General features: G+C 70.5%; 50 protein-coding genes (2 of these 50 running past the window's edge). 18 read left to right on the top strand and 32 right to left on the bottom strand.

What is annotated here, in order from left to right; translation table 11 throughout:
- The 5 genes from KZI27_RS03845 to dnaK form a co-directional block, all read right to left on the bottom strand.
- On the bottom strand, positions 1–904 hold the start of the coding sequence (locus KZI27_RS03845; protein ID WP_222659387.1) for a M60 family metallopeptidase. Its footprint begins 1,505 nt before the window's first position; the window shows 904 of its 2,409 coding nt (coding positions 1–904); its start codon is at positions 902–904; its stop codon lies off the left edge, out of view.
- Between the two features lie 37 nt (positions 905–941).
- Complete coding sequence (locus KZI27_RS03840; RefSeq protein ID WP_111085479.1) at positions 942–1,352, bottom strand: heat shock protein transcriptional repressor HspR; 411 nt, start codon at positions 1,350–1,352, stop codon at positions 942–944.
- 125 nt (positions 1,353–1,477) lie between these two features.
- Positions 1,478–2,485 (bottom strand): DnaJ C-terminal domain-containing protein, encoded by a 1,008-nt coding sequence (locus KZI27_RS03835; protein ID WP_222659386.1) that lies wholly within the window; start codon positions 2,483–2,485, stop codon positions 1,478–1,480.
- 23 nt (positions 2,486–2,508) lie between these two features.
- Complete coding sequence (locus KZI27_RS03830) at positions 2,509–3,168, bottom strand: nucleotide exchange factor GrpE (RefSeq protein WP_222659385.1); 660 nt, start codon at positions 3,166–3,168, stop codon at positions 2,509–2,511.
- Positions 3,169–3,170: 2 nt separating this feature from the next.
- Entirely contained in the window at positions 3,171–5,033 is a 1,863-nt protein-coding gene (gene dnaK, locus KZI27_RS03825; protein WP_111085447.1) for a molecular chaperone DnaK, read from the bottom strand.
- Positions 5,034–5,287: 254 nt separating this feature from the next.
- Between dnaK and KZI27_RS03820 the strand changes: the two genes are divergently transcribed.
- The gene (locus KZI27_RS03820) at positions 5,288–9,616 is read left to right on the top strand and encodes an Ig-like domain-containing protein (RefSeq protein WP_222659384.1); all 4,329 of its coding nucleotides are present in this window, start codon (positions 5,288–5,290) and stop codon (positions 9,614–9,616) included.
- A gap of 142 nt (positions 9,617–9,758) precedes the next feature.
- Here KZI27_RS03820 and KZI27_RS03815 read toward each other — a convergent pair whose 3' ends face one another.
- Entirely contained in the window at positions 9,759–10,208 is a 450-nt protein-coding gene (locus KZI27_RS03815) for a hypothetical protein (protein ID WP_222659383.1), read from the bottom strand.
- 102 nt (positions 10,209–10,310) lie between these two features.
- Between KZI27_RS03815 and KZI27_RS03810 the strand changes: the two genes are divergently transcribed.
- Entirely contained in the window at positions 10,311–11,456 is a 1,146-nt protein-coding gene (locus tag KZI27_RS03810; protein ID WP_222659382.1) for a glycosyltransferase, read from the top strand.
- A gap of 86 nt (positions 11,457–11,542) precedes the next feature.
- Here KZI27_RS03810 and KZI27_RS03805 read toward each other — a convergent pair whose 3' ends face one another.
- From KZI27_RS03805 to KZI27_RS03795, 3 genes are read right to left on the bottom strand one after another with little or no spacing between them, the layout of a single operon-like run.
- Positions 11,543–12,667: a glycosyltransferase gene (locus KZI27_RS03805; RefSeq protein WP_222659381.1), complete on the bottom strand. Its 1,125-nt coding sequence runs from the start codon at positions 12,665–12,667 to the stop codon at positions 11,543–11,545.
- Positions 12,645–13,235, bottom strand: coding sequence for a low molecular weight phosphatase family protein (locus tag KZI27_RS03800; protein ID WP_222659380.1), 591 nt, complete (start codon positions 13,233–13,235; stop codon positions 12,645–12,647). The genes KZI27_RS03805 and KZI27_RS03800 overlap by 23 nt, the downstream gene beginning before the upstream one ends.
- Positions 13,232–14,560, bottom strand: a complete 1,329-nt coding sequence (locus KZI27_RS03795) for a hypothetical protein (RefSeq protein ID WP_222659379.1) — start codon at positions 14,558–14,560, stop codon at positions 13,232–13,234. The genes KZI27_RS03800 and KZI27_RS03795 overlap by 4 nt, the downstream gene beginning before the upstream one ends.
- Positions 14,561–14,649: 89 nt before the next feature.
- Between KZI27_RS03795 and KZI27_RS03790 the strand changes: the two genes are divergently transcribed.
- The 3 genes from KZI27_RS03790 to KZI27_RS03780 are packed head-to-tail and all read left to right on the top strand — an operon-like array spanning position 14,650 to position 18,052.
- Positions 14,650–16,062, top strand: a complete 1,413-nt coding sequence (locus KZI27_RS03790; protein WP_222659378.1) for a polysaccharide biosynthesis tyrosine autokinase — start codon at positions 14,650–14,652, stop codon at positions 16,060–16,062.
- A complete protein-coding gene (locus tag KZI27_RS03785; RefSeq protein WP_222659377.1) occupies positions 16,059–17,138 on the top strand; it encodes a polysaccharide pyruvyl transferase family protein in 1,080 nt (359 codons plus the stop codon). The genes KZI27_RS03790 and KZI27_RS03785 overlap by 4 nt, the downstream gene beginning before the upstream one ends.
- The gene (locus KZI27_RS03780; RefSeq protein WP_222659376.1) at positions 17,135–18,052 is read left to right on the top strand and encodes a glycosyltransferase family 2 protein; all 918 of its coding nucleotides are present in this window, start codon (positions 17,135–17,137) and stop codon (positions 18,050–18,052) included. Before KZI27_RS03785 ends, KZI27_RS03780 begins: the two co-directional genes overlap by 4 nt.
- Positions 18,053–18,104: 52 nt before the next feature.
- Here KZI27_RS03780 and KZI27_RS03775 read toward each other — a convergent pair whose 3' ends face one another.
- Complete coding sequence (locus KZI27_RS03775; protein WP_222659375.1) at positions 18,105–19,712, bottom strand: GH39 family glycosyl hydrolase; 1,608 nt, start codon at positions 19,710–19,712, stop codon at positions 18,105–18,107.
- A gap of 185 nt (positions 19,713–19,897) precedes the next feature.
- Here KZI27_RS03775 and KZI27_RS03770 point away from each other — a divergent pair, with 185 nt between their 5' ends.
- Both KZI27_RS03770 and KZI27_RS03765 read left to right on the top strand, forming a co-directional pair.
- Entirely contained in the window at positions 19,898–20,953 is a 1,056-nt protein-coding gene (locus KZI27_RS03770; RefSeq protein WP_222659374.1) for an acyltransferase family protein, read from the top strand.
- Positions 20,954–20,962: 9 nt separating this feature from the next.
- Entirely contained in the window at positions 20,963–22,162 is a 1,200-nt protein-coding gene (locus KZI27_RS03765) for an ankyrin repeat domain-containing protein (RefSeq protein WP_222659373.1), read from the top strand.
- Between the two features lie 13 nt (positions 22,163–22,175).
- On the opposite strand, the gene KZI27_RS03760 is transcribed toward KZI27_RS03765, so the two are convergent.
- The 7 genes from KZI27_RS03760 to KZI27_RS03730 all read right to left on the bottom strand — a co-directional run bounded on the left by KZI27_RS03760 (position 22,176) and on the right by KZI27_RS03730 (position 31,095).
- Positions 22,176–23,366, bottom strand: a complete 1,191-nt coding sequence (locus KZI27_RS03760; protein ID WP_222661173.1) for a glycoside hydrolase family 1 protein — start codon at positions 23,364–23,366, stop codon at positions 22,176–22,178.
- Between the two features lie 44 nt (positions 23,367–23,410).
- On the bottom strand, positions 23,411–24,280 hold the full coding sequence (locus KZI27_RS03755) for an alpha/beta fold hydrolase (protein ID WP_222659372.1): 870 nt from the start codon (positions 24,278–24,280) through the stop codon (positions 23,411–23,413).
- Positions 24,277–26,031: an ABC transporter ATP-binding protein gene (locus tag KZI27_RS03750; RefSeq protein ID WP_222659371.1), complete on the bottom strand. Its 1,755-nt coding sequence runs from the start codon at positions 26,029–26,031 to the stop codon at positions 24,277–24,279. Before KZI27_RS03750 ends, KZI27_RS03755 begins: the two co-directional genes overlap by 4 nt.
- The gene (locus KZI27_RS03745) at positions 26,024–26,977 is read right to left on the bottom strand and encodes an ABC transporter permease (protein WP_222659370.1); all 954 of its coding nucleotides are present in this window, start codon (positions 26,975–26,977) and stop codon (positions 26,024–26,026) included. Before KZI27_RS03745 ends, KZI27_RS03750 begins: the two co-directional genes overlap by 8 nt.
- Entirely contained in the window at positions 26,974–27,954 is a 981-nt protein-coding gene (locus KZI27_RS03740; RefSeq protein ID WP_123310534.1) for an ABC transporter permease, read from the bottom strand. Before KZI27_RS03740 ends, KZI27_RS03745 begins: the two co-directional genes overlap by 4 nt.
- Entirely contained in the window at positions 27,951–29,669 is a 1,719-nt protein-coding gene (locus KZI27_RS03735) for an ABC transporter substrate-binding protein (RefSeq protein ID WP_261784078.1), read from the bottom strand. The genes KZI27_RS03740 and KZI27_RS03735 overlap by 4 nt, the downstream gene beginning before the upstream one ends.
- A gap of 364 nt (positions 29,670–30,033) precedes the next feature.
- Positions 30,034–31,095 (bottom strand): LacI family DNA-binding transcriptional regulator, encoded by a 1,062-nt coding sequence (locus KZI27_RS03730; protein ID WP_261784077.1) that lies wholly within the window; start codon positions 31,093–31,095, stop codon positions 30,034–30,036.
- Positions 31,096–31,362: 267 nt separating this feature from the next.
- Here KZI27_RS03730 and KZI27_RS03725 point away from each other — a divergent pair, with 267 nt between their 5' ends.
- The gene (locus KZI27_RS03725) at positions 31,363–31,515 is read left to right on the top strand and encodes a hypothetical protein (protein WP_222659368.1); all 153 of its coding nucleotides are present in this window, start codon (positions 31,363–31,365) and stop codon (positions 31,513–31,515) included.
- Between the two features lie 170 nt (positions 31,516–31,685).
- On the opposite strand, the gene KZI27_RS03720 is transcribed toward KZI27_RS03725, so the two are convergent.
- Positions 31,686–32,387: a GntR family transcriptional regulator gene (locus tag KZI27_RS03720; RefSeq protein ID WP_260232923.1), complete on the bottom strand. Its 702-nt coding sequence runs from the start codon at positions 32,385–32,387 to the stop codon at positions 31,686–31,688.
- Positions 32,388–32,473: 86 nt separating this feature from the next.
- Between KZI27_RS03720 and KZI27_RS03715 the strand changes: the two genes are divergently transcribed.
- Complete coding sequence (locus tag KZI27_RS03715; RefSeq protein ID WP_222659367.1) at positions 32,474–33,691, top strand: MFS transporter; 1,218 nt, start codon at positions 32,474–32,476, stop codon at positions 33,689–33,691.
- A gap of 237 nt (positions 33,692–33,928) precedes the next feature.
- Here the strand turns inward: KZI27_RS03715 and KZI27_RS03710 are convergent, their stop codons facing one another.
- Positions 33,929–35,092 (bottom strand): Vms1/Ankzf1 family peptidyl-tRNA hydrolase, encoded by a 1,164-nt coding sequence (locus KZI27_RS03710; protein ID WP_222659366.1) that lies wholly within the window; start codon positions 35,090–35,092, stop codon positions 33,929–33,931.
- Positions 35,093–35,279: 187 nt separating this feature from the next.
- Here KZI27_RS03710 and KZI27_RS20180 point away from each other — a divergent pair, with 187 nt between their 5' ends.
- The 4 genes from KZI27_RS20180 to KZI27_RS03695 are packed head-to-tail and all read left to right on the top strand — an operon-like array spanning position 35,280 to position 40,479.
- The gene (locus tag KZI27_RS20180) at positions 35,280–35,450 is read left to right on the top strand and encodes a twin-arginine translocation signal domain-containing protein (RefSeq protein WP_261784075.1); all 171 of its coding nucleotides are present in this window, start codon (positions 35,280–35,282) and stop codon (positions 35,448–35,450) included.
- A 6-nt stretch (positions 35,451–35,456) separates the two neighbouring features.
- Positions 35,457–36,626, top strand: a complete 1,170-nt coding sequence (locus tag KZI27_RS03705) for an extracellular solute-binding protein (protein WP_261784074.1) — start codon at positions 35,457–35,459, stop codon at positions 36,624–36,626.
- Positions 36,554–37,438, top strand: a complete 885-nt coding sequence (locus tag KZI27_RS03700; protein ID WP_222661170.1) for a carbohydrate ABC transporter permease — start codon at positions 36,554–36,556, stop codon at positions 37,436–37,438. Before KZI27_RS03705 ends, KZI27_RS03700 begins: the two co-directional genes overlap by 73 nt.
- Before the next feature lie 2 nt (positions 37,439–37,440).
- Positions 37,441–40,479, top strand: coding sequence for a glycoside hydrolase family 2 TIM barrel-domain containing protein (locus KZI27_RS03695; protein WP_222661168.1), 3,039 nt, complete (start codon positions 37,441–37,443; stop codon positions 40,477–40,479).
- A gap of 102 nt (positions 40,480–40,581) precedes the next feature.
- Here the strand turns inward: KZI27_RS03695 and KZI27_RS03690 are convergent, their stop codons facing one another.
- Positions 40,582–41,007 carry a DUF3151 domain-containing protein gene (locus tag KZI27_RS03690; protein WP_222659365.1) on the bottom strand — a complete coding sequence of 142 codons (426 nt, stop codon included), beginning with the start codon at positions 41,005–41,007 and terminating at the stop codon, positions 40,582–40,584.
- 273 nt (positions 41,008–41,280) lie between these two features.
- Between KZI27_RS03690 and KZI27_RS03685 the strand changes: the two genes are divergently transcribed.
- Positions 41,281–42,852: an ABC-F family ATP-binding cassette domain-containing protein gene (locus tag KZI27_RS03685; RefSeq protein ID WP_222659364.1), complete on the top strand. Its 1,572-nt coding sequence runs from the start codon at positions 41,281–41,283 to the stop codon at positions 42,850–42,852.
- A gap of 7 nt (positions 42,853–42,859) precedes the next feature.
- On the opposite strand, the gene KZI27_RS03680 is transcribed toward KZI27_RS03685, so the two are convergent.
- The 11 genes from KZI27_RS03680 to KZI27_RS03630 form a co-directional block, all read right to left on the bottom strand.
- Positions 42,860–43,555 (bottom strand): SDR family oxidoreductase, encoded by a 696-nt coding sequence (locus tag KZI27_RS03680; RefSeq protein WP_222659363.1) that lies wholly within the window; start codon positions 43,553–43,555, stop codon positions 42,860–42,862.
- Positions 43,556–43,565: 10 nt separating this feature from the next.
- A complete protein-coding gene (locus tag KZI27_RS03675; protein WP_222659362.1) occupies positions 43,566–44,057 on the bottom strand; it encodes a DedA family protein in 492 nt (163 codons plus the stop codon).
- A 42-nt stretch (positions 44,058–44,099) separates the two neighbouring features.
- Positions 44,100–45,131, bottom strand: a complete 1,032-nt coding sequence (locus tag KZI27_RS03670) for a YihY/virulence factor BrkB family protein (protein WP_222659361.1) — start codon at positions 45,129–45,131, stop codon at positions 44,100–44,102.
- 4 nt (positions 45,132–45,135) lie between these two features.
- Positions 45,136–45,651 carry a hypothetical protein gene (locus KZI27_RS03665; protein ID WP_123293498.1) on the bottom strand — a complete coding sequence of 172 codons (516 nt, stop codon included), beginning with the start codon at positions 45,649–45,651 and terminating at the stop codon, positions 45,136–45,138.
- Positions 45,652–45,852: 201 nt separating this feature from the next.
- On the bottom strand, positions 45,853–46,896 hold the full coding sequence (locus KZI27_RS03660) for a Gfo/Idh/MocA family protein (RefSeq protein WP_222659360.1): 1,044 nt from the start codon (positions 46,894–46,896) through the stop codon (positions 45,853–45,855).
- A 266-nt stretch (positions 46,897–47,162) separates the two neighbouring features.
- Entirely contained in the window at positions 47,163–48,089 is a 927-nt protein-coding gene (locus KZI27_RS03655; RefSeq protein ID WP_123310561.1) for a prenyltransferase, read from the bottom strand.
- Positions 48,086–48,484: a lycopene cyclase domain-containing protein gene (locus KZI27_RS03650; RefSeq protein WP_222659359.1), complete on the bottom strand. Its 399-nt coding sequence runs from the start codon at positions 48,482–48,484 to the stop codon at positions 48,086–48,088. The genes KZI27_RS03655 and KZI27_RS03650 overlap by 4 nt, the downstream gene beginning before the upstream one ends.
- Complete coding sequence (locus KZI27_RS03645) at positions 48,481–48,813, bottom strand: lycopene cyclase domain-containing protein (RefSeq protein ID WP_123310565.1); 333 nt, start codon at positions 48,811–48,813, stop codon at positions 48,481–48,483. The genes KZI27_RS03650 and KZI27_RS03645 overlap by 4 nt, the downstream gene beginning before the upstream one ends.
- Positions 48,813–50,453: a phytoene desaturase family protein gene (crtI, locus tag KZI27_RS03640; protein ID WP_222659358.1), complete on the bottom strand. Its 1,641-nt coding sequence runs from the start codon at positions 50,451–50,453 to the stop codon at positions 48,813–48,815. The genes KZI27_RS03645 and crtI overlap by 1 nt, the downstream gene beginning before the upstream one ends.
- Positions 50,450–51,388: a phytoene/squalene synthase family protein gene (locus KZI27_RS03635; RefSeq protein WP_222659357.1), complete on the bottom strand. Its 939-nt coding sequence runs from the start codon at positions 51,386–51,388 to the stop codon at positions 50,450–50,452. The genes crtI and KZI27_RS03635 overlap by 4 nt, the downstream gene beginning before the upstream one ends.
- Positions 51,385–52,443 carry a polyprenyl synthetase family protein gene (locus KZI27_RS03630; RefSeq protein WP_222659356.1) on the bottom strand — a complete coding sequence of 353 codons (1,059 nt, stop codon included), beginning with the start codon at positions 52,441–52,443 and terminating at the stop codon, positions 51,385–51,387. The genes KZI27_RS03635 and KZI27_RS03630 overlap by 4 nt, the downstream gene beginning before the upstream one ends.
- 21 nt (positions 52,444–52,464) lie before the next feature.
- Between KZI27_RS03630 and idi the strand changes: the two genes are divergently transcribed.
- Positions 52,465–53,007 carry an isopentenyl-diphosphate Delta-isomerase gene (gene idi, locus KZI27_RS03625; protein ID WP_261784071.1) on the top strand — a complete coding sequence of 181 codons (543 nt, stop codon included), beginning with the start codon at positions 52,465–52,467 and terminating at the stop codon, positions 53,005–53,007.
- Between the two features lie 91 nt (positions 53,008–53,098).
- Here the strand turns inward: idi and KZI27_RS03620 are convergent, their stop codons facing one another.
- Positions 53,099–53,650 (bottom strand): hypothetical protein, encoded by a 552-nt coding sequence (locus KZI27_RS03620; RefSeq protein ID WP_222659354.1) that lies wholly within the window; start codon positions 53,648–53,650, stop codon positions 53,099–53,101.
- Positions 53,651–54,297: 647 nt separating this feature from the next.
- Between KZI27_RS03620 and KZI27_RS03615 the strand changes: the two genes are divergently transcribed.
- The 3 genes from KZI27_RS03615 to mmsA all read left to right on the top strand — a co-directional run.
- Positions 54,298–55,362 carry a magnesium and cobalt transport protein CorA gene (locus tag KZI27_RS03615; RefSeq protein ID WP_222659353.1) on the top strand — a complete coding sequence of 355 codons (1,065 nt, stop codon included), beginning with the start codon at positions 54,298–54,300 and terminating at the stop codon, positions 55,360–55,362.
- A 138-nt stretch (positions 55,363–55,500) separates the two neighbouring features.
- Positions 55,501–56,520 (top strand): LacI family DNA-binding transcriptional regulator, encoded by a 1,020-nt coding sequence (locus KZI27_RS03610; RefSeq protein ID WP_222659352.1) that lies wholly within the window; start codon positions 55,501–55,503, stop codon positions 56,518–56,520.
- A gap of 367 nt (positions 56,521–56,887) precedes the next feature.
- Positions 56,888–57,671, top strand: the 5' portion of a protein-coding gene (mmsA, locus tag KZI27_RS03605) for a multiple monosaccharide ABC transporter ATP-binding protein (protein ID WP_222661166.1). Its footprint extends 740 nt past the window's final position; 784 of the gene's 1,524 nt are visible here — the first part of the coding sequence; its start codon is at positions 56,888–56,890; its stop codon lies beyond the right edge, outside the window.

Genomic DNA, 57,671 nt, shown 5'->3' with positions numbered 1-57,671 from the left:
TGATCGGCGACTCGTACGTGTGGCCGATCTCGTGCCAGAGTGCCCACTGCGACTGCAGGGGCGTGCGGAAGAGGTCGGCCGCGGCGCCGGACCCGGTCTGGAACAGGATCCGCCCCACGCTCGCATTCGCGTAGGACCCGTTGCCGGTGTCCGGCGACACGATGTGGATCCGGTGCGGGTGCTTGTGCGAGGTGCCGACGGCGGCGTCGTCCAACCCGTAGGTCGCGTTGGTGAGCTCGACGACCCGGTCCCAGTTCGCAGTCCGGGCGGCGAGGTCATCGGCTGCGATCAGGGGCCCGGTGTTCGTCTTCTGGAAGTCACCGAACACCCGGTCCGCGACCACTTCGACGAAGGGTGCGTCGAAGAAGCGATCGAGGTCCTCGGTGAAGGACTCAGCGGAGCTCTGCCCGCGCACGTACGTCGGGACGGGTTCGCCGCCGCTGATGATCGCCGTCGCCTCCCCGTCGGGCGCGGTGCTCACCATCGAGACCATGCCGTCGTGCGGTGCCGGAACCGCGTTCACGCCCTCGACGAGGGGGATCCGCTGGTACCCGACGTCGCGGCCGTCGTTGTGGCCCGCGTACACACCGATCAGGCCGATCGCGACCTCCATCTCCGGAGCACCGTGCGGCACGGTCACGGACAGCGTGTCACCAGACTCCACGAACCTGCCGGCGGGCTGCAGGTCGCTGTGCGCGAACCGTCGCCGCTCCGCCGAGGCCGCTGCCTGGGCGGAACCGATGCCGTGCACGAGGACGCGGGTCTCGCTGCCGTCGGCGGAGTGCTCGATCGACGTCGCGAGCGGGGGCTCGGCCTGGTCCGCATCGGCCCGGGACACGGTGCCGCCCCCGAGCACGAGGGTAGCGGCGACGATGACGGCAGGGATCACGACAGAACAGCGCACGTTCAATATTTTACATGCGCTTTGGGTACTCGCTTCGTCAGTGCGGCCCGCGGTACAGCACGATCTGGGTGTTCCGCTGGGGCCGCATCCCAGCGCGCAACGACACCGCGGCACCCGTGGTCGTCGCGGCGAACACGCGTGCGCCGGGACGGTTGATGAGCTGGTCGGCCAGCGCCGACTCGAGCTCGCGGACCCGGTCGCGGAGCTCCTTGTTCTCGTTCTCCAGGTCGAGCACCCGCCGGATCCCCTCCAGCGACACCCCCTCGGAGCCGAGCCGCGCGATCTCGCGCAGCTGCACGACGTCGCGCATGGAGTAGCGGCGGGACCCGCCGCGGGTGCGGCCCGGCACGACCAGGCCGAGCCGGTCGTACTGGCGCAGCGTCTGCGGGTGCATCTCCGCCAGTTCCGCCGCGGTCGCGATCGCGAAGACGGGCGAGTTCTCGTCCATGTCGGTCATGGCGTGTTCCTTCCGTCGTTCGCGTGGATCGAAAACCAGCCTGGAGGCTCGGTGCGGCTCCCTGTCGGAGCCACGCCGCGCCTCCAGGCCGGGTCTACTGCTGTGCTTGCGTGACGCTAGTCGCGCGCCTTGGCGAGGAGGTCCTCGCGCGGGTTCTCGTCGGGCAGGACCTCCGCGAGCGCCTCGACGGCCTCGCGCTGCTTGTCCGACAGGTGCGACGGAACCGCGACCTGGACGGTCGCGAGCAGGTCGCCCGTACCGTTCTTCGTCGCGACGCCGCGGCCCTTGACGCGCAGGACACGACCCGAGGGCGTGCCGGGAGCGACCTTGAGCTTGACGGGCTCGCCGCCGAGTGTCGGCACCTGGATGGTGGCGCCGAGCGCTGCCTCCGGGAACGTCACGGGGACGTCCACGCGGAGGTTCAGCCCGTCGCGCTCGAAGACCGGGTGCTTGCGGACCGAGACGGCGACCACCAGGTCACCGGCCTCGCCACCGTCGGGCGAGGGTTCGCCTCGGCCGCGCAGCCGGATCTTCTGGCCGTCCGCGACCCCCGCGGGGATCCGGACGTTCACCGGGCGACCATTGCCCTGCGACAGCTTGACGGTGTCGCCGGCGATCGCGGTGGTGAAGTCGAGCGTCGTCGACGCCGTGACGTCACGACCCTTCGTCGGCCCACCGAAGCCGCGGTACCCGCCGGAGGTCTGGCCGAAGCCACCACCACCACCGAACATGCCGCCGAGGATGTCCTCGAACCCTCCGGCACCGCCGGCACCACCCTGACCGAAGCGGACACGCTGTCCGCCCCCGCCCTGCTGCCCGAACATCCCGCCGAACACGTCCTCGAACCCGCCGCCCTGGCCTCCGCCGCCCGCCGTGAAGCGGGCGCCGGAGCCCATGGCGCGGACCTGGTCGTACTCCTGACGCTGCTCCTTGTCGGAGAGCACCGAGTAGGCCTCGCTGATCTCCTTGAAGCGGTTCTCCGCCGCAGTGTCACCCGGGTTGGAGTCCGGGTGGAACTGCCGCGCGAGCTTCCGGTAGGTCTTCTTCAGCTCGGCCTCCGACGCGTCCTTCGACACTCCGAGGACCTTGTAGAAGTCCTTGTCGAACCAGTCCTGACTGGCCACTGGTACCTACCTTCCGTTCCGGCTCAGGCCGGGACCGCCACCGCGACCTTGGCCGCACGGAGCACGCGCTCACCGAGCTTGTAGCCCGGCTCGACGACGTCCGCCACGGTCTGGCCGGTGGCACCCGGGGTCGGGAGCTGGACGATCGCCTCGTGGATGTTCGGGTCGAAGGCTTCACCCTTCTCACCGATCTGCACGAGCTTGAACCTGTCGAAGCCCCCGCGGATCTTCTGACCGATGACCTGCATCGGACCCTCGGCGAGGTCATCGTGGGCCTCGGCCCGGGTGAGGTCGTCGAGCGCCGGCAGCAGGGCCCGCACCACTTCGGCGATGGCGACCTCGCGGTTCGCCTCGCGGTCGCGCTCGACGCGCTTCCGGAAGTTCACCAGCTCGGCCTGCGCACGCAGCATGTCGGCACGCATCTCGGCGACGAGGTCGCGGTCCGCGGAGGACAGGTTGTCCTCGGCGATGCCGCGAGCGGCGTCGTCGAGCAGGGCTTGGTCCTCCGGCGAGAGGTCGTTCGCCGCGTCCGCTGCCGGGCCGCCGGCGGCGGGGCCGTCGGTCGGTACTTCGACGTCGGGCCCCTCCGCCTCGATGAGGTCCTCGGGCTCGGCCGCGTTCGTGGCGTCACCCTCGACCTGGGGCTCCTCCTCGTTGGGGACGTTGTCCTTGGGATCCGTCATCGTTACTTCTTGTCCTTGTCGTCCTCGTCGTCCACGACCTCGGCATCGACGATGTCCTCGTCGTCCTGCGCTGCCTGGTCGGCGGTGGGCTGCTCGCCAGCCGGGGCGCCAGCGTCCTGCTGGGAGTAGATCGCCTGGCCGAGCTTGCCCTGCGACTCGTTGAGCTTGTCGAAGGCGGTCTTCACGGCCTCGTCGTCCTCACCCGCGAGCGCGGACTTCAGCGCGTCGACGTCGGCCTGCACCTCGGACTTGACGTCCTCGGGGAGCTTGTCGTCGTTCTCCTTGATGAGCTTCTCGATCGAGTAGACGAGCTGCTCGGCCTGGTTGCGACGCTCGTTCGCCTCACGACGGGCCTTGTCCTCGGCGGCGTGCTCCTCGGCCTCGCGGACCATGCGCTCGATGTCCTCCTTCGGCAGCGACGAGCCGCCGGAGATGACCATCGACTGCTCCTTGCCGGTGCCCTTGTCCTTCGCGGACACGTGCACGATGCCGTTGGCGTCGATGTCGAACGTGACCTCGACCTGGGGAACGCCACGGGGAGCCGGCGCGATGCCGGTGAGCTCGAACGTGCCGAGCGGCTTGTTGTCGCGGGTGAACTCGCGCTCGCCCTGGAAGACCTGGATCGCGACCGACGGCTGGTTGTCGTCAGCGGTCGTGAAGGTCTCGCTCCGCTTGGTCGGGATCGCGGTGTTGCGGTCGATGAGCTTCGTCATCAGGCCGCCCTTGGTCTCGATGCCGAGCGACAGCGGCGTGACGTCGATGAGCAGGACGTCCTTGCGCTCGCCCTTCAGCACACCGGCCTGCAGCGCGGCGCCGACGGCGACGACCTCGTCCGGGTTGACGCCCTGGTTCGGCGACTTGCCACCGGTGAGCTGCTTGACGACCTCGGCCACGGCGGGCATGCGGGTCGAGCCACCGACGAGCACGACGTGCGCGATCTCGTTGACCGAGACACCGGCTTCCTTGATGACGTCGTTGAACGGCTTCTTGGTGCGGTCCAGCAGGTCGGAGGTCATCTGCTCGAACTGCGCGCGCGAGATGGTCTCGTCGAGGTTGAGCGGACCCTCGGCCGTGAGCGTCAGGTACGGGAGCTGAATGTTCGCCGACATCTGCGACGACAGTTCCTTCTTCGCCTGCTCGGCGGCTTCCTTCAGACGCTGCTTGGCGATCTTGTCCGTGGACAGGTCGACGCCGTGCTCGTCCTTGAACTTCTTGATCAGGTAGTCGACGATGCGCTGGTCCCAGTCGTCACCACCGAGACGGTTGTCACCGGAGGTCGCACGGACCTGGATCGTCGAGAAGTCGTCGTCCTTGCCCACCTCGAGCAGGGAGACGTCGAACGTGCCGCCACCGAGGTCGAAGACCAGGATGAGCTCGTCTTCCTTGCCCTTGTCGAGGCCGTAGGCCAGCGCGGCAGCGGTCGGCTCGTTGATGATGCGCAGGACGTTGAGGCCGGCGATCTCACCGGCGTCCTTCGTGGCCTGGCGCTCGGCGTCGTTGAAGTACGCCGGCACGGTGATGACTGCGTCGGTGACGTCCTCGCCGAGGTACTGCTCGGCGTCGCGCTTGAGCTTGCCGAGGGTACGGGCCGAGATCTCCTGCGGCGTGTACTTCTTGCCGTCGATCTCGACGGTCCAGTCGGTGCCGATGTGGCGCTTGACCGACGCGATGGTGCGGTCGACGTTGGTCACGGCCTGGCGCTTGGCGGTCTCGCCGACCAGCACCTCGCCGTCCTTCGTGAACGCGACGATCGACGGGGTGGTCCGGAGGCCCTCGGCGTTCGCGATGACGGTGGGCTCGCCGCCCTCGAGAACGCTAACGACCGAGTTGGTGGTTCCGAGGTCGATGCCTACTGCACGTCCCATGTGTGGTGCTCCTTCTTGCTCGAGGTAAGTCGTTGGACTTGCGTCCGATGGACTCAACTCTACTCCGGAGGGCGGCGGCGTCAACTCAGGGAGCAGGAAGTTGCGTCGATCCCACTCAACTCCCAGCGAGCCGCCTTGCGTTGGACTATGTATCTCACGTGATATTCTGAATACACATGCCGCGGCGCTCGTCGTCGCCCGCGTGCTTCCCTCCCGCACAGCCGCCGTCGCGCGGCTTGTCCTGAAAGATGCACATGTCTCACAAGAAGAGGGCCTCGACGGCCTTCAAGTCCATCGGTGCGGCCGGGCTGGCCGCCGCCACCATCGTGTCCGGGTTGTCGTTCGGACTCCCCGCTGCCTCCGCCACCCCGCCCTCCAGCTCGAGCATGATCTCGCCGCAGGCGACAAAGTCGGGCAAGTTCGTGCTCCAGGCTTATGGGTCTTTCTACGCCGTCCAGTCCGACCTCCGCTACACGCAACACAGCACGCTTGCGGCGGCGAAGGCCGTCGCCACGACGGCGACGTTCACCGACGGAACGGGGCCTCTCCAGATCGGCGCACAGTGCGTTTCCATCGCCACCGACACTGTCAACTTGCGCCTCGGATCATGCAGCAATGCGCATCAATGGGTCATGTCCGGGGCTTCTTTGTTCGAAAGCCGCTCCTCCACTTGGCGGATCGTCCCAGGGGAGTTCGGGAGTATCAAGCTGGGCTCAGCTGGTTCCGTGCTTGCGACGTACGACGAGATCTTCCCGCGCACGACGGCTTTGACAGCCTCAGTGACGAAGGTGAACAACATCGCGAAATCCGCAGTGATCGGTGGTGTGGCGACGCCGAACGGGACGGTGACGATCGGGGCAAAGACCGTCGACGTCTCGAGCAGCGGCACTTGGTCAATGACGGTCGAAGGGCTGAGCATTGGTTCGAACCCGCTCGTCGCCGTTCAAAAGGTGAAGAACGCCGAGGTCGACCAGAAGCCGGTGACGGTGACGGTCGTCGAGGGCGGCACCCTGGTCGCGACCGACGCCGGCCCGATCGCCCTGGAGCGCGACGGCGAGACCGAGGTTCCGTTCATCGTGCAGAACAACGAGACCCGCTCGAACATGGTCGGCACAGTGACGCTGGACGCGCCGAAGGGGACCACCTTCGCGGAGGGTCAGACGACCGTCGCCGCGTCCTACCGCAGCGGCGTTTCCGGCGATTGGAAGACCTACAGCAAGCTCGATCTCACGGGCGGCGACCGCTCCGAGGACGGCAAGCACCTGACCTTCACGCTGAACACCGACGGCGGCAGCATGGTCACCGGCGAGCAGTACCGCTACATCCTCAAGGTGAACACCCCCGAGAACGCTCCGTCTGGCTCGGACGGCATGGACTTCGTCTACGCCGGCGACAGTACCAAGGGCGACTTCCGCGCCGAGGGCAAGACCACCACCACGATCGAGACGGCGCCGGTCGACCTGGTCGCTGAAGTCCGGAAGCAGAACAACATCGCCAAGACCGCCGACATCGGTGGGACGGCGACGCCGGGCGCGAAGATCTCCATCGGCGACCAGGAGGTCCAGGCCGACGAGACCACCGGTGAGTGGTCGATCACGGTTCCGGACCTCGTTGCCGGCCCGAACGAGCTCACTGTCGTCCAGACAATCGACGGCACGAAGCACGACGAGAAGAAGGTCACCGCGACGATCGTCGAGGGCGGCACGCTCGTCGGCGTCGACCAGGGCCCCATCACGCTCGAGCGCGGCGAGAGCACTCCGGTGCCGTTCGTGGTCGAGAACCGCGAACTGCGCAACGCCACCGAGGGCACCGTCACGATCGATGCCCCCGAGGGCACGACCTTCGACGGGCAGACCACGGTGCAGGGCGCATGGCGCAACGTCGGCGCGACGAACTGGTCGGGCTCTTCCTCGATCCCGCTGACCAACGGACGCCTCTCGAACGACGACAAGACCCTCACGTTCGACGTCAACTGGGCGGGCGACCGTCCGGTCAACCAGCAGTACCGGTTCCTGGTCAACGTCACCGCTGATGCAGAAGCCGAAGCGGGCACGAGCGCGATGGAATTCGACTTCCCCGGCACCAGCTCCAAGGGCGACTTCCGCGCACAGGGCTCGACGTCGACGACGATCGAGAACGCTGCAGTACCCGCTCCGGCGCCGGTGGTCGTCACCAGCCCGGAGAACGGCTCCACGGTCGACGCCAAGCGTCCGGTGCTCTCCGGTACCGGTGACGAGGGCGCCACGATCGAGGTCCGCGGCAAGTCCGGCCGCCTGGTCGCGACGGCGACCGTCGAAAACGGCACCTGGAGCGCCCCGGCGGACTTCGACCTGACCGATGACGTCTACACCCTCGACGTCTTCCAGACGCCGCTGCAGGGAACACCGTCGCAGACGGAAGTGACCTTCCGCGTCGCGACGAACCCGCTCACCACCGAGCTGACCGCCGAGGGCGCGTTCGATCCGGACGACGTCACCAAGCCCGCCACGATCTCCGGCGACGCCACCACCGGCGCCACCGTGATCGTCAAGGACAGCCTCGGCAACGAGGTCGGCCGCGCCGAAGCGAAGGACGGCAGGTACAGCATCCCGGTCCCGCCGTCGGCCGCGCACACGGGGGTCAACGACTTCACCGTCACCCAGACGAAGAACGACCAGACCTCTCCGGCGAAGGACGTCCGGCTCGACTACGGCACGCCGCAGCCGATCCGGATCACCAGCCCCGAGGACAACTCCACCGTCCAGAAGCAGGGCCTGACCTTCGCCGGCACCGGAGACGAGGGCGCCCGCATCGACGTCCGCGGTTCCGTCCGCACGATCGCGACCGGCACCGTCGAGAACGGCACCTGGACTGCCCCGGTCACCCTCGACCTGCCGAACAACGTCTACAACCTGTTCGCAGTGCAGACCACCAAGGGTGGCCTCACCACCCAGCAGCCGATCACGATCACGATCACCGACGAGGCCCCCATCGCTCCGTTGACGGCGACCGCCCGGTTCAACACCACCGACGAGAACCTGCCCGCGCAGATGACCGGAACCGCCAACCCCGGCGCGACGATCACGATCCGCGACAGCAAGGGCGACATCGTCAACACCGGCCAGGCCGACAACAACGGCGGCTACACGGTCACGATCCCGGCTGACAAGGCCCACTTCGGCGTCAACGACTTCACCGTCACCCAGACCGTCCGAGGCCAGGTCTCCCCCGCACTGGACCGCCCGCTCGACTACGGCAACCCCGCAGCCCCGGTCATCCAGACCCCGGACAACGGCGACACCGTCACCAACGGACAGATCCGCTTCACCGGCACCGGAGCCACCGGCGCCAAGCTCGACATGCGCGGCAACACCTCCTCCATCGGCGACACCACCATCACCGACGGCGCCTGGACCGTGGACGTCACCCGCCAGCTCAACCCGGCGGTCTACGACCTCCACGCACTCCAGACCAGCAAGGGCGGCCTCACCCAGCGCACCGACATCACCGTCACCATCCAGAACGAGGCCCCCATCGCTCCGTTGACGGCGACCGCCCGGTTCAACACCACCGACGAGAACCTGCCCGCGCAGATGACCGGAACCGCCAACCCCGGCGCGACGATCACGATCCGCGACAGCAAGGGCGACATCGTCAACACCGGCCAGGCCGACAACAACGGCGGCTACACGGTCACGATCCCGGCTGACAAGGCCCACTTCGGCGTCAACGACTTCACCGTCACCCAGACCGTCCGAGGCCAGGTCTCCCCCGCACTGGACCGCCCGCTCGACTACGGCAACCCCGCAGCCCCGGTCATCCAGACCCCGGACAACGGCGACACCGTCACCAACGGACAGATCCGCTTCACCGGCACCGGAGCCACCGGCGCCAAGCTCGACATGCGCGGCAACACCTCCTCCATCGGCGACACCACCATCACCGACGGCGCCTGGACCGTGGACGTCACCCGCCAGCTCAACCCGGCGGTCTACGACCTCCACGCACTCCAGACCAGCAAGGGCGGCCTCACCCAGCGCACCGACATCACCGTCACCATCCAGAACCGCCAGATCGTCGACCTCACCGCCACCGGCACGATCAACGATCGTGAGGTCGAGCAGAACGGCGTCGTCTCGGGCAACGCCGAGACCGGTTCCGATGTCGTGGTCCGCGAGGGCAACACGATCATCAAGAGCGTGAAGGCCGTCGATGGGGAGTACTCCGTCGAGATCCCCGCCACGGTCCCGGGCGTCCGCACCTTCACCGTCACTCAGACGGTCAACGGTGAGGTCTCCGCTCCGAAGACCGCGTCGCTCGACTACGGCACCCCGACGGCCCTGGCCGTCGAGACCCCTGCCGCCGGCGACACCCTCCCCGGCGACCAGGTCGTCTTCACCGGCACCGGCCAGCCCGGCGCGAAGGTGTTCGTCGGAGGTACCGTCAGCCGACTCGGGTCCGCGACTGTGAACGACCAGGGCAACTGGTCCGTCACCGTCGACCGTGTCCTCGCCCCGCAGGACTACACCCTGTACACCAAGCAGATCACCAAGGGCAACCTGATCGGCGCCGACGACATCCGGACCATCACCGTCACCCGGTAACACCCGTCAGCACCACCAGACAGGGCGCCCCTCCCACCGGGAGGGGCGCCCTCCTGGCGTCCACGGGTCGTGCGAGACACACAACGAGGACGAAGAACGCCGCCAGCAGGATGCCGGCGGCGTTCTTCGTGGAACAGATCGATCAGCGTGTGCGGAACACGTTGTCCTTGCCCGTATCGGTGACCTTCGGCTCGTTGTCGCTGATGAGGCGGTTACCGTCGGTGGTGACCTCGACCGAGCCGACCTGCTTCGCTGCGATGTCGTTGATGGAACCGGACACCACGAGCTTCTCGACGTCGCCGAGGTGGATGACGGAGTTGCCCGCGGTGACCTCCACCGAGGCGCAGTCACCGAGGGTGACGTCCTTGTTCGCCTGGTCGACGACGGCCTTGCCGTCCTTGCACTCGGCGCGGACCTTCTCGATGTCGGCGGGCGGGGTGCTGAAGACCTCGCTCTTCGCGGTGGCGGTGGAGCTCGCGCTGGGCTTCGGCGTGGGCTCGTCGTCGGTGCCGGAGCAGGCCGTGACGGCGCCGAGGATGCCGAAGAGGGTCAGCCCGGTGACGAGCGCGCGGCGGGTGGGAGTCATGGTCATGACGGGTTCCGTTCTGCTGGGGGAGGGGAGGTCCGAGGCACGTCTTCGGGCTCGGTGACATTCGTATGTCACGTTCTATACAATACGCGATATGCTGGATGCGTGACAAGCGACCCGCGGCCCGTGGTGGCCTTCCTCAGCCACAGCGCAGCCCTCTCCGGGGCGGAACTGCTGGTCAGCCGGGTGACCGCCGCGTGCACCCGGCTGACGCCGGTCGTGGTGCTCGGCGAGCACGGCCCCCTCGAGGAGGTCCTCGCCGGAGCGGGCGTCCACTGCGAGGTCCTACCGCTCGATGCGTCCGTCCGCGACCACAGCGTCGGCACGACGACGGGCACCGTCGGGAACGTCCGCTCGACGGTGCGCACGACAAGCGCGCTGGCCGAGCTGCTCCGAGCGATGGGCACCCGGGTCGTCTACACCCACTCGGCGAAGGCACACGTCTACGGCGGCCTCGCGGGACGGTTGGTCGGGATCCCGGTCGTCGCGCACGTCCACGACATCGTCGGCGCGAGCGGCTCGTCACGCGCCAACGCAGCACTGCTCCACACTGCGCTCCGGCTCCTCCCCCGCACCGTCATCGCGAACTCGCGTACGACCGCGCGATCGCTCGGTCGTCTGCGTCGCCCGGCCGCCGTCATCGGGTGTCCGACAGCCGTTCCGGCGACGACCCCGCCGCGCACGAGTGACCCGTTCACGCTCGGGATGGTCGGCCGGCTGACCCCCTGGAAGGGACAGGACGTCGTGCTGCGCGCGTTCGCCGCTGCGCGGTCGGCCGGGCTCGACCCGTCGGCCCGGCTGCGGCTGATCGGGGCGCCGCTCTTCGGCGACGACGCCCTGTTCGAACGCGAGCTCGGCGTCCTCGCCGCCGAGCTCCGCATCGCCGACGTCGTCGACTTCCGCGGGCACAGCAGCGACGTCGAGGCCGAGATGGCCGCGTGCGACGTCGTCGTCCACGCGAGCACCCGACCGGAACCCTTCGGACAGGTCGTCGTCGAGGCCATGGCGCTCGGCCGCCCGGTGATCGCCGCCGACGCAGGCGGCCCTGCCGAGGTCATCACCGACGGCGAGGACGGGCTGCTCGTCCCGCCGGGTGACGTCGATGCGCTCGCGTCCGCCATGGTGCGGCTCGCGACCGACCGGGAGGCCCGGGGCAGGCTCGCCGAGAACGGCCGCCGATCCGTCACGCGGTACGAACTCGCCCACGTGGTCGGCCAGATCGAGGACGTCCTGCTCGCAGCCGCGCGCTGATGCGCGACGGCGGCTCCGGACGTTCGCCCGTCGCCGCCGCCAGCCGATCCACGGGAGCCGTACCGGGCCTCCCGGCCGCACCGTCGTCAGACACGCGACGCGCTGCGGATCCCGGTCCACGCGGCGATCTCGCGCTGGAAGCGCGCCGTCGAGAACGACTCGGCCCGCGCCCGGCAGTCGGCGGCATCGAGTCCGACGGCAGCCTCGACGGCCGACCGGAGCGTGGCGTCCTGGAAGTCGTCGAGGACGACGCCGCTCCGTCCGGCCTCGACGGAGTCGCACGCGCCGCCCGCGGCGTTCACGACGACCGGTGTGCCGAGGGCCATGGCCTCGACCGGCATGATGCCGAAGTCCTCGACCGGCGGGAACACGTAGACGGATGCGCGCTGCAGGAGCGCGGCGAGCAAGGCGTCCGAGGGACGTACGACGAGCCTGACATCTGCGCCCGATGCATCGGCGAGGTCCTGGAGCCGCTCAAGGTCGGGTCCGTCGCCGGCGAGGACCACCGGACGTCCTGAAGCGCGACCGGCCTCGATGACCACGTCGAGCCGCTTGTACGGCACGAAGCGCGAGGCGCCGAGCAGGAAGCCCTCGGGGAGCGACTCGAGCAGCGACCGTTCGCAGTCGTCGAGCGCCGTGGCCCAGTCGTCGACGGCAGTGAGCCGCTCGACCCCGACCGGTGGGTGGATGACGACGGCGTCGGCACCCCAACTGTCGCGGATGCGCCGCTGCACGAAGCGGCTGTTCGCCGCGACGTTGCACAGCCCACGGGCGCGGCGGCGGTCGACCGCCCGCAGGAGCGGCCCCGCGACGCGGGCGGCGGCCGAGGCGCCACGGGCGTCGAGCTCGGGGTTCCAGAGGTACCGCGCCGGGGTGTGCACGTAGGTGAACTGCCGGGAGGGGTCGACGCCGGGCACCCGGGCCTGGTGCGCGAAGAGATGCGAGCTGACCAGTGCCCAGTCGTACTCGTCGAGGTGCCGGAGCCCGTGCGACCAGAGGGCCGGCAAGACGGGGACGGCCAGCGCCTTCCGGCCGCGGAGCGGTGTGCGGGCGATCGCGCTCTCGATCACCCGACGGTCGGCGTAGCGGTCGGGGGCGTCGTTCCACAGCCCGAACAGGTCGGCATCCGGGTACTCCGCCGCCATCGCGTCGAGGACCCGCTCGGCGCCGCCGACGGGTTCGATCCACTCATGCACCAGCAGTCCGCGCACGGTCCGCTCCTTCCGTTGCCACAGCGCAGGCGGCGACGGCGTCGATCGCCGCGTCCGCGAGCACGCACATGCGGTCGTGGTCGGCCGCGTCGCCGCGGACCGGGTCGGTCAGGTCGTCGTCCTCCGGGGTGCTCGGCGCGGTCGCGATGCGCGTCCGCGCGACGACCCGGGGGAACGTCTCCCAGAAGTCGGGGCCGACCTCGTCCTGTTCCAGCACGGGGCGGACGAGTCGTTCGAACTCGCGGAGCGTGAAGGTCCGCCGCAGCAGCGCGGGTGCGAGGTCGAGGACGGCGGCGCGGTGGGAGCGTTCCGTCGTGAGCACGAGGTCCATCCCGGTGAGCGCAGCTGCCGACAGCGGTGTCGAGGCGAACCCGTCCGGGTCGGCACCGCGCCGTCGCGCAGCGGCGGCGGAGCGCGGGAACATCGGCGCTCCCACCACCGCGGCGGTCCCGGCGCTGGTCACGGCGAAGCGGCCGGGTGCAACGGCATCGAGGCGGGCCTGCAGCACGCGTTCGACGTAGGGGGAACGGCAGACGTTCCCCTCGCAGACGATGAGGATGGCGGTCACGGTCGGGCTCCTGTCCGGACGAGGGTTGGGAGGGGGCGCTCGTCGAACCGACTCCGCAAGCCGTGTCGGCTCCAGGTCGGGACGGCGCAGGCGGCGATGAGGACCCAGAGGACCGGGGTGGAGAGGTCCGGCGTCCCGACGACCTTCGAGACGATCAGGGCGACGAGGGCGACGGCGACGGGGACCGTCTCCGGGGTGCGCATCGCCGTTGCCACGAGCCCGAGTACGAGCACGGCGAAGGCGACGGTGCCGGGCACGCCCAGCGTCGAGAGCAGGGACAGCGCGAACGACGACGGGCGGTTGCCGCCGAGCCCGGTCCCGAGCCCGAGGGTGTCGGCGATCACGCCCCAGCTGAAGTCGTCCGCCCCGGTCCGCGAGTCCCAGGACGTGCTGCCGACCTTGTCGTCGACCAGCTCCTGCACCGGAGCGGCCAACTGGTCCCCGACCGTGAGCGCGAGCACGCCGAGTGTGAGCGCACCGATGACCAACCACGGGGTGCCGATGCCCCCACGGAGCACGTACCGGACGGCGAGCAGGACGAGGCCGATGGCGATGAACGCGGCAGAGGCAGCGACGGCCGTCCCCGACGAGGCCTGCAGCAGGTTCGAGCACGCGAGGACGCACGCGATCGACCAGAGCCACTTCGCCGGCCCACGCGACCGCATCGCCGCCATCACGGAAAACGCCGCCGCCGGCAGCGAGAACGCCGCGAGTTCGCTCGGTTCGCTGAACACGCCGCGCAGCCGAGCGCCGGGCCCGACCCACGAGTACGCGACGTTCGGCAGCGAGTCGAACACCGGGCCGAGGAAGTCGGCCTGCACGGTGACCAGCAGTCCGCGCAGGCTCGTCAGGACCGTGCCGACGACGAGTGCGGTGCCGGCGGCGACCACGGCGCCGCGCACACGGACGAGGTAGAGCGTCGCGCACGCGGCGAGGAGCAGGTACGCCATCTGCGCCCCGTTGCTGATCGAGTAGCCGAGGAACCCCGGGTCCATGACCTGACCGTCGACGCCGCCCCGCGGGACCAGCACTCGGATGCCGGCGAACATCCACGGGCCGAGCGCGGTGATGACCGTGGCCCAGGCGAGGAACACCACGAACGCGTTGGCCGTCCAGTGCGACGTGCCGAGTCGTGGAGTACTGAGGAGCGCCACGCCGCACGCTGCCGCCGCGACGGAGAACAGCGGGACACCGTTCCCGCCGATGGCCACCGCGGCTGAGAACGGCAAGCCGGCGGCCACGCCGACGATCACCGGGAGCCAGTCGCGGCGGACGGAGAGCGCGATCCCCAGCGCGGCGACGAGCACGATCCCCAGGAGTGTCATCGAACGCCTCTCGCCTCGTGGTTGTACTCGTATTTCATATCGATTACTCTGAGTATCACACATCGACAAACCGGATCGAAAGGCGGCGGATGACGCTCGCGCAGTTCATCGACGTGCTGCGGCACCGCTGGCTCTCGATCACGGCTGTGGTCGTCCTCGCCGTGGGGATGGCCGCAGCGCTCACCGCCGTCCAGCCGGCGCAGTACCGCGCCTCGAGCGAGGTCTTCGTCTCCGTCGCGGCCGGCGGTTCCGTGAACGACCTCAGCCAGGGGAACAACTTTTCGGCCGCCCGCGTCAAGTCCTACGAGGCGCTGGCCGTGACGCCACAGGTGCTCCGACTCGCGGCCGAGCAGGTCGGTCTGCCCGCCGGGACCGACCTCGGCGGACGGGTGACCGCCGAATCCCAGACCGACACCGTGCTCATCTCGATCACCGCGACCGACACGTCGCCGACCCAGGCAGCGAAGATCGCCAACGCCGTCACGGAACAACTCGTCGAAGTCGTCGAACAGGTCGAGAAGTCCGCCTCGGCATCCAACGACCTCGTCCACCTCAGCGTCTTCCAGCGCGCCACGGCACCGACTGCACCCTTCGCCCCGCGCCTGCCCGTCAACCTCGCCATCGGAGTGCTCGCAGGACTCGCCCTCGGCGTCGCCCAGGCCGTCCTGCGCGAGGTCCTCGACACCCGGCTCCGCTCGTTCGAGGCACTGCGGCGACTCACCGACGCGAGCGTCCTCGGTGAGTTCGCTGTGGACGAGACCATCGCGAAGGAGCCGCTCGTCTCCGTCGACAACCGCTACAGCACGCGAGCCGAGGCCTTCCGGCAGCTCAGGACCCACTTGACCTACACGAACCTGGACGGAGCCGCGCAGAGCATCGTCGTCACGAGTGCCACTCCGGGCGAGGGCAAATCAACCACCGCGGTGAACCTCGCGCTCATGCTCGCGCAGAACGGCTCGAAGGTGATCCTGGTCGACGCCGACCTGCGCCGGCCGACGACAGGTACCTACCTCGGCATCGAGAGCCGCGTCGGACTGTCAACCGTCCTCACCCGCCAGGTGGCGCTCGACGACGCGATCCAGGAGGTCGGAGCCGACAACCCGCTGCACGTGCTCGCTGCCGGCCGCGTCCCGCCGAACCCGAGCGAGCTGCTCAGCTCGAGCCGGATGATCATGCTCGTCCGCGAGCTCGAGTCCCGCTACGAGTACGTCATCATCGACGCACCACCGATGCTCCCGGTGACCGACCCGGCCGTCCTCGGAGCGATCTGCTCCGGCGTGCTGCTCGTCGTCAGCGTGAACGGCCAGACACGGCGTGCGGACTTCACCGCGGCCGAGCACACCGTGCACCAGGTGGGTGCGCGCCTGCTCGGCCTCGTCGTCAACCGACTGCCCCCGCAACGCCGTGCCAAGACCTACTACAACTACGAGCCGTCCGCGCCACTCAGCGAGAGTCCTCGCCGCGCGTCACGAGCTCGTCGGACCTCCGAGGACGCCCGATGACCCCCACCGATCGCCGCTCCTTCGTCTACCTCGGCTGGCAGGGACACGCCAACTTCGGCGACGACCTGCTCCACGAGACCTGGCGCGCCGCCCTCGACGATCCGCTCGACATCGTGGCCCCGCTCAACGCTCGTGACTACCTCCGTGGGGCGGCCTCCTTCGCGCGCGACCGACTGCGCACCCGCCGAGCCGAGCGCGTCGTCCTGATCGGCGGCGGTACCACCGTCGGCTTCGCGGCGTGGGCGGAGCACGCACGACTCGCTGCCCGGAACTACGTCGCGGCCGGCATCGTCGGCGTGGGACTCGGGGCAGCCGCCGGCTCGGACACGTACGCGCTCGATCGGCACCAGCAGGACTGGGAGGCCTGGCACGACCTCGACCGGCTCCGGATCGCCGGTGTCCGCGGACCGATCACCGAACTCGAGGTCACGACACACCTCGGCCCGGTCACGATCAGCGGCGATCCGGCACTCCTCTACCCGCTCGTCCGACCGGTGCAGCCTGCCGGTACCCCCGGCGAACGCCGGATCGGCGTGAGCCTCGGCTCGGACCCGACCTCGCGGTTCGACGTCGAGACCGTGGCCACCGCTGTGGACGCGCACGCGCGCGCCACCGGAGCCGACCAGGTGGTGGCGTTCGCACTGTCCGTCCCCGATCGGGCAGTCGCACGAACGCTGTCCGAGCGACTCCGGACCCCGTCGGTCGTCCACGAGTACGCCGACGTCGCCGAGACGATGTCGGCGATCGCCGCCTGCGACCTCGTCGTCTCCGAGCGCCTGCACGGTGCCGTCGCCGCGGTCTCCCTCGACGTCCCGACCGTGCCGCTGTCGTACGCATCGAAGTGCGACGACTTCTGGGCCAGCCTCACCGGCCACCCGGCACCGATCACCGTGGGGCACACCGCGGACGACCTCGTGCGCGCGATGCGGCAGGCGGACACGGCCCGATCGGCCATCACCGGAGCGGTGTTCGCGCAGCAGGAACGGCTCGAGGGCATCCGTCGTGAACTGTCGGAATGGCGGCACGGTGTGCGGTCGACGACGGCCCTCCTGGACTCGAGCGGGGCGTCCGCATGACCACCGCCCACACTTCGGAGCACCGGTTCCACCTGGTCATCTCGACGATCCGCCCACCCGAGCACATCGAACGGTGCCTCGAGTCCATACGCCGCGCGAGCGTGCCCGTCTTCGTGACGGTCGTGGAGCAGCGCCCCGAACCCGATGCCTTCCCGTTCCTGCAGGACCTCATCGACGCCGGTCACGCCGAACACGTCCACGAGCCGGGGGTCCGCGGTGTGAGTCGCGGGCGCAACCGAGGGCTCGCGGTGCTGCGGGGGGACATCGTCGCGTTCCCCGACGACGACTGCTGGTTCGACGACGGCGTGCTCGAGCTGCTGTCCGAGCGCTTCGACGAGCAAGGCCTCGACGGCGCTGCGATCCCCTGCCGTGCCGCCGACGACAGCGGCACCATGCTGCGCTGGCAGCGCCGTCCGAGCAGGGTGACGAGCTGGCGGGTCCCGCGGACGATCGTCGCGGCCGGCATCTTCCTCCGGCGGGAGCTGATCGAGCAGAACGGGGTGTTCGACGTCGCGCTCGGCACCGGTTCGGCGACCCCGTTCGGATCCGGGGAGGAGAACGACCTCGTCATCCGGGCGCTCCGCAACGGCGCGCGGATCCACTACATGCCGGACACGACGGTCCGCCACGGCGACTTCCGCCACGACGGCATGACGGACGAGACCTTGGCGAAGGTCCTGCGGTACAACCGTGGTTTCGGGCGGGTCCTCCGGAAGCACCGGCTGCGCGGACAGGCCGCGTACTGGATCGCACGTTCGGTGGCTGCCGTGTTCGTGGCCCGGGCGCGACGAGACCGCGACGGTCTGCGGTTCCAGCGGGCACAGCTCCGCGGACGTTGGCAAGGCTGGCACGGACTCGACGAAGACGGCGTCCGACACCCGTTCGACCCGACCACGGCTCCGCACGTCGCATGACCCGACGTGCGGGACGACGGCCCCGCCGGAGTTCCGGCGGGGCCGTTCGGGGCTACTCGTCCCAGACGACGAAGCGCGGGATCCACTTGGCGGACATGTCGAGCTTGCCGCCGGACCCGGTGATCGGCCGTTCCGATCCGGTGGGCTCCACGAGCCGCCCGGTCCCCCGGAGCGAGACCCGGACGGACGTCGACTCGGACTGCGACGACGACTGCCAGACGATACGGGTGTGGTGCTTGCCGTCGGGCGAGGTGAACCGCATGTGCCGCACGGCACCGGACCGGTGCTCCGCCACGAACCGCTTGCCGGCCAGGACGCGTTGCATGGTCGCCCAACCGGCGGCCGAGGTCTTCGGTTCGTACCCACTGGCCGCGGTGCCGGTCAGCCCGAAGGTCCGGGCGAGGCCGTCCGGGTCGGCGAGTGTGGGTTCGGCCATCTCGAACAGGTACAGCCGCTCGACGCCGTACCGCGCTGCGATGCCGTAGGTGCGCAGGATGTACGCGGTCTGGTCCTCGGGTTGGACCCACCCGGCACCACCGAACCGCGTCGGCCACCCGACCTCGGTGATCCAGATGGGCAGCGGCGTCCCGTCGGCGCGCGGGTGCAGGTCGGCCGTCTTCCGGAGCCACGCGAGTGCGTCCTCGATGCACGGGCTGGTCTCGGCGCAGGCCTCTGGCGCCCACGGGTTGCTGTACGGGTGCACGCTGACGGCGTCGACGTGGTCGGCCCCGCCGGCGGTGAACCAGTCGGCGAGCCAAGCACGCTCCTTCGCGGACACCGAGTTCTGGGTCGGTCCGACGATCGTGGCCGCGGGGTCGGCGTCCCGGATGACCGCTGCCGTGACGCTCGCGAGCGCGATGTACGCAGCCGGGGTGTCCGGGAGGGCTCCGTGGTTGTTCGTCCACTCGTTCCAGACCTCGTACGACAGGTCGGCGTCGGGGTGCCGCGCCCGCATGTGCGTGACGGTCTCGCGGACGTAGCGCTTCCATGCCGCGGCTTGGGCCGGCTTGGCCATGTCCGGCGGGACCATCGCCCCGCCGGTGTACGCGACGTGGCCGTAGTCGAGGACGAACAGCGGGCGGACGCCGCGATCGCGCACGATCGGGTCGATCCGGGCGTCGACGGCGGCGAAGTCGAAGGTCCCGGCGACCTTCTCGACGGCGCTCCACTGCAGGTCCTGCCGGTAGGTGCCGGCGCCGAGGGCATCGAGCGTGGGGAGCGCGCCCGACACCGGGTTCACGCCCAGGCCGAAGTACGGGTCCTGGGCCGCGGGACCGGCGAGGGTCCGGAGGAAGCGGTACGACGCGGTGGCGCCGCCAGGGGCGTTGACGGTCAGCCGGTAGGTGCCCGAGGGCAGGTCCCGCGCGGGATGCACTTCGACCGACTGGACGGCAGACCGCCCGGAGCCCGACTCGACGATGGTCCCCGTGGTGTCGTTGATCTTCCAGGAGACGTCGGCGGCACGTTCGACACCTCCGATCGCGAAGCGGGGTTGCTGGTCCGGACCGAAGAGACCGCTGCCGCCGACCGGGCGGATCGTCGGGATGGCCGTCGGAGCCGCGGCGCGGGCGGCGCGGGGCTCCGTCGGGTCCGAGAGGACGGCGACGAGCGCGACCCCGGCGATCGCAGCGGCAGCGAAGCCGCGGTGACGACGGGACACGCGCGCTCGCGCGGTGGTACCAGGGGGAGGTGCGGTGAGATGCATCCGGCCAGCCTGCGACAGATCCGAGCGTTCGGAGTAATCCTCGGTATTCATGGCAGACGCAAGGCGTACGAGTTCTTTTATGTAAAATACAACATGTGGACAACTGGCCTTCGAGACCACCCCGGCCGCAGTCTGGGGTCATGGCCATCTCGCGACCGACGTTCACCGGCGTCCAGGTGCTGCGGTTCGTCGCCGCGCTCCTGGTGGTCTGCTCCCACGTGCCGACCTACCTGCACGCGCGACTCGACACACCCCTGGCGGATGTGCCGACCGGGCAGATCGGCGTCACGGTGTTCTTCGCGATCAGCGGGTTCGTGGCCGTCGTGGTCACGCGACGCACTCCGCGGCCGACCGCGTGGGGCTTCCTGCGCCGTCGACTGGTCCGGATCCTCCCGCTCGCGTGGGCGGTGATGACGGCGAAGCTGCTCATGATGGTGGTCGCTCCGGCGACCCTCGAGCGCACGTCGTCGTCCCCGACGTACATCGCGCTGTCGTACCTGTTCCTGCCGGGCCGCGGTCCGGACGCGGTCGTCGAGCCGTTCTACACGGTCACCTGGACGCTCTCGTTCGAACTGCTCTTCTACCTGGTCGTGACGATCGCCCTCGCCGCCCGCACCGACCCGTTCCGACTCGCCGTCGTCGTGTTCACCGGCCTGGCGGTCGCCTCGGCGTTCCGCGGGCCCGAGGGATGGCCGACGTGGCAGTTCCACGCCAACCGGTTCGTCCTCTGCTTCCTGGTCGGCATGGCCGTCGGGACCTGGGCGCTCGACCGGACCACCCGAGCGCTCCTGGTCCGGCTCGCAGCGATCATCGCGCTCTGGCTCGCCGTCGGCGCGGTGGCGGGGGCATCGCTCCCGGGCCTCGCACTGCTGCCGCTCGCCACGGTGGTCCTGCTGGTGACGGTGGCGAGCGAGCCCCTGCTGGGCCCTCGGATCGGCCCGGTCGGACGCACGCTCGGTGACGCCTCGTACGCGCTCTACCTGACGCACCCCATCGTCGCTCCGGCCACGGTCGCCGTCGTCGCTGCGGTCGTCTCGGGCGCGGCAGCGCCGGTGGCCGCCACCATCGGAGCACTGGTCGCAGCGGTTGCAACCTCGGTCGTGGTGTGGTGGACGATCGACCGCCCCGTCACCCGACTGCTGCAGCGCGGGCCCGCCGATCGGCGAACCCGTGGGCGTCGGGTGTCCGCGGGGTAGTGTCGACCCGTGCGATGGAGTCGAGTGAACTGGCCGTCCGTGGGCTACGTCTCCCTCGAGGACTTCGACGGACAGCGGGAACACGTCGCCCGGGTGCTCGAGGACGCTCCCCCGGCCGTCGCCGCGCTCCTGACCGTCAAGTGGACCGACTCCCGCATCGCACGATGGGACGTCGAGCACCCGGACCTCGCGCACCCGGACGACGACGATGACGACGACACCGGGACGACGGTCGACCTGCCCGGGCACGGCGTCCCTGACCCGGTCGTCGTGCACACCGAGGTCATCGTCCGCAACGACGAGGTGCTCGACACACCCGACGGCCTGTGGCGTCGGTGGAACCACGCCAGGGTCACGCTCCGCCTTCGTGACGCGGTGGTCGACCCACCGGACACCGACCCTGCCGCGCTGCTCGCCGGGGACGCCCACGTCGTCCGTGGCGAGCTCGAGTACCTGCACGACCTCGACCGGTGGGAGCTCCGTCTGCTCGTCTCACCCGTCGGCGAGGTGGCGATCCGCTTCCGCAGCGTCCGGGTCGCGATCCGCAGCGTCCCCGAGTCCGTCTACACCGAGCTCGACGCTCGCCCGGCACGTGGGTGGCACGGCCCGGTGCCCGACGGTTGGGTCGAGTACGCCACCGAGGTGGTGCGTGCCGCCGCGTACGGCGACCTGGGCGGGCTGCACCTGGCCGACGACGCGAGCGACGTCGACGACGTCGACCCGCGTTGGGGCTTCGCCCCGCTCCATGCCGCCGCGTGGTTCGACCGGCCCGAGATGCTCGAGGAGCTCCTCCACCGCGGTGCGTCACTGCAGCTCACGGACGCCGAGGGGCGGACGCCGCTGACGCTGGCGATCGACCGCGACGCACGTCGGGCGATCGACGTGCTCGTCGTTGCGGGCGCCGACCTGGAGGCCCGGGACGGCGACGGCAACACCCCGATCGTCCGCGCCGCATGGGGTGGCCACGCCGCGATCGTGCGGTCGCTCGCCGCTGCGGGTGCGGACACCAGGGCGCTCGGCTCACGGGGCGCGTCCCTGCTGATCGCCGCGGTCGACTCCGGCGACCTGGACACCGTGCGGTCGGTGCTCGCACTCGACGTCGACGTGAACGCCGAGGACGACGAGGGTTCGACCGCCACCGCGCGCGCAGAACTGCTCCGCGACCGTGCGGTCGCGGAGCAGTTGGCGCACTACTACTCGGGCAGCTGATCGAGCGGGCGGACTACTCCGCCGTCTCGAGGGCGTTCGCCTGTGCGACCTTCCCGTACCAGTGCGCGGACGGCTTCGGGGTGCGCTCGAAGGTCTCCGGGTCCCACGACACCAGGCCGAAGGTCGGTCGGAAGCCGGACGCCCACTCGTAGTTGTCCAGGAGCGACCAGTGCTGGTAGCCCAGGACCTCGATGCCGTCCTCGATGCAGCGGTGGATGCCCTCGAGGGCGCCCTGCGTGTACGCCTGCCGACGGGTGTCGTCGGCGGTGGCGATGCCGTTCTCGGTGATCATCAGCGGGACGCCGCCGGAGAGCTCCCACGCGCTGCGCAGCCCGTCGGCCGAGGCCTCGGGGTAGAACTCCCAGCCGGTCAGGGTCGTCTCGACGTCGTCCGCCACGGGCAACGGACCGGAAGCGCCGATGAAGGTCCGGGTGTACGCCTGCACGCCGAGGAAGTCGTCGCCGGCAGCGTTCTCGAGGTACCAGTCGTCGCGCGGGTACCCGTACTCGCGGAGCATCGCGTCCGCGCCGGGCTCGCCGGTCGACGTGAAGGCCTGGGTCGCGATGGTCCACCCGGACTGGAGGCCCGGCACCTGTCCCAGCACCTCGCGCGACCGCTTGTGGCTGGCCAGCAGGGCGTCGGCGACGCCGAGGTCCGGGTTCGGCAGGCCGTAGGCCACGAGGTTCGACGCGTCCTCGCCGCCGGCGAGCATCGCCGCGATGTTCGGCTCGTTGATCGTGCAGACGTACCGGACGCCGTCGGACACCACGGGGAGCGCCGCTTCCGTGTACCGGGCGAACAGGTCGGCGGCGTCAGGGGCGCGCCAGAAGCCGTCGCGCTCGAACCAGCGGGGCACCGTGAAGTGCATGAGCGTGACGATCGGTTCGATGCCGAACTCGTGGCACGTCTCGACCATGCGGCGGTAGTGGTCGATCTCGGCGCGGCTGACGAACCCGCGCTCCGGCTCGATGCGCGCCCACTCGATGCTGAAGCGGTACGAGTTCAGGCCGAGCTCGGCGGCGATCCGGATGTCGTCGCGGTAGCGGTGGTAGCTGTCCGCGGCGTCGCCGGAGGGTTCGACGATGGTGGTGTCCGGCTCGTGCTCGTGCGCCCACCAGTTCGAGTTGGTGTTGTTGCCCTCGATCTGGTGCGCCGCGGTGGCGGCGCCCCAGAGGAAGCCCTTCGGGAAGTCGAGCGTGGTGATGACGGGGTCCTTTCAGTGGGCGTTCGTGTCAGTGCTTGCTCATGTCAGTGCTTGCTCATGAACGTGTCGAAGACGGCGACGGTCCCGAGCGGGTTCTCGACCTGGGGGCCGTGGTAGCTCTCGGCGATGACGGCGTACTCGGCGCCGAGCCGCTCGGCCATGTCCGCCTGCCACGGGATCGGCCAGGCACCGTCCCAGACGCCGTGCGCGACGAGGACCGGCAGCCCGGTCGCACGCAGAGCGTCGGTGGTGTCGGCGCGGTCCTCGAGGATCGCCGCGCCACCGAGCACGCTGAGCACGCTCGTGTGGTCGAACCGCTCGCGGACCATCCGGACGTCGTCGGGCAGCTCCGCGTCGGGACGGCCGGCCCAGAGCGGGTTCTGCGCGTCGAACAACGCGCGGTTGGAGCACGTGTCGGCGACGATGGTCTTCTCGGCGGCCTTCCGGTACTGCCAGCCGTGCGGGCCGGAGCAGAACATCGTCGCGTCGCGGAACGACGTCGGGGACGCGATCGCCGCGGCGCGGACGATCACACCGCCGAGCGAGTGGCCGATGAGGTGGACCGGTGCCCCGTCGTCGAGCAGTCCGGCGATGCGGACGACGTCCGCGGCCTCGTGCTCGAGCGAGTAGGCCGTGCGGTCGTCCGGTGCCGCCGAGTCCGCCTGTCCGCGGCGGCTGATCGCGACCGCCGACCACCCGGCGTCGCGGAGGATCGGCAGGAACGTCCGCCAGTCCTCCTTCGAGCCGGTGTATCCCGGGACGATGAGGACCGTGCCCTTCGAGGGGCCGGACGGCACGATCCGGTACGCCGTGAGGCGGCCGATCGGCAGGTCGATGCCGACGACGTCGACACCGTCCGGCGTCGGCAGGTGGCCGAACGCCGGCACCGCCGGGAAGTCGTGCAGCGTGGTCACAGCCGGCCCTCCGCGAGGGCGCGGCGGGGGTTCGGCACGGCGTCGAGCAGAGCGATCGTGTACGGGTCCTGCGGGTTCTGCAGCACCTCGGCCGTGTGCCCGCGCTCGACCACGGCGCCCTCGTGGAGCACCATGATGTCGTCGGTGATGAGGCGCGCGCTGAGCAGGTCGTGCGTGATGTAGAGGAGCGAGACGCCCCACTGCTCGCGCAGGTCCTCGAGCAGGGCGAGCACGCCGGCGCGCAACGTCACGTCGAGCATCGAGACGGGCTCGTCGGCGATGATCACCTGCGGGTCGGACGCGAGTGCCCGGGCGATAACGACGCGCTGCCGCTGCCCACCGGAGAGCTGGTGCGGGAGCTTCTGCGCGAACTGCTCGACCGGGGTCAGCCCCACGGTCTCGAGGAGCTCGAGCACGCGGCGCCGCGCGTCCTTGCCCTGCAGGTCCGTGTAGTTCGCGATCGGGCGGGACAGCGTGTACTCCACCGTGTGCAGTGGGTTGAGCGCCGCGTAGGGGTCCTGGAAGACCATCTGCACCTCGGACCGGAGGTCGCGCAGACCGCGCTTGCCCAGCCGCGCGACGTCGAGGTCGCCGAACCGGACGGTACCGGTCGTCGGCTTCTCGACCCCGGTCAGCAGCTTCGCGATCGTCGACTTGCCCGATCCGGACTGGCCGACCAGGGCGAGCGACTGCCCCGGTTCGAGCGTGAACGACACGTCGCGCACCGCCTGCACGGGCTGCTCGCCGCGGCGCGGAGCCGGGTACGTCTTCACGATGTTCGAGACGACGATCGGGTTCTTCGCCGCCGAGCGCTCACGCGAACCGACGGTGCTGAACGACGACGTCGCCTCCTGCCGCTTCTCGCCCGACGTCGCACGCTGCGACCGGTCCGGGAACCCGGGCAGGGACACGACCTCGGCCCGCGGGTCGGCGTAGTGCGAGAGCAGCATCTGCGTGTACGCGTCCTGCGGGTTGCGCAGGAGCTCCTTCGAGCCGCCGTCCTCGACGATGCGGCCCTCGTGCATCACGAGCACGCGCTCGGTGGCCTCGAGCACGATGCCGAGGTCGTGGCTGATCAGGATGGCCGTGAAGCCCTCGGACTGCTGCAGCTCGATGATCGTGTCCATGACGGCGTGCTGCACGAGCACGTCGAGCGCCGTGGTCGGCTCGTCGAACACCATGAGCTGCGGCTCGAGCGACAACGCCAGGGCGATCGAGACGCGCTGCCGCATGCCGCCGGAGAGCTCCCCGGGGAACCAGGCGAGCATCGACGTCGGCAGCTTCACCTTCTCGATGAGCTCCTTCATCCGGGCGTCCCAGCGGTCGCGCGACACGTGGCCGTGCGCCTTGAAGATGTCGATGAAGTGGTTCCGGACGGTGCGCACCGGGTTCAGTGCGTTCATGCCGGACTGCAGCACCATGGCGAAACCGCCCTGGCGCTGCTGGCGGAGTGCTTCCTCGTCGAGGTCGCGGATGTCGTGGCCGTTGAAGACGATGCTGCCGCCGTTCGTGCGCGCCGGCGGCTTCTGCAGCCGTGTCAGCGCGTAGCCGAGCGTCGACTTGCCCGAACCGGACTCGCCGACCAGGCCGACGAACTCGCCCTTCCGAAGCTGGAACGACACGTGGTCGACCGCCTGGACGGCCGTCTGGCCGGCCGACTCGTAGACGACCGACAGGTCGCGGACGTCGAGCAGGACGTCCGCAGCCTGCGGGGCGGACCCGGGACGGGCCTCCAGGGTGGATTCAGGCATTCTTGGCTCCCTTGGGACGACGCGCGCCCTCGCGCAGCCGCGGGTTGGAGACGGCGTCGACGCCGAAGTTGATCAGGGTGAGGCTCATCGCGAGCAGCGCGATGCAGAGGCCGGGGGCGAAGAGCAGGATCCACTGGCCGGTGAGCAGTGCGTTGGAGTTCTGCGCCCAGTAGAGGATCGTGCCCCAGCTGACGATCGACGAGTCGCCGAGCCCGAGGAACTCGAGGCCGGCCTCGGCCAGGATCGCGCTCGTGGCCGCCCCGAAGAACGAGCCGACGATGAGCGAGGTCATGTTCGGCAGGATCTCGCGGAACACGATGCGGGTCGCACCGTCACCGGAGAACTGCGCCGCCGTCACGAAGTCGCGGCCACGCAGGGACTGCGTCTGGCTGCGCAGGACGCGAGCGCCCCAGGCCCAGCCGGTGACGACGATCACCGCGATGATGACGGCGATCCCGCCGTTCTGCAGGTACGCGGCGATGACGATCATCAGGGGCAGACCCGGGATGACCAGGAACAGGTTCACGACGAACCCGATGACCTCGCCGATCCACCCGCGGACGTAGCCCCAGCTGAGGCCGATCGCGACGGCGACGAGCGTGGACAGGATGCCCGCGACCGCGCCGACCATCACGGAGATCCGTGCGCCGTAGATGATCTGGGACAGGACGTCCTCGCCGGCGGCGGTGGTGCCCATCCAGTGGTCGGCGGTCGCGTCGGCGGAACGGGCGAACCCGTTCTGGCTGGCGCCGTACGGGGCCAGGAGCGGCGCGAAGATCGCGACCAGCACGAACACCCCGAGGATGATGATGCCGATCCGGGCCTTCGAGTTCGACCAGACCACGCCGAACTGGCGGGCGGCTGCACGGAGCTTGCTCGGGGCGTGCTGTTCTTCGTCTTGCGTGCGGACTGCGACTGTGGCGTCCGGAGTGGTGGTGTTGGTCATCGACGCGTCCTCGGGTCCAGGACGCCGTACATGACGTCCACGATGAAGTTGGCGATGAGCACCGACACGGTGATCATCAGGAAGAGGGCCTGCATGAGCGGGTAGTCCTGGCCGATGACGGCGTTGAACAGCAGGTAGCCGATGCCGGGGTAGCCGAAGACCTGCTCGACCAGCACCGAACCGCCGACCACGCCACCGAGGGCGAGACCGAACCCGGTCAGGTTCGGCAGGATCGCGTTGCGGGCCGCGTAGCGGATCGCCACGGTGCGGCCGCGGAGGCCGTTCGCCTCGGCGAACGTCACGTAGTCGTCACCGAGGGTGTTGATCATCGCGTTGCGCATGCCGATGATCCAGCCACCGAGGCTCGTCACCAGGATCGTCACCGCGGGCAGCACCGCGTGCTGCAGGGCGTCGGCTGCGAACGCTCCGTTGAGCCCCGGGGTGGTGGTCGCCGAGTAGGCGCCCGTCGTCGGGAACCAGTGCAGCACGTAGCCGAGGAAGAACAGCAGGAGCAGAGCGGTCCAGAAGTACGGGAACGTCGACATGAACGAGCCCGACAGCGTCGGGAGCGAGTCGAGCCAGGTGCCGCGCTTCCACGCCGCCGCGACACCGATGAGGGTGCCGAGCACGAACGCGAGGATCGTGACGACGCCGACCAGGATCAGCGTGTACGGCAGGGCCTTCGCGACGAGGTCACCGACGGGCTGCGGGTAGAACGTGTAGCTCGTGCCGAAGTCGAGGGTGATGACCTGGTGCAGGTAGCTGACGTACTGGTCCCACAGGTTGCCGGTGGGGACGCCGAGTTGGGCCTCGATGGCCTTCTTGGTGGCGTCGGTGACCGGACCGTTCTGGCTGAGCTTCGCGAGCGCGGCGTCGGCCGGGCTGCCGGGCATCAGGCGCGGGAGCAGGAAGTTCAGCGTGACCGCGGCCCAGAGGGTCAGGACGAACAGGACGAGTTTCTGCAGGATGTACTTCACTTCTGGTCCCCCTGCGCCTTCTGCTCCTGCAGGATCTGCTTGCCGGCTGCGCTGTCACGCAGCCGGAGCTTCGTGAAGATGAGCAGCGGCGCGGAGTCGTAGTTCTGCGGTGCCATGTACGGGTCCTTCGCGGTGGGCCACCCGACGAACTTGCCGGTGTTGAACAGGCCCCAGAGCCCGCCGTAGTACATGCCGATGACGGGCAGGTCGTCGTACACGATCTCCTGCAGCTGGTTCAGGATCTCCTGCTGCTTCGCGGGGTCCGTCGTCGCCTTGTACTCGTCGAGGAGCTTCTGGGTGTCGGCGTTCTTGTAGCGCTCGTAGTTGTTCACCGTCGACTTGCCGACCGGCTGGTAGAAGTCGCTGCTGAGCAGGGAGTTGAACGCCTGGTAGACGTCGCCGTTGCCCATGCCGCCCATCGCCATGTCGAAGGTGCCGTTGTTGATGTTCTGCTGGTACCCGGCGGGCTGCGGGGCCTGGATCGTCACCTTGATGCCGATGGCCGTCAGGGACCGGCGGACCTCTTGCGCGGCACGGAGCCAGTCCGAGTAGCCGTTCGCGGTCATGATGGTGATGGACAGCTGCTTGCCGTCCTTCATGATCTTGCCGCCCTGCTCGGTGTAGCCGGACTTCGCGAGTTCGCGCTTCGCGGCGTCGACGTCCTGCGTGATCATGCCCTGGTCGGGGATGTCCGGGTTGAGGTACTGCTCCTGGTTCGGCAGGATCAGGCCGGTCTGGCCCGCTGCCGACAGGTTGCCCTCGGACGCGGTCTCGGCGATGTCGTCACGGTTCAGCGCGAGCGAGATGCCCTTGCGGACGTTGACGTCGTTGTACGGCGCCTTCGTCAGGTTCGGGATGAGGCCGATCACACCGCCGGCCGGGAACCACCACTGGTTCGTCTCGGACGCGGCACCCCAGGTGCCCTTGACGTCGGAGATGAACGAGTACGCCCAGTCGTAACCGCGCGTGACGGTGTCGAGCTGCGTGTTCGTCGCCGGCAGGATGAGGTGCTTGATGGCGATCTTGTCGGCTTGCCAGTACGTCGGGTTCTTGTTCATCGAGTACTGCTGGTCGGTGTAGTTCCCGAGCACGAACGGACCGGTGCCGACCGGGTTCGGGTCCCGCCACGTGGTCGGGTCCTTCACCCCGCGCCAGTGCTGCTCGCCGAGGATGTACGTCGCGCCGATGATGTTGAGGCTCGGGACGTCCTCGCTCTTGAGGTGGAAGACGACGTGGTCGCCGTCCTGCTCGATGCGCTCGATGTGCTGCCAGGCCCCCTTGACGTCCATGGCGGGGAACTTCTTCAGCAGGTCGAACGTGAAGACGACGTCCTTCGCCGAGAACGGCGAGCCGTCGGACCACTCGACGCCCTGGCGGATCGTCATGTCGATCGTCTTCGCGTCGGGCTGGCTCCACTTGCTGGCCAGCCACGGGGTGCCCTTGCCGTCGAGCGGGTTGATCTCGATGAGCGGCTCGTACATCCACTTGGAGGCCGTGCGGGCGTTCGCGATGTACGGGTTGAAGTTGCGGTCGAACAGCGGGTTGCCGCGGTCCGCGTTGATGAGCATCGTGTCCTTGCCGATCGTGGGATCGGGTTCGGACCGGACCTGGATGCTGCAGCCCGTGGCCATGAGGGCCACTGCTGCGAGCCCGGCGATCGCCGCGACGAGTCGTCCGCGTCGTCGGGTGCCGTTGCGCTGTGGGGGAAGCGTCATTGCTCGGTCGACCTCCGTGTCGAATCGGTACTGGGTCAATGTATGCGCTTACATCGCGTCGCGCAACACCGGGGTTCCGTGCCGGGGCGGTACGCGGCAGCGGGCCGCGGTAGCGAGGGTCGAAGCGAGGATCGGAGCGAGGGTCGCTGCGCACGGTGCGCGTTCCGTCGCCGGGTGCAAGGCTGCGCGCTCCGTGCGCGGTCACAGGCCCGCACCGGGCGGTCAACGTCGCACGGGATGACCAAAGCCGCACGGTGCGGACGGAGGACGGGACGCACCGCCGCGCCGTGCGCCGTGCCGCTCGCAGCGCCGCTCGCGGCGCCGATCGCAGCACCGATCGCAGCACCGATCGCAGCACCGCTCGTCACAGCGCCGGCGGGCAGCTCTCGCGCAGCAGCACCTCGACCGGCAGCCGGACGGCACGCGGCGGCCCCTCGCGGCGGTCCAGCCGGTCGACGATCGCCCGCACCGCTGCGCGCCCGAGCTCACCCATCGGCTGGTGCACCGTCGTGAGCCGTGGTGACGAGAACCGCCCGGCGTCGATGCCGTCGAACCCGGTGACGACGACGTCCTCGGGCACGCGGAGTCCCTGTGCAGCGGCGGCGTCGAGCACCCCGAGCGCCGACTGGTCGTTCGAGCAGACGACGGCCCGCGGCACGTCGGCGGCCAGCAGCGTCTCCGCCAGCTCCCGCGCCCGCGCCCGGCCGAAGTCGCCGTGCACCACCCGGACCGACGACGCCGGCACCCCGTGGTCCGCCAACGCCGACCGGAAGCCCGTCGAGCGCTCCATGTCGTCCGGTGAGTCGATCGGACCCGCGACGTACGCGAGCGACCGGATGCCGAGCCGCCCGATCACGTGCGACGCGAGCGTCCGCATGCCGGCCGTGTTGTCGACGCTCACCGAGTCGAAGCCGTGCGACCGCCGGTCGTCGGCGAGCACCACGACCGGGATCCGGCGGGCGACGTGCTCGAGCAGGTCGTCCGGGACGGTCTGTGCGAGCACCGCGAGGCCGTCCACCCGGCCGGCGACGTCGTTGACGATCACGTCACGCGACGACCCCCGACCGGCGGCGACCATGAGCGCGAGGCCGCGCTGCCAGGCCTCGGTCTCGGCGCCGCGCAGGACCTCGTCGAAGTACAGGTTGGACGAGAACGGCTGCGTCACGTGCCGCCGGTCGTCGACCACGCGGACGCCGCCGTCGGTGACGAGGTCCGGCCGCTCGTCGGGCACCACGTCGAACCCGGGCAGCAGCAGCCCGACGACGCCGGTGCGCTTGCCGGCGAGGGCGCGGGCGTTGCCGGAGGGGACGTAGCCGAGGCTGCGGATCGCCGCCTGGACGCGGTCCCGGGTGCCCTCGCGGACGGCGTCCGGCGTGCGGAGCACGCGCGAGACGGTGGCGATCGAGACGTTCGCGGCACTGGCCACGTCGTAGACCGTGGGAGGTGCGGTGCGCGGTGCAGCCAAGCCGTGCCTCCCGTCCGACGTCCGCTGGGTCGCACCGTTGCGGCGCGGCCGCACCATCCTAGGCATGCTCCTCCCCGGCACTTCTCCACATGTGACGCGGGGGCCTTGCGGCGACGGAAGCGAGCGCGTCACACTGTTGCGACCTCAGTACGTCCCGTGAGGAAGCGCACCGGCGGGCAGGATGCCCGCGCTCACCACGATGCCCACACACAGGGGAAGGACACCGACATGTCACAGGCGACACGATCCGGAAGCAAGCTGGCGAACCGCGCGAGCCACGACGAGGCCGAGGTGCGCGACGCGCTGCTCGAGCGCACCGACAGCGGCGGCTCGACGTTCGACCAGCTCGACGCGACGGAGGAGCGCGCGGACCGCCCGTAGCGGGTCACGTCCGGCGTCGACCGGGCGACGGCCAGGAGGCGCGGACCGGCAGCTGCTGTCGGCTCACGTCTCCGGGGCGGTCGCGCCCAGGGCCTTGCTCGCGTCACGGCGGATCGGGTCACGCGCCGCGCGTCCCGCGACTCGAGTGCCGTGAGGTCACGCGGTTCGCGTCAGCGCTCGGTGGCCCCGACGATCGTCATGCCCGCGCCGCGCAGTCGGCGGCGCTCCTGGGCGATCCAGCCGAGCAACCGGTCGTTCGTTCCGGCGACGTGCGCGGCGACGAGGTCGGCCGCGCGGTCGGCGTCGCCGTCACGCACGGCGTCGATGATCGCGCTGTGCTCGTCCCACGCGGCGTCGCGGGCCTCGGGCGTGCGCACCTCGATCCACCGGGTGCGCTCGAGACGGGTCAGGGCGTCGGCGATCGCGTCGGTGATGAACCGGTTGCCGCCGAGCGCGGCCAGGTCGAGGTGGAACGTCGATCCCATGCGGATGCCGGCCTGCTGGTCGGGCGTCGGACGGAGGGTGTCGAGGTGCCCGCGGACTTCGGCGAGCTGTTCGGCACTCGCCCGCTCGACCGCGAGTCGGGCAGCGGCGGGTTCGAGCACGCCGCGGAGTTCGGCGAGCGAAGCGATCTCGTCGAGGTCGATCGGGGTGACCGTCCACGAGCGCCCCTCGTGCAGGATGAGCCCCTCGCGCTCGAGCCGCGACAGCGCGGCGCGGACGGGGGTCCGCGAGGCGTGGAACCGTGCTTCGAGACCGCGCTCCGAGATGCGCTCCCCCGGCGCGATGTCGAGCGTCAGGATCGCTGCGCGGAGGTTGTCGTAGAGCTGGGCCGTCTGCGACACCGGGGTTGCATCGGTCGTCTCGGTCACGGCCACCAACTCTAGCGGGGACACCGTCGGAATGGTATACCGTTGTGGTATACCAATTGCTTCCGACGCGAAACGATGCGACACGCATGCAAACTCCCACCCCGACCGCGACCGCCGCGCCCCGGACCTCCGGCACGATCGGACCCCGAGCGTGGACCATGCTCGCGCTCGGGGTCGCCGCGCAGGCCGCCGGCACGCTCGTGGTGACGGCTCCGGCACTGCTCATCCCGTACCTGCACGCGAACGGCACGTCCCTCACCGTGGCGGGGGTCCTCGCCGCCGCACCGACGTTCGGCATGGTCCTGACGCTCATCGCCTGGGGCGCGATCACCGACCGGTTCGGCGAACGGATCGTGATCGCCGGCGGGCTGGTGCTGACGACCCTCGCGGTGGTCGGCGCCTGGTTCGCCGCGGGTGACCCGGTCCTGCTCGGGCTGGCGTTCCTGGCGGCCGGCATGACCAGCGCCTCGACGAACGCGGCGAGCGGCCGGGTCGTCGTCGGGTGGTTCCCGAAGGAGCGGCGCGGGCTGGCCATGGGGATCCGGCAGATGTCGCAGCCGCTGGGGGTCACGCTCGCGGCCGTCACGGTCCCGCAGCTCGCCGAGGGGTCCGGGATCCGCGCGGCCCTCGTCCTGCCGATCGTCCTGTGCGTCGTGCTCGCGGTGCTCTGCGCCGGCGGCATCCAGAACCCGCCACGGCCGGCCCGGCACACGGCCTCGGCCGAGACGACGGCGAACCCCTACCGGTCGAGCGGCTTCCTGTGGCGGATCCACGCGGTGTCGATCCTGCTCGTCGTGCCGCAGTTCACGCTGTCGACCTACGGACTGGTGTGGCTCGTCGGGCTGGGCTGGTCGACCCCCGCGGCCGGGCTGCTCGTCGGCGCGTCGCAGTTCGTCGGGGCGATCGGACGGATCCTCGTCGGGGTGTGGAGCGACCGCGCCGGCTCGCGGGTCGGACCGCTGCGGGTCGTCGTGGTGAGCGCCGCCGTCGTGATGGGCTTGCTCGCCCTGGTCGACGTCACCCACCTGGCGGCCGGGGCCGTGTTCCTGGTCATCGCGACGAGCGTCACGGTGGCGGACAACGGCCTCGCCTACACCTCGGTCGCCGAGGCTGCCGGGCCCTTCTGGTCCGGCCGGGCACTCGGCACGCAGAACACCGGGCAGTTCATCGCGGCGAGCGCCGTCGGCCCGGGCATCGGCGCGCTGGTCACGGCGCTCGGGTTCGCGGCGTCGTTCGGCATCGTCGCCGTGCTGCCCCTGCTGGCGCTCCCGCTGGTCCCGAGCGCGGACCGGTCACACGACTGACCCGTGCGGGGTCGGGGCGCCGAGGTCCCACGACTCGCGCGGCGTCAGCCTGCCGAGGTCCCACGACCCGCCCGGGGTCGAGGCGCCGAGGTTCCACGACTCGCCGCATGCGGTTCGCCGAGGTTCCGACGAACCGCGGTGCGAGCCCCGAGATGCCGAGATTTCGGAACCTCGGGGCGCGCGGGCGGGGCGGGCGGGCGCGCGGGCGCACGGGCGGGGCGCGCACGGCTCCGCGAACTAGGCGGGGACGACCGGGCCGACGGGCCAGCGCAGCAGCGCGGCGGCCGGGGCTCCCCCGGGCAGCGACGCGGCGTTGACGAGCACGAGCTCGGCGTCGGTCAGCACCGCGGCCCGCACCAGCGCGCACACCGCCGGCACCGCGCCGATGACCGGCGTCCCGGCGGCCTGCTCCGGTGCGGTGGCGACCCACGGTGCCCCGGCGAGCGCGAGCAGCGTCCGGTCGCCGATGGCCACGGCGTCGAGCGCGACCGTCGCACCCTGGGCCTGTTCCAGCGCCTCGACGACGGGTCCGAGGCCGGTGACGACCTGGTTGTCACCGCGGCCGACGTGGGTGCGGAGCGAGTCCTCCAGGTCGTGGCGGCGGGTGGCGACGACGCGGGCGAGTGCGGTCTCGACGTGCTCGACGAACGCCTGCTTCGAGCCGGCGTCGGCGCGCGGGTCGCCCGGGAACACCGACACGAGCGCGCGGGTCTCCGCCGAGAACGCCTTCACCAGCAACTCGCGCGCGGTGACGTCCCCGGCGACGACGACGAGCCCGGGGCGGATCGTCCGCACGGTCTCGTCGACGGCGGCCGCGGTCTCCGAGGAGTTCTGCTTCCAGATCTCCTCGGTGTGCTGCTGCCAGTGCGGCTGCTTCCACCCGGTGCCGGCCTTGGCGTAGTGCAGGGTGTCGTTCCGACCCTGGACCTGCTGCTCGGAGGTGTTCCCGGCGACCGGGGCGTGTCCGAGGCGGTAGGCACGGAACGCCCCGCCTTCCTTGCCGGCGTGCACCACGAGGAAGGGCAGGTCGACGGGGCGGTGGGCGACGAGCGGCACGAGGTCCGGTACGGCTCCGACGCCGACGGACTCCGGGCCGTGCAGCTGCCCGGGCAGGACCTCGCTCAGCACGACCTCGCCGTCGTGCACGAGCACGTAGCGGTTCACGGGCGAGGGGACGCCGGGCTCCTGCTCGAACTCACCGGCGACGGCGTCGACGACCTCGTCGGATGCGCCCTGCGCGCGGAGCCCCTCCTCGACGCCGCGGAGCTTGAGCGCCGCCTGCCGTCGGGGATCCTCGACGTTGCCGGAGACGTCGGCGTAGGCCCAGGCCCAGGTGCCGCCGCCCTCCAGTCGCTCTCCCAGGATCCGGTGCAGTTCGCTCGTCGCGTTGGTCGACGTCATGGCAGCTCCTCTCGGACGGTTGCCGGAGCCGATGAGCCCCGGCGCTCTCACGTGCGACCACACTCCACCTCGCTGCCGCCGGGCGTCCACAGTCGGGAGCGAACACCCAGGCGCGAAACTGCAACGACGCTCGGTTTTGTGGTTTCCTGATCACGACCCCGAATCGACGACGAACCGGAGTACGGCAATGACGCCACGACCACGACCCATCTCCCGACGACAACTCCTGGGCTTCGGCATCGGCACGGCGGCGGCAGGGCTGCTCGCCGGCTGCGCGGTCCCCGGTTCCACCAACGTGAACAAGGCCGCCCTCGTGCCGGCCGCCGCGTCGGGCGAGACCGTCCAGCTCACCTACTAGGCATGGTTGAAGGACCTGCAGAAGGTCTGCGACGTCTGGAACACGACGCACCCGAACATCCAGGTGTCGGCGAACTGGATCCCCGGCGGCAACAGCGGCGGGTACCAGAAGATGTACTCAGCGCTCGCGGCCGGCGGCGGCCCGGACATCGGCCAGGTCGAGCTCCGGCAGATCCCCGAGTTCATGCTCGCCAACGGCCTCGTCGACCTCGCCCGGTACGGCGCGAAGGACTTCGAGTCGAAGTACGACGAGGCCGCGTGGGCGCAGGTGTCGTTCGTGGACGGTGTCTACGGCATCCCGCAGGACACCGGTCCGATGGGGTTCTACTACCAGACGGCGCTCCTCGAGCAGGCCGGCGGCGAACCCCCGACGACGTGGGACGAGTGGCGCGACCTGGCCGAGAAGTTCCGGGGGACCGGCAAGCAGAACTACCTCGAGGTGTTCCCGGTGTCCGACGCGTCGCCGTTCGCCGCGTACGCGCAGCAGGCCGGTGCCCGCTGGTTCAAGGTCGACGGCGACGAGTGGTTCGTCGACATGACCGACGACAAGACCCTGATGGTCGCGGACTTCTTCGACGGGGTCATCGACGACAAGCTCGTCGACACTTCTGCCGGCGCGTACTCCCCCGGCTGGTACGCCTCGGCCGCCAGCGGCAAGATCGCCGCGGTCACGAGCGCGAGCTGGGGCGACGCCCTGATCGAGTCGGTGCAGGGCGGCGAGGGCAAGTGGAAGGTCGCCCCGATGCAGAAGTGGGGCTCCGACGGCTTCGGGTCGAGCGCGATCGGCGGCTCGACGGCGGCGGTCCTGGCGAACGCGAAGCACCCGAAGGAGGCGCTCGAGTTCATCACGTGGATGACCACCTCGAAGGAGGGCATCGACGCGATGATCAAGTACTGCGGCATCGGGTGGTCGCCCGCGGTCGACTACATCGGTGCGCAGCGCGAGAAGCCGAGCAAGTGGTTCTCCGGCCAGAACTACAACGAGGACGTCTTCGTGCCGGCGTCGAAGGAGCAGAACATCGACTGGTCTTCACGAGCCTGCAGAACCAGTTCCGCCGGAAGCTCACCTCCGGCCTCAAGCTCACGGCGAAGACCGCCGTCCCCGTGGACACCACGTCGATCTCGGCGCACCAGCGCCGCAAGCTCGACCGGTCCCCGCGATCGCAGATCGTGGTGACGGGCATCCTCGTCATCGTCGCGCTGTACTTCCTCGTCCCGCTGTACTGGGTCGTCATCGCCGCGACGAAGACCACCGGGGCACTGTTCTCGACGAACGGGTTCTGGTTCGGCGGCGAGTTCGCCCTGTGGAGCAACCTGCAGCAGGTGTTCACGTACGACGGCGGCATCTTCGTCCGTTGGATCGCGAACAGCATCCTGTACTCCGGCGTCGGTGCGGTCCTGGCGACCTACTTCGCCGCGGCCGGCGGGTACGCGCTGGCGAAGTACGACTTCAAGGGTCGGCAGTTCGTGTTCGGCACGATCCTCGGCGGCGTGCTCGTGCCGGGGACCGCGACGGCGCTGCCGCTGTTCCTGCTGTTCTCGACGCTGGGCCTGACCGACACCTACTGGAGCGTGCTCATCCCGAGCCTCGTCTCCCCGTTCGGACTGTTCCTGTGCCGGGTGTACGCCGCCGCGTCGGTGGACACCACGCTCCTCGAGCAGGCACGCATCGACGGTGCGAGCGAGCTCCGGATCTTCCACACCGTGGTGCTCCGCCAGATGACCCCGGCCCTGGTGACCGTGTTCCTGTTCCAGGTCGTCGGCATCTGGAACAACTTCTTCCTGCCGCTCATCATGCTGGCAGACCAGAAGCTGTACCCGATCACACTGGGGTTGAACAACTGGCGCTCGCAGGTCGACCGCCTGCCGGAGTTCTACCAGCTCACCACCGGCGGGGTGCTCGTCTCGGTCATCCCGCTCGTCATCGCCATCATCGTCCTGCAGCGCTTCTGGCGCGGGGGCCTCACGGAAGGATCGGTCAAGGGTTGACCATCTCCGCACTCGACGACCTCCACTCGACCTCGCCGGGTTCGGCATCACGGCTCCCGCCACGGGCCGCGCTCCACACCGACGCACCCTCGCTGTCGCTGAACGGCGACTGGCGCTTCCGGTGGTCGCCGGTCGCGTCGGTGTCCGACGCGTTCGCCACCGACGACGTCGTGGACGACGACCCCGCCTGGGGCGAGCTGCCGGTGCCGTCGCACTGGGTGCTGCACGGCCACGGGTCGCCGAGCTACACGAACCTGCAGTACCCGTTCCCGATCGACCCGCCGCACCCGCCGGACGAGAACCCCACCGGTGACCACCGACGCTCGTTCGAGCTGCCGGCGTCCTTCACGGCGGCCGGCCGTGTGCTGCTGCGCTTCGACGGGGTCGAGTCGCACTTCCGGGTCTGGCTGAACGGCACGCTCGTGGGCTGGTCGACCGGGTCCCGCCTGACGACCGAGTTCGACGTCACTGAGCTGCTGCGACCGGGGTCGAACGACCTGGCCGTCCGGGTGCACCAGTGGTCGGCGGCCTCGTACCTCGAGGACCAGGACCAGTGGTGGCTGCCGGGCATCTTCCGCGACGTCACGCTGCTCGCCCGTCCCACGGCACCGATCGACGACGTGTTCGTCCGCGCCGGGTGGAGCCCGACGCTCGGGAGCGCCGCGACGGCCGGGACCGCGGCGTCCGGACGGCCCGCGACCGGCAGCGGGACGATCACGTTCCCGACGCTCGACGCCGTGTTCCCGGTGCGGTTCGCGGTGCCCGACCTGGGTGTCGACGTGACCTGGGCGACGGCGGACGACGTCACCCCGATCGCGGTCGAGGGCGTCGAGCCGTGGAGCGCGGAACTGCCGAGGCTCTACGACGCGACGGTGTCGACCGGCACCGACGCCGGCGGTACCGCCGGTGGCGAGACCGTCTCGTTGCGGCTCGGCTTCCGCACCGTGTCGATCGAGGGCGACCGGTTCCTGGTCAACGGCGAGCGCGTGGTGTTCCACGGCGTGAACCGGCACGAGACCCACCCCGTGCGCGGCCGCGTCTTCGACGAGGAGCACGCTCGCGCGGACATGGCGCTCATGAAGCGCAACAACGTCAACGCGATCCGGACCTCGCACTACCCGCCGCACCCCCGTGTGCTCGACCTGGCCGACGAGCTCGGCTTCTGGGTGATCCTCGAGACCGACCTCGAGACCCACGGGTTCATCTTCACCGGCTGGGTCGGCAACCCCTCCGACGACCCGGACTGGGCCGAGGCCTACCTCGACCGCGTCGCCCGCACCGTCGAGCGGGACAAGAACCACCCGTCCATCGTGATGTGGTCGCTCGGCAACGAGTCCGGCACCGGCCGGAACCTCGCCGCGATGTCGCAGTGGGTGCACGACCGCGACGCCGAGCGCCCCGTGCACTACGAGGGCGACTACACGGGCGAGTACACCGACGTGTACTCGCGGATGTACCCGACGCTGCAGGAGACCGAGTCCATCGGCGGCGGCACCCCGACGCCCCTGCTCGGCTGCGGCCCCGCCGAGGCGGCACGGCAGCGCTCGAAGCCGTTCATCCACTGCGAGTACGTGCACGCCATGGGCAACGGCCCGGGGCAGATCGCCGAGTACGAGGCCCTGGTCGACCGGTACCCGCGCCTGCACGGCGGGTTCGTGTGGGAGTGGCGGGACCACGGCCTGCTCGCGACGACGCCCACCGGCGAGGACTACTACGCCTACGGCGGCGACTTCGGCGAGGTCGTGCACGACGGCAACTTCGTGATGGACGGCCTGGTCCTGCCCGACGACACCCCGACGCCCGGGCTCGCCGAGTTCGCGGCCGTCGTCGCCCCGGTCCGCCTGGCGGTCTCGGACACGACGATCCTGGTCGAGAACCGGTACCACTCGGCATCGACCGCCGGGCTGCGGTTCTGCTGGACCCTGTCGCGCAACGGCGTCGTCGAGGCCTCCGGTCGGTTCGCCGCCGGCGTGGTGGCGGCCCGCGAGTCGGCGACCGTCCCGGTGCCGACCGAGGTGCTCGACGCGGCCACGGCCGAACTCGCCGCCGGCGACGAGCTCTGGCTCGACCTGACCGCCGAACTGGCGGGCCCGACGGCATGGGCCGACACCGGCCACGTCGTCGCACGCACCCAGCGGCTCGTCGCGAGCCGCGTGGCGGACGCACCACGGGCCTCCCGGCAGGGGTGGGACGGCGACCGTCTCGGCGACGGGACGTTCTCGGACCGCGGCGCACTGGTGTCCTGGAAGGGACACGAGGTCGCGGGCCCTCGCCTGGAACTCTGGCGCGCCCCGACCGACAACGACCGACTGGCCTCGCAGGGCGGCTACGAGACCGCGGACCCGGTGCTGACGCACGGCGTCGGCGACCCGGACGCTCCCCCGTCGGCCACGCGCTGGCGGGACCGGGGCCTGGACCGGCTGACGCACCGGCTGGTGTCCGTGTCACGGACCGACTCCGGCCTGGAACAGCGGGTGCGCGTGGCCGCGGCGAACAGCGGCTGGGGCCTCTACGTCACGCACCGCTGGACCCTGACCGCCGAGGGGCTGGTGCTGCAGACCGACGCGGTGCCGTTCGGCGCGTGGGACGTCACCTGGCCGCGGATCGGCGTGCGGTTCGACCTGCCCGCGTCGCTCGCGGACGAGGACGCGACGTGGTTCGGGACCGGACCGCTGGAGTCGTACGCCGACTCGTCGCACGCTGCCCGGGTCGGTCGGTTCAGCGCGCCGGTGCGGTCGCTCGGGGTGGAGTACTCCAGACCGCAGGAGACCGGGCACCGGCCGTCGCTGCGGTCACTGTCGGTCGGCCCGTTCACGGTGTCCACCGTGGGGTCGCACCGTGCGGGGTTCACCCTGACGCCGTGGACCGCGCAGCAGATCGACCGCGCCGAGCACCCGTACGAGCTGCCGACGTCGGACCACCTGTACCTGTACCTCGACGCGGCACAGCACGGGCTCGGCAGCCGGGCGTGCGGCCTCGATGTGCTGCCGGAGCACCAGCTCTGGCCGCAGGCGTTCAGTTGGAGCGTGCTGCTCGCGTAGGCGGGTCGCGGCGGGCTCGTCCGCGCCCCGCTGGCGTCATCGCGCCCCGTCTCTTCGGGGCGCGATGACCGCCACGGGGCGCGGATCGTCGGCCGCGCCGCGCTACGCGCCCGCGGACAGGGCGCGCAGGGCCTCGGGGTCGCTCGCGTTCAGGAAGTCGGTCAGGCGCTCGGCCTCGCCGGGCTCCTCGATCGCCTCGGCCGCACGGCGCAGGGCGAACAGCGCCCGCAAGACGCCACGGTTCGGTTCGTGCGACCACGGCACCGGACCGACACCGCGCCACCCGGCCTTGCGCAGGGCGTCGAGCCCGCGGTGGTATCCGACACGGGCGTACGCGTAGGACTCCAGGGTCGCGCCGCGCGCCCAGGCCTCGTCGGCGAGCAGGGCCCACGCCAGGCTCGACGAGGGGTGCGACACCACCACGCTGGCGACGGGTGCGTCGGCGGCGAGCGCTGCGGTCACCTCGGGTTCGGCGGGCAGCAGGGTCTCGGGGTTCGTCGACGGGTTCGGCAACAGGTTCTCCGGCATGCCCCCAGCCTGTCATCCCTTGCGCGTCCCCGTGGCCGGGATTACCGTGGGTGGCACCTCGTCGTCATCGCGAGGCCCCGGGGCGGGAGACCGACCGGCGGCGCGGATGGCGGTCACGGGGGTCCCCGACGGAAGAAGACGGATTGCTGTCGATCACCGGTTCTGCTCAGCCCACGCGCTGACACCGTGATCGCGCGCCCTCCGTCGGGCGCTCCACCGCACAGCGGTGGGTTCGGTGTCGTGCGCCCAGCATCGACACCGGGAGGCATCCCCATGCCCAGCAGTCCATCCGTCGTCCTGCACGACGTCACGTTCGCCTGGCCCGACGGCACCGTCGCGCTCGACCACCTCACCGCCGCCTTCGGGCGGGGCCGGACCGGCCTGGTCGGGAGGAACGGGGCCGGCAAGTCCACGCTGGTCCGGCTCGCCACCGGCCGACTCCACCCCACGTCGGGCACCATCTCGACGTCGGGTCCCGTCGACCACCTGCCCCAACGCCTTGCGGTCGGGGAGGACGAGACCGTCGCCGACCTGCTCGGCATCCGGTCGACGCTCACCGCGCTCCGGGCCGTGCTGTCCGGTGACGCGTCGCCCGAGCACTTCGAGGCGGTCGGCGACGACTGGGACCTCGAGGAGCGGGCCGCCGCCGCGATCGCGAGCGTCGGGCTCGACGGCGCCGACCTGGAGCGCCCGGTGTCGACGCTGTCCGGCGGGCAGGCCGTGCTCGTGGCCGTCGCCGGGGTCCGGTTGCGCGGCCGTCCGATCGCGTTCCTCGACGAGCCGACGAACAACCTCGATCGGCGGGCACGCGGGCTCCTGCTCGACCTGGTCGACGACTGGCGCGGGACCCTCGTGGTGGTGAGCCACGACCGGGAGCTCCTCGAGCACGTCGACGAGACCGTGGAGCTGCGGTCCGGGTCGATGACCGTGTTCGGTGGGACGTTCAGCGCGTTCGAGGAGCACCTGGCCGTGCAGCAGGCGGCCGTCGAGCGCGAGGTCCGCGTCGCCGAGCAGCGGCACCGGACCGAGAAACGACAGCGCATCGAGGCCGAGACGAAGATCGCCCGTCGTGCTCGCGCCGGGGTGAAAGCGGTCGAGAACATGCCGAAGGGCTACGCGAACGAGATGCGGAAGAAGGGAGAGCAGACCGCCGGTCGGCTCCGCGTCGGGTACGCCGACGACGAGGCCGCTGCCCTCGAGGCAAAGCGGGAAGCACAGCTCCGGCTCCGCGACGACGAGTCCATCCACGTGACCCTGCCCGACCCGGGCGTTCCCGCGTCTCGGCAGATCGCCACCGTCACGGTGCGTGGGCGGGACGTGATCGTGCAGGGACCGGAACGGATCGCGGTCACCGGGGACAACGGCGTCGGGAAGTCCACCCTGCTCGAACAGCTCGTCGGTGCGCCGGAAGCCCGGGAGCACCCGCTGCCGGCGACCACGGCCGTCGCGCACGTCGACCGGATCGCCTACTTGCCGCAGCGGAAGGACACCCTCGACGACGCCGCGACCGTGCTCGACAACGTGCGCCGGGACGCCCCGCACGTCGCCGTCGCCGAGGTGCGGAACCGGCTCGCGGAGTTCCTGGTGCGCGGCGACACCGTCGACCGACCGGCCGGGGCGCTGTCCGGCGGGGAACGGTTCCGGGTGGCGCTCGCGGCGCTGGTGCTGGCCGACCCGCCGCCGCAGCTGCTGGTGCTCGACGAGCCGACGAACGACCTCGACCTGACGAGCGTCGACCAGCTCGTCGACGCGTTGCGGGCCTACCGCGGAGCGCTCGTCGTGGTCAGCCACGACGAGACGTTCTTGGAGCGTCTGGAACTCGACGCGCGCATCGGGCTGTCGTAGACCGCGGTCAGCGCCGTCGGGTCGGTCGGATCGCGAGCGACTCGACGGTACCGCGCTCGGGCAGGTCGACGACGGTGCGGACCGCGGCGGCCACGTCTTCGGGCGCCAGGTAGTAGTCGGTGTCGTAGGACTCCCCGAGCTTCGCCACGAGCTGCCGCTGCATGTCCGAGTCGGTCCGTCCGGGGTGCACGCTCGACACCCGCACGCCGTTCGCCCGCTCCTCTTCACGCAGGGCGTCGGCGAAGGCCCGCAGTGCGAACTTCGACGCCGCGTACACGCCACCACCGGGGCCGGAGTGGAACCCGGAACCGCTGTTGATCGGCACCACGATGCCCCGCGCCGTCCGGAGTGCGGGCAGCGCCAGCCGGGTGAGCTCGGCGACGGCGAACACGTTCGTCGCGAAGACCTGCTCCCACACGGCACGCGGGGTGTCGGCGACGGTCGTGCCCTGCTCGACGCCGGCGGAGTGCACGAGCACGTCGAGCCGCTCGGGCAGCGCGGGGAACTCGCCCGCGCCCAGGTCACCGACGAACGGCACCGCGCTCGGCAGCTCCGCGACGAGGGCGTCCACCGCCTCGGCGGACCGGCCACCCACGAGCACGTGGTGGGTGCGGCCGAGGTCGGCGGCGATCGCGCGGCCGATGCCGCGGGTGGCACCGGTCACCAGGGCGACCGGACGATCTGCAGTCAGGGAATTCGTCACGGAGGCCAGCCTACGGAAGCCTGGCCGGGCCTCCCGTCCGCTTCCGCGATCTGTGGAGAACCGTCACCGCGACGACCACCGCGACCACCAGGACGGCCACCGCTGCGATGCCCCACGGCGAACCGGCGAGTGCAGCGACCACCGCCCAGAACACCGCGAGCCCGACGGTCGCGTAGAGGAAGGCCCACGCGATGCAGCCCGGCACCATCGCCATCGTGTACCGCCACCACGCCACCCGGGCCAGGCCCGCGGCGGCGTTCATCACCGTCTGCAGACCGACGACCACGAAGCTCACCGTCACCACCGGCAGTCCCCAGCGTTCGAGGAGCGTCGAGCCACGGCGGACCGCCGGCGAGTGCAGCCAGCCGCCCCAACGGGAGCGGGACGCACCCGTCACCGCGAGTCGCGCCACCCAGTACGTGGCCTGCGCGCGGCAGAACACGATCGCGAAGAGCGCGAGGACGAGCTGCCAGAACGGCAGTCCCTCGAGGAAGTCGGGCACGGTCGCACCGTAGCGCCTCCGTCCGGAGGAACGCCTCGGGTGTCAGTCGCCGTCGGCGCCCTGCCGGATCCGGATCCCCTCGAGGACGTCCTGCGCGCGCTTCTCGTCCTGCTTCTCGATCTGGCGGGTGTCGCGCTCGGGGAGCTGGATGTCCTCTTCCGCACGGATGCCGGCCTGGAGCTCGCGGCCACGCTCGAGCTCGGCATCGAACTCGGCGCCGAAGAGCAGCGCGTTGTTCGTGATCCAGATCCACAGCAGGAACACGATGACCCCACCGAGGGAACCGTAGGTGGCGTTGTAGTTCGAGAAGTTCCCGACGTAGAACCCGAACCCGACGCTCGCGATGATCCAGATGAGGAGCGCGAGGATCGATCCGCCGCTGACCCAGGTGAACTTCGGTTGCTTGACGTTCGGGGACCAGTAGTAGAGCACTGCCACGGTGATGATCGCGATGATCAGCAGGATCGGCCATTGCACGATCAACAGCACCGTCGCGGCGACGTCCCCGAGGCCGATGACGTCACCGAAGCTGCGCGCCAGGGGGCCGGAGACGAGCACGAGCAGACCGAGCACGAGCAGGACGACGGTCGCGAGCGTCACGCCGAGCATCGTCGGGCGGAGCTTCCAGATCGGACGCCCCTCGCGGACGTTGTAGATCCGGTTCATCGCCCGGCCGAAGGCGCCGACGTAGCCGGAGGCCGACCAGAGGGCACCGACGAGACCGACGATGAACGTGACCGGGGCGGCGGGCGAGCGGACGAGTCCCTCGATCGGGTCCTGGAGCAGGTCCGCGACCTGGCCGCCGCCGACGTTGCGGACGACGTCCAGCAGCGACGTGATGGTGTCCGACGGGTTCGACACGAGCCCGAGGATCGAGACGATCGCGAGCAGCCCGGGGAAGAGCGCGAGGACCGTGTAGTACGTCAGGCTCGCGGCGAGGTCGGTGCACTGGTCGCTGGAGAACTCGCGCAGCGTCTTCTTGAGCGTGTAGACGAGCGTCGGCTTGTTCAGGTCGGTCGGGCTGTCGGGCTTCCGGGAGTCGTTCGGCTCGGGCTTCTGCTGGTCCTGTGCCATCGGACTACCCTCGCGCCTTCAGTGCCTGCTTGGACCGCTTCACCGCTGCCTTGCGGTTCTTGTTCGCCCGTCGCTGCACCGCGGCGATGCCGGTCTGCTGCTTCACGCGGGCCTTGTGGGCTGGATCACGGTCCAGCGCCTGCTCGGCGGCCTTCGCCCGGGCCTTGCGACCCTTGCGGCCGGACTGTGCCTGCTCCTTGGCAGAGGGGCCGTCGCCGCGCGCGCCGAACGGCAGCAGTGCGGTGAACGCCGAACTGGCCGGCGGCGTCGCCAGGTGCCCCGCGGGGCGGTTGCGCAGCGCGATGCCGAGGACGATCGCCGCGACACCGGTCAGCCCGGTGATGCCCATCGCGACGAGCGGGGTCGGGTCACGGTGCCAGCGCTGGCGGGTCTTCGCAGCGGCGAGACGTGCGCGCGCCGGGAGGTTCGCACGGCGCTTGAGCTCGGTGACGGTGTCGGTCATGCGCTCACGCGTGCGGACGTTCGCGAGTTCGAGCTCGGGGAGACTGTCCTTGGCCATTCCCCAGTTTCTACACGTCCGCGCCGGGGGCGCGCCCAGATGGCCGCTGTGCGGCCACGCGGGGCCGTGTCGCGAAAGCGACAGTCCGCCGCGGACGTTCCGCGGCAGACCGTCGCTTTCGCGGCAGTGGGCGCGACCCCACGGCGGACGGGAGGCCCGGTGCGGGCCCGCCACGGGCCTCCCGTCCGTCAGCCGGTGCGTTCAGGACGGGACGACGACGTCCTCGGGCTGGCCGCTGGCCGCCGAGCGGGTGGCGGCCTCCATCAGCGCGAGGCTGCGCAGGTTGTCGCGGCCGCTCGTCGCCGGTGCGGGACCACCCTCGACCGAGCGCGCGAAGGCCTGCAGCCCGCCCTGGCGATCGGTGTGCTCGAGCACGGGCAGCTCGACGGGCTCGGCCGCGTCGTCCTGGGTCCGGCGGAGGGTGACGACGTCGCCGTCGATCGCGTTCGGCGCGCCGTCTCGGCTGGTGAACCAGAGCTCGCCGTCCTCGCCGTGGATGCTCCACTCGCCGGCCCACGCCGTGCGGGGCCCACGGCTGAGCCAGCTGCCGCGGTAGCTGACCACCAGGCCGCCGTCGAGCTCGATGATCATCGAGGCGATGGCTTCGTCCTGGTACTTGCTGTACGACGGGAAGGTCGCCCTGGCGAAGACCCGGACGGCTTCCTGCCCGGTGACCATCCTGAGCAGGTCGAAGTGGTGGATGGCCATGTCGTTGATCATGGCGTGGGGGAACCGGTAGTGCGGGTGCTCCTCGAACGCCAGGTCGTTGTCCCACTGCCGGAAGTCGATGTTGATCGCGGAGATCTCGCCGACCACGTCCGCCTCGAGCATCTCCTGGACCGCCCGAGGGGCCGGGTACCAGCGGTAGTTCTGGCTGACCTGCAGCACGAGGCCGAGTTCCTCGGCACGGCGCACGGCGGTGACGGCCTCGTCCGTGGTGTTGGCGAACGGCTTCTCGACGAGGACGTGCTTGCCGGCGTCCAGGGCCTCGAGCGCGAGCGGCACGTGCGTGACGGCGGGCGCGGTGATGACGACGGCGTCGGCGTCGACCCCGGCGAGCGCCTCGGTCAGGGACGCGAACGCTGCGGACTCCGGCAGCCCGAGGTCCTGCTGCACGGCGGTCAGTGTCGCCGGCACCGGGTCGACGAGCCCGACCACCTCTACTTCGGCTACCTCTGGGATGGCGGTGCGGGCCCAGTTGCCGCCCCACCCTCCGAGACCGACGTGGATGATCCGGACCGTCATGCGTGCACTCCTTCGTGGCTGCCGCGTCACGACTCCCGTGGCGCGTTCGTCCAGTCTGTCAGGGCTGCGTGCGGCGGCGTCGAGGTTCCGCGGCTCGCCGTGTGCGTGGCACCGAGGGGTGCGCGGCGCCGAGGGGTGCGCAGAGCCGAGGGGCGCGCAGCGCCGAGGTTCCACGACTCGCCGTGCGTGCGGCGCCGAGGTTCCACGGAGCGCGTCTCGCGGCGCCGAGATGCCGAGATTTCGGAACCTCGACGGGACGGGGGCGCTCAGTGCGTGAAGGCGTAGGCGATGAGCGCCATCGTCACGATGAAGCCCGCCAGGTAGTTGATCCAGAGGAACCGCTTCCACCCGGCGTTCGCGGCCTCGGCCCCCTGGTCCGTGATGTTCCACCACGGCAGCACGTTGAGCGCGTACGGGATCACGACGACGGCGGCGATCGGCCCGGGGAACGCCGAGAACAGCAGCGCGACGCCGGCGACCAGGTACGCGACGAACGCGAGGCGCACGGTCGCCCGCGCACCGATGACGGTCGCGACGGATCCGATGCCGCCGGCCCGGTCGGCGAGGACGTCCTGCACGGCGCCGAACGCATGCGAGGCCACACCCCACAGGAAGAACGCGATGCAGACGGCGACGAGCTCACCGGTCCAGTGCGGGCCAGCGAGCGCGAGACCGTAGATCGCCGGTGACACGAAGTGCGTCGACGACGTGAGGGAGTCGAGGAACGGCTTCTCCTTGAACCGCAGCCCCGGCGCCGAGTACGCGATGACCGCGAACACGCTGATCGCCAGGACGAGCCACGACCACGGCCCGTTCCCGCTCACCGCCCCGAGCACGACGAGTGCGACCAGGAACGGCACGTTCGTGACGACGACGGCCCAGAGGGTGGTGCGGTGGACGCTCTTGTCGAGCAGGGCACCCTCGACGCCGCCCTTGCGCGGGTTGCGCAGGTCGGACTCGTAGTCGAAGACGTCGTTGATGCCGTACATCGCCAGGTTGTAGGGCACCAGGAAGTACACGACGCCGACCAGGAACGCGACGAGCGAGAACCCGCCGCCGCCCTCGACGCCGACCCCGCTGCCGAGCAGGTACGCGGCACCGAACGGGTAGGCGGTGTTCACCCAGCTGATCGGTCGGGACGACACGAACAGGGCGCGCAGGGTCGACGGCCTGGAGGCGGTGCTGGCGTTCACTTCGTGTCCTCCGGTGGTGCGGTGGTCGGGTCGGGCGCGGGGCGCGCGCCGGTCCGGTCGAACAGGACCCACAGGCTGGGCAGCAGCACGATCGCCGCCATCGCGTAGGCGAGGTCCTCGACCGGGATCGCGCCGATCTTCGCCCCGCTGATGAGCGACGGGTCGTAGGCGACGATGCGCAGGGTCACGATGACGTTGTCGAACACGATCGTCATCACGAGCAGGGCGATGCCCGCGATCACCGACGTGAGCCCCGCGACCCGGCGCCCGACCGCAGGTCGCCGGCCCGCCGCTCGGGCCCGGCGAGCGGCGACGACACCGGCGAGCACGGCCACGACGGCCGTGACGCCGAAGAACGGCAGGGCGAGGAGCGCGTACGCCCCGGTGCCGTTCACGCGCGCCGCCGATCGGTCGCGCGCTGCACGACGGGCCGGACGAAGCCGACCAGGTCCATCGTCGAGTAGCAGAGCAGCAGCAGGAAGAAGAGTTCCTCGAGTGGTACCTCGGGCGCCAGGAGCACCCCGGTCAGCAGGTTCTGCGGGCCGATGAAGAAGATGCCGAACGCGACACCGGCGACGTCCCACACCATGAAGAAGGCGACGCCGACGACCATCACGGCCGCAGCACGCCACGGTGCCCGCCAGAAGAACAGCCGGAAGCGGGCGTCGAGCACGGTCATCCCGACCAGCGAGACGACCAGGCCGGCGAGGTACAACCCGGGCATCAGACGGTGCCGGCCCGGTTCCGCGGGGTGCCGAGCGGGGTGGGCAGCGGTTCGGTGCTCGTGTCACCGTGGATCCGCTTGAGCAGGACCTCGGCGCTGATCAGGCACATCGGCAGGCCGATGCCCGGGATCGTGGACGCCCCGGCGTAGTACAGCCCCTCGACCTTGGCCGAGGCGTTCTTCTCGCGGAAGAACGCGCTCTGCTTCAGCGTGTGCGCGGGGCCGAGCATCGACCCGTTCCACGCGTTGAGGTCGTCGGCGAAGTCGCGCGGACCGATCGTCCGACGGACCCGGATGCGGTCCCGCAGGTCGGGGACACCCGAACGCTCGGCGACGACGTCGATGGCGCGGTCGGCGATCTGCTCGACCTCGAAGTCGCCGGCGCCGTCGATCCCGCCCTTGCCGATGGACAGGTCGGCGGGCAGCGGCACCAGGATGAACAGGTTGCTCGAGCCGCGGGGCGCGACGGACGGGTCCGTCTCCGAGGGCGCGCAGACGTAGATCGAGGCGGGGTCCGGCACGTGCCGGTCCTTGCCGAAGATCGCGCCGAAGTTCGCCTTCCAGTCCTCGGTGAAGACGAGCGTGTGGTGGAGCAGGCCGGGGGTCGGGCCGTCGATGCCGAGGTACACGAGCACCGCGCTCGGCCCGGGGTCGCGGGTCTTCCAGTGCTCGGCGCCGTGGGTGCGGTGCTCGCGGTCGAGCAGCTGCATCTCGGTGTGCTGCAGGTCCGCGGCGCTCACGACCAGGTCGGCCGGGGCGGTGTGCTGGACGCCGTCACGGTCGCGGTGGACGACGCCGGTGGCGACGCCGTCCTCGACGACGATCCGCTCGACCTTCGCACCGGCGATGATCTTCGCGCCCTCGGCCCGGGCCACCCGTTCGACCGCGGCGATCACCTCGGTGATGCCGCCCTTCGGGTAGAGCACCCCGTCGGCGAGGTCGAGGTGGCTCATCAGGTGGTACATGCTCGGAGCGGCGTACGGGCTCGTCCCGAGGAACACCGCCGGGTAGCCGAGGATCTGCCAGAGTCGCCGGTCCTTGACCGCCGAGGCGGCACGGGACGACAGCGGCTGCAGCAGGAGCCGTGCGAGCTTCGGCAGACGACGGAGCACGTCGGGCGCGGCGACCTTCGTGAGGTCCTGGAACGTCGTGTACAGGAACCGCCGGATCGCCATCGCGTAGGTGTCCTCGGCCGAGGCGAGGTACTTCCGGATGCGCTTGCCGGCTCCGGGCTCGACGGACTCGAACAGCGCGATGTTGGCCTCGGCGTCGGCCCGCAGGTCGATCGGCTCGTCGTTGCCCTCGCTGTACACGCGGTACCCGGGGTCGAGCTTCACCAGGTCGAGTTCGGCGTCGGCCGAGGTGCCGAGCAGCTGGAAGAAGTGGTCGAACACCTCGGGCATGAGGTACCACGACGGCCCGGTGTCGAACCGGAAGCCGTCACGCTCCCACGAACCGGCACGGCCGCCGAGCTGTGAGCGCTGCTCGAGCACGGTCACGGCGAAGCCGTCCCGCGCGAGCAGCGCGGCGGACGCCAGTCCGCTGATGCCGCCGCCGATGACGACGGCGCGCCGCGCAGGTACCTTGCGCCGGGTGGTGGAGGCGGCGGCCTGCGGACGGAAGGCGCGGGGCGGGGTCATGACGAGCCTCCTGGCTGACGGGTGGCCGCCTTCGACCGCACGGGGGCGCGTCCGGCGAGCACCTGTGCGGCCAGGCGGGCCTTGACCGGGTTCGGGACGCGCACGCGCGTCGTCACCAGACGCGTCGCCGGCGTGCGCGCGATGCGGTCGTTGAGTTCCTGGAACAGGGCGTGTGCGAGCCCGACGGCGTTCCGGGCGTCGGCCGGTAGCAGCCGGATCGTGCGGGCAGCGTGGTCGAGGTCGGCCTGCACGTCGGCGACCAGGCGCTCCTTCGTGGTCTCGTCGAACGAGCGGATGTCGACCCCCGGGAAGTACGAGCGGCCGAGCACCTCGAAGTCGGCGTGCAGGTCCCGCAGGAAGTTCACCTTCTGGAACGCGGCGCCGAGCGCACGGGCCCCCGCGACCAGTTCTGCCTGGTCGAAGGTCGGTCGGCCGGCGCGGTGGACGAAGGCCCGCAGGCACATCAGCCCCACGACCTCGGCCGAGCCGTACACGTAGGCGTCGAACGAGGCGTCGTCGTGCTCGGTGCGCTCCAGGTCCATCCGCATCGACGCGAAGAAGGGCTTCGTGAGCTCCGCGCCGAAGCCCGTGACCCGCGCGGTCCGGGCGAACGCGTGCACGACGGGGTTCACCGAGAAGCCGAGGGCGATCGCTCGCTCGGTGTCGGCCTCGAGCTCGTCGAGGACCGTCCGAGCCAGGTCGGGGTCGAGACCCGCCTCGGTCGCGGGACCGTCGACGACCTCGTCGGCGACCCGCACCAGCGCGTAGACGTTCCGGATGTGCTCGCGGGCGTCCTTGGCGAGCAACCGGCTCGCCAGACCGAACGACGTCGAGTAGCGGTCGATGACGACGCTCGACGCGGCCTCGGCCGTGGCGTCGTACAGGGGCAGCCGACCGGACGGCGCGCTGCCGGTCCGGGTGGTCTCGGTCGTCACCGGGCGCGCTCCACGAGTTCGGTCACGAGGCCCTCCAGGCGGTCGGCGAGGTCGTACGGCAGTCCGGAGAGCTCGGCACGGGCGAGTGCGACGTGGTCGGCGATCCGGGACTCGGCTGCGGCACGGGCGCCGCAGGTGACCAGGGTCGCACGGAGTTCGGCGGCGCGCTCCTCGGTCAGGTCCGGGTCGCCCAGGTAGGGAGCGATGTCCGGCCAGCAGTCCGTCGTCGCCGCGTACGCGATGAGCATGGTCCGCTTGCCCTCGCGCAGGTCCCCCAGCACGCTCTTGCCGGTGGTCGTCTCGTCGCCGAACACCCCGAGCAGGTCGTCGACGATCTGGTAGGCAATGCCGATCTCGCGGCCGAAGGCGCCGAGCGCGGTGACGACGGTCTCGGGCGCGCCGGCGAGCACGGCCCCGGACTGCAGCGGCGCCTCGAACGAGTACACGCTGGTCTTCGCACGCTCCATCGCCAGGACCTTGTCCACCGTCGGCATCACGCCGAGGGCCAGGTCGACGTCGGTCATCTCGCCGGCGGCGCTGGCGAACACGGCTTCGTCCAGCAGCTCCAGGAGGCGACCACGGCGCTCCCCCGTCACCCCCGCGGACTCGATGAACCGCGGTGCGCCGGAGAGCGCGAGGTCGCCCGCGATCACGGCGGCGCTCATGCCCCGGTGCTCGGCGGTGGGGAGCGGCAGACCGCCGGTCGTGCCGGCGTCGCGGTAGGACCCGGCGACGTTCGGCTGGCCGCGGCGGGCCCAGTCGCGGTCGATGACGTCGTCGTGCACCACGAGCGCGGTGTGCAGGAGCTCGTAGGCGGCGGCGACGTGCGCAGCGGCGTGCACGTCGTCCCCGCCGAGGCCGAGGTACGCGGTCAGGACCATGCGGGGCCGGAAGCGCTTGCCGCCCATGCTCGCCTTGCGGAGCACCCGCCAGAGCTCCTCGGACGGACGGCCGTAGCGCGCGGCACGAGCCGAGGACACAACGAAGAAGCGCTCGAGACAGTCGTCGACGAGCGCGAGGTCGATGTGCGCCACGGTGGCCGCTTCCTCGCTCATTGGCCTAATCTATCGATGCTGATGACGACTTTCCCTGAATCCGTGGTGCTCCTGGCCGACGACCGTACCCCGATCGGCACAGCGGACAAGTTCACGGTGCACACCGACCACACGCCCCTCCACCTGGCCTTCTCGTGCCACGTCCGGAACACCGACGGGGACGTGCTGGTGACCCGTCGCGCCCTGTCGAAGAAGACGTGGCCCGGTGTCTGGACGAACACGTTCTGCGGGCACCCCGGCCCCGACGAGTCCTTCGAGGACGCCATTGCCCGCCGTGCCTCGCGCGAACTGGGCATCACCGTGCGCGACGTCGAACTCGTGCTGCCCGACTTCCGGTACCGCGCCGTCGACGCCTCGGGCATCGTCGAGAACGAGGTCTGCCCGGTGTTCCGCGCCGTCACCGACGATCTGCCCGCCCCCGCCGACGACGAGGTCGCCGAGTACGCGTGGGTCTCCGAGGACTCCCTGCGGGCCGCCGTCGCCGGTGCGCCGTTCGGGTGGAGCCCCTGGCTGGGCTGGCAGCTGACCGAGCTCGAGGCCGCCGGTCTGCACATCACGCGCTGACCCTGGTCTGCCCACCGGCTCGGGAAGGGGCGAGGCGGCAGGGGCCTCTGCCGCCTCACCCCCCCCCGTCGGCTGACCGCCAGGCGTCAGATCACCGCCAGGCGTTCGACACGCACTTCGCGATGGTCCCGGTCGTGAAGCCTGCCGCTGCTGCGAGACACGGCGCACAGAGCACCATGGTGGCGCACGCGGCACCACAGGCGACGCCGAGGATCGCGATGACCGCCCAGCTGATACCGATGCTGTTCAAGCAGTTGTTCAGTCGCTTCCAATCGAGCCCGTAGGTCCCGATGGAGGACGCTTGCTCCGCGTCGACTCCCTGCACGAGATCCACGTTCTCCATCAGCTGTCCGTCCTGCCACATGGCGAAGTGGACAGCGGTGCTCGACGTCATGGCGGACGCCATCTCCGTGATGGTCGTGGTCCCCTCCGCGGTCACGAACGAGAGCTTCGTCATCTCGGGCACATCGGTGCCGAGGAGCGGGACCGAGACCACATCTGCACCCTCGTACGAGTAGGCAGCGGCCGCGTCCCAATCCGCGTCGAGTCCCGATCGGACCGAGTAGCCCGTGCTCCGCGCCATCGCGATCGCACGCGAACTCTCCTCGCCGTCTTGCTCGTCGAGCTGCGAGGCGAGTTGCACGACCCTGCCGACATCGGAGGACGTGGAAGGGACCGCAGCCTCGGCCCGCGCCGGGGAGACCACTCCGACGAGTGCGATCGCTGCAGCAGCTGAAGCGACGAACGCCACAATGGAGAACGCGAACGTTCTCGTCCGACGACGCCTCGATCGCATCTCTGCCACGAACGCAGTGATCAGCCCGGCCGCACCGAGCACCCACCACACGACAGCGGCTTCACGGAACCAGGGGACGAACGACAGCGCAATGCAACCCACTGACGCCGTGATCGCCCCGATCCGGACCGGCTTGCACTTCATCGTCACAGCACTCCTCTGTGTTGACATACAGTGTGATGGATATCAAGCGCTACTCAGTACGTCGGGCGACAGCAAGAGGCTTGGGGAGTTCGTGGGAGAAGCCCGCAGGAGTTGTCGGGGCAGGCCGGCGGGCGTACGCTCGACCGTCGGCAGCGCCCTGGGCGCCGCCGCAGGACCAACGAAGTACGCAGACGAGAAGGGCAGGTGAGGCGCGATGTCGGGTGACCATCCTCGCGCGGGCCGGCAGCCCCTCCCCCTCGCCGCCGCGCCCGTGTCCTAGATCTCCTCCGCCCGCCGCGGTCCGCCGCGGCATCGCACCTGCCTGCTCCCCGACCACGAGGAGCGCGCGCATGGCTGTGATCGACAACGGGATCTACGTCGAAGGACGTCGCGTCGAGTCGCCGTCGACCCTGGCGCTCGGCGCCCGGCACCAGGTCCCCCGCTGCGACCTGGCGTGGATCGGGCTGCTCCGCCCCGACCCGGAGGAACTCGACGCCGTCGCGACCGAGTTCGACCTGCACGAGAACGCCGTCGAGGACGCCCGCAAGGGACACCAGCGCGCGAAGCTCGAGCGCTACGGCGACACCCTGTTCCTGGTGCTCCGGCCGGCCTGGTTCGACCAGTCCGAGGGCACCGTCGAGTTCGGCGAGGTGCACCTGTTCGTCGGCGACCGGTTCGTGGTGAGCGTCCGGCACGCCGAGCGCCCCGACCTCGCGGCGCTCCGCGCGCAAGTCGAGGCCGATCCCGAGTTCCTGGCGCTGGGGTCGGAGGCCGTGACCGCCGCGGTGCTCGACGAGGTCGTGGACGGCTACGCGCCGGTCGTCGAGGTCCTGCAGGACGGGATCGACGCCATCGAGGACCAGCTCTTCGCCGGACAGGTGGACCCGGGTGTCTCGAAGCGGATCTACCAGCTGCTCAGCGAGGTGCTCTCGTTCCAGCGCGCCACGAAGCCGGTGCCAGCGATGGTGCAGGGCCTGCTGCGCGGGGCCGACAAGTACGGCGTCGACGACGAGGTGCAGCACCGCCTGCGGAACGTGCTGGACCACGCCCTGCGCGTGACGGAGCGGGTCGACTCGTTCCGGTCCCTGCTCGAGAACGCCCTGACGCTGCACGCGACCCTGGTGTCGCAGGAGCAGAACGAGGCGATGCGACGGATGACCAGCGCCAGCCTCGCCCAGGGCGAGGAGAGCCGGCAGCTCGCCCGCGCCGCACACCGGCAGGGTGAAGAGGTGAAGAAGATCTCGTCGTGGGCGGCGATCCTGTTCGCGCCCGGACTCATCGCCGGCGTCTACGGGATGAACTTCGACCACATGCCCGAGCTGCACTGGCGGTACGGCTACCCGGTCGCGATCCTCGGCATGCTCGCGCTGATGGGCGTGCTCTGGGCGATCTTCCGGAAGCGCAACTGGCTCTGACGCGCCGCGAGGGCGCAGCGAGACCGCGCCCTCGCGGACGTTCAGGTGGCGTCGATCCGCCGGGCGTGCATAATGATCTGGCCCGGAATGTGAACGTGCACATCGATGTGCCACGGCCCCGGGCGGAAACGAGCAGCAATGGCGTCATCGCGGGCACAGCAACCGCGTTCGCCCAGCATCCGTGACGTCGCACGGATCGCGGGCGTCTCGCACCAGACCGTCTCGCGGGTGCTGAACAACTCCGACGCCATCCGCGACGCCACGCGCGACAAGGTCCTGGCGGCGATGGAACAGCTGCAGTACCGGCCGAACCGTGCGGCGCGGGCCCTCGTGACGAGCCGGACCCACACGATCGGCGTCCTCACCGCTCGCCGCGCCCACTACGGCCCGGCGGTGGCGCTGCAGGCGATCGAGGACGCGGCCATGCTCCGCGGGTACTCGGTGACGACGGCGAACATCGCCGAGGCGACCGACACCGCCGTGCGCGAGGGACTCGGGCACCTGCTCGACCTCGACGTCGAGGGCATCGTCGTCATCGCGCCCCAGCAGCGGGTGTTCGACCTGATCGAGGAACTGGGCATCCGCACGCCGTACGTCACGATGCGGGCCAGCGTCGGCGAGGACCCGACGGCCCTGTGGGTCGATCAGATGGAGGGCGCGCGGCTCGCGACCGAGCACCTGCTCGACCTGGGCCACGAGTACGTCCGGCACATCGCGGGCCCACAGGACTGGATCGAGGCGGACGCCCGCATGCAGGGCTTCCTGCGCGCCATGTCCGACCGCGACATGCCCGTCGTCCCGCCGATCCTCGGCGACTGGACGGCGGACTTCGGGTACCACGCCGGCCGCGAGCTCCTGCGGTGGCGCGACTGCACGGCGGTCTTCTGCTCGAACGACCAGATGGCGCTGGGCGTCATGCACGCGGCACGCTCGTACGGGCTCGACGTGCCCGGTGACCTGTCGGTGGTCGGCTACGACGACATCCCCGAGGCGAAGCACTTCTGGCCGCCGCTCACCACGGTGCAGGTCGACTTCGCGGAGCTCGGACGCCGGTGCGTGGACCTGCTGCTGCCGGGCGACGACGAGCTGCTCCGCCCGATCGACATCGTCCCGCAGCTCGTCGTGCGTGCGTCCACGGGAGCCCCGCGCGGCCGGTGACCCGACCGGTGGAACGTGCGGGACTCCGCACGATCACCCCAACGCGGGGGACGTGATCGGCCTGCTTCCGCCAGATCACGCAGGCCGTTACGAAAACGCGACCAATCCGAATTGACAGCCGCACCGGGGACGTGCGTAAATTACCTCCGTCCAGCCGATGTGACCGTTCACATGAGCGTCACACGAGCAGGACACCGGACGCGACAACGAAGTCCACGCAGGCCACCTGCGCCCATTCGCTGCCGCAGCAGAACCACCCGAACAACTGCCGCATCGCAGCGGCAGAAGGAGATGCACTGTGGCGTCACACCCGATCGACACCGGACTCGAGACCCGGTCGATCACCGCACCCGAGACCATCCTCGAGATGCGCTCGATCACCAAGGAGTTCCCTGGTGTGAAGGCGCTCTCCGACGTCTCCCTCAGCGTCCGCGCCGGCGAGATCCACGCGATCTGCGGCGAGAACGGCGCCGGCAAGTCGACCCTGATGAAGGTCCTCTCGGGCGTCTACCCCTACGGCACCTACAGCGGCGAGATCGTCTACGAGGGCGAAGAAGTCCGCTTCTCGAACATCAAGCAGTCCGAGCAGGCCGGCATCGTCATCATCCACCAGGAGCTGGCGCTCATCCCGGAGCTCTCGATCACCGAGAACCTGTTCCTGGGCAACGAGCCCGGCCGCTTCGGGCGAATCGACTGGACCGCCGCGCAGCTCCGTGCGCAGGACCTGCTCGCCCGCGTCGGCCTGGCCGACGACCCGGACACGCAGATCAAGAACCTCGGTGTCGGCAAGCAGCAGCTCGTCGAGATCGCGAAGGCCCTGCACAAGGACGTCAAGCTCCTCATCCTCGACGAGCCGACCGCCGCGCTCAACGAGAACGACTCGCAGCACCTGCTCGACCTGATCGTCGGGCTGAAGGCCAAGGGCATCGCGAGCATCATCATCAGCCACAAGCTCAACGAGATCGAGCAGATCGCCGACGAGATCACGATCATCCGCGACGGCAAGGCCATCGAGACGCTCAACGTCAAGGCGGACGGCGTCAACGAGGACCGCATCATCCGCGGCATGGTCGGCCGCTCGCTCGAGAGCCGGTTCCCGGACCGCACTCCGAAGATCGGCGAGACCTTCTTCGAGGTCCGCAACTGGACCG

Origin of the sequence: Curtobacterium sp. TC1 (assembly GCF_019844075.1) — a bacterium.
Taxonomy (GTDB): Bacteria; Actinomycetota; Actinomycetes; order Actinomycetales; family Microbacteriaceae; genus Curtobacterium.
The sequence above is the reverse complement of the archived record's forward strand: the minus strand, read 5'-3'. Positions and strand labels throughout refer to the sequence as shown.

Bases quoted from the DNA above. Each gene is read 5' to 3' on its own strand.
- KZI27_RS03735 (WP_261784078.1), bottom strand. From the start codon at position 29,669: ATGACGCTTCCCCCACAGCGCAACGGCACCCGACGACGCGGACGACTC.
- KZI27_RS03780 (WP_222659376.1), top strand. From the start codon at position 17,135: ATGACCACCGCCCACACTTCGGAGCACCGGTTCCACCTGGTCATCTCG.
- KZI27_RS03820 (WP_222659384.1), top strand. From the start codon at position 5,288: ATGTCTCACAAGAAGAGGGCCTCGACGGCCTTCAAGTCCATCGGTGCG.
- KZI27_RS03830 (WP_222659385.1), bottom strand. From the start codon at position 3,168: ATGACGGATCCCAAGGACAACGTCCCCAACGAGGAGGAGCCCCAGGTC.
- KZI27_RS03725 (WP_222659368.1), top strand. From the start codon at position 31,363: ATGTCACAGGCGACACGATCCGGAAGCAAGCTGGCGAACCGCGCGAGC.
- KZI27_RS20180 (WP_261784075.1), top strand. From the start codon at position 35,280: ATGACGCCACGACCACGACCCATCTCCCGACGACAACTCCTGGGCTTC.
- KZI27_RS03690 (WP_222659365.1), bottom strand. From the start codon at position 41,007: ATGCCGGAGAACCTGTTGCCGAACCCGTCGACGAACCCCGAGACCCTG.
- KZI27_RS03645 (WP_123310565.1), bottom strand. From the start codon at position 48,813: ATGCCCGGGTTGTACCTCGCCGGCCTGGTCGTCTCGCTGGTCGGGATG.
- KZI27_RS03745 (WP_222659370.1), bottom strand. From the start codon at position 26,977: ATGACCAACACCACCACTCCGGACGCCACAGTCGCAGTCCGCACGCAA.
- KZI27_RS03610 (WP_222659352.1), top strand. From the start codon at position 55,501: ATGGCGTCATCGCGGGCACAGCAACCGCGTTCGCCCAGCATCCGTGAC.
- KZI27_RS03715 (WP_222659367.1), top strand. From the start codon at position 32,474: ATGCAAACTCCCACCCCGACCGCGACCGCCGCGCCCCGGACCTCCGGC.
- KZI27_RS03795 (WP_222659379.1), bottom strand. From the start codon at position 14,560: ATGACACTCCTGGGGATCGTGCTCGTCGCCGCGCTGGGGATCGCGCTC.
- KZI27_RS03615 (WP_222659353.1), top strand. From the start codon at position 54,298: ATGGCTGTGATCGACAACGGGATCTACGTCGAAGGACGTCGCGTCGAG.
- idi (WP_261784071.1), top strand. From the start codon at position 52,465: ATGACGACTTTCCCTGAATCCGTGGTGCTCCTGGCCGACGACCGTACC.
- KZI27_RS03840 (WP_111085479.1), bottom strand. From the start codon at position 1,352: ATGGACGAGAACTCGCCCGTCTTCGCGATCGCGACCGCGGCGGAACTG.
- KZI27_RS03785 (WP_222659377.1), top strand. From the start codon at position 16,059: ATGACCCCCACCGATCGCCGCTCCTTCGTCTACCTCGGCTGGCAGGGA.
- KZI27_RS03815 (WP_222659383.1), bottom strand. From the start codon at position 10,208: ATGACCATGACTCCCACCCGCCGCGCGCTCGTCACCGGGCTGACCCTC.
- KZI27_RS03790 (WP_222659378.1), top strand. From the start codon at position 14,650: ATGACGCTCGCGCAGTTCATCGACGTGCTGCGGCACCGCTGGCTCTCG.
- KZI27_RS03770 (WP_222659374.1), top strand. From the start codon at position 19,898: ATGGCCATCTCGCGACCGACGTTCACCGGCGTCCAGGTGCTGCGGTTC.
- KZI27_RS03685 (WP_222659364.1), top strand. From the start codon at position 41,281: ATGCCCAGCAGTCCATCCGTCGTCCTGCACGACGTCACGTTCGCCTGG.
- KZI27_RS03670 (WP_222659361.1), bottom strand. From the start codon at position 45,131: ATGGCACAGGACCAGCAGAAGCCCGAGCCGAACGACTCCCGGAAGCCC.
- KZI27_RS03710 (WP_222659366.1), bottom strand. From the start codon at position 35,092: ATGACGTCGACCAACGCGACGAGCGAACTGCACCGGATCCTGGGAGAG.
- KZI27_RS03750 (WP_222659371.1), bottom strand. From the start codon at position 26,031: ATGCCTGAATCCACCCTGGAGGCCCGTCCCGGGTCCGCCCCGCAGGCT.
- KZI27_RS03665 (WP_123293498.1), bottom strand. From the start codon at position 45,651: ATGGCCAAGGACAGTCTCCCCGAGCTCGAACTCGCGAACGTCCGCACG.
- KZI27_RS03660 (WP_222659360.1), bottom strand. From the start codon at position 46,896: ATGACGGTCCGGATCATCCACGTCGGTCTCGGAGGGTGGGGCGGCAAC.
- dnaK (WP_111085447.1), bottom strand. From the start codon at position 5,033: ATGGGACGTGCAGTAGGCATCGACCTCGGAACCACCAACTCGGTCGTT.
- crtI (WP_222659358.1), bottom strand. From the start codon at position 50,453: ATGACCCCGCCCCGCGCCTTCCGTCCGCAGGCCGCCGCCTCCACCACC.
- KZI27_RS03630 (WP_222659356.1), bottom strand. From the start codon at position 52,443: ATGAGCGAGGAAGCGGCCACCGTGGCGCACATCGACCTCGCGCTCGTC.